Source organism: Rhodopseudomonas sp. BAL398, from assembly GCF_033001325.1.
Lineage (GTDB): Bacteria > Pseudomonadota > Alphaproteobacteria > Rhizobiales > Xanthobacteraceae > JARJEH01.
In genome coordinates, this window is record NZ_CP133111.1 from 1,980,677 (window position 1) to 2,036,472 (window position 55,796).

Annotated in this window: 57 protein-coding genes and 1 tRNA gene (1 of these 58 cut by a window edge); 12 read left to right on the plus strand and 46 right to left on the minus strand. The window is 64.6% G+C overall.

Annotated features, from left to right (window positions below):
* The 20 genes from hypD to RBJ75_RS09605 all read right to left on the minus strand — a co-directional run.
* Window positions 1-50 carry the 5' end (the start) of a hydrogenase formation protein HypD gene (gene hypD, locus RBJ75_RS09510; protein WP_044410447.1) on the minus strand. It extends 1,111 nt beyond the left edge of the window, so the window shows 50 of its 1,161 coding nt (coding positions 1-50); it begins with the start codon at window positions 48-50; its stop codon lies beyond the left edge, outside the window.
* Entirely contained in the window at window positions 47-316 is a 270-nt protein-coding gene (locus RBJ75_RS09515; protein ID WP_044410450.1) for a HypC/HybG/HupF family hydrogenase formation chaperone, read from the minus strand. Before RBJ75_RS09515 ends, hypD begins: the two co-directional genes overlap by 4 nt.
* Window positions 317-321: 5 nt before the next feature.
* Window positions 322-1,176: a hydrogenase nickel incorporation protein HypB gene (hypB, locus tag RBJ75_RS09520; protein ID WP_044410452.1), complete on the minus strand. Its 855-nt coding sequence runs from the start codon at window positions 1,174-1,176 to the stop codon at window positions 322-324.
* Between the two features lie 63 nt (window positions 1,177-1,239).
* On the minus strand, window positions 1,240-2,139 hold the full coding sequence (locus tag RBJ75_RS09525) for a LysR family transcriptional regulator (protein ID WP_044410455.1): 900 nt from the start codon (window positions 2,137-2,139) through the stop codon (window positions 1,240-1,242).
* Between the two features lie 8 nt (window positions 2,140-2,147).
* Window positions 2,148-2,510, minus strand: coding sequence for a HypC/HybG/HupF family hydrogenase formation chaperone (locus tag RBJ75_RS09530; RefSeq protein WP_052628911.1), 363 nt, complete (start codon window positions 2,508-2,510; stop codon window positions 2,148-2,150).
* Window positions 2,511-2,721: 211 nt separating this feature from the next.
* On the minus strand, window positions 2,722-3,555 hold the full coding sequence (gene fdhD, locus RBJ75_RS09535; RefSeq protein WP_044410457.1) for a formate dehydrogenase accessory sulfurtransferase FdhD: 834 nt from the start codon (window positions 3,553-3,555) through the stop codon (window positions 2,722-2,724).
* Window positions 3,556-3,600: 45 nt separating this feature from the next.
* Window positions 3,601-4,695, minus strand: coding sequence for a nickel-dependent hydrogenase large subunit (locus RBJ75_RS09540; protein ID WP_152647704.1), 1,095 nt, complete (start codon window positions 4,693-4,695; stop codon window positions 3,601-3,603).
* Between the two features lie 2 nt (window positions 4,696-4,697).
* On the minus strand, window positions 4,698-5,717 hold the full coding sequence (gene moaA, locus RBJ75_RS09545) for a GTP 3',8-cyclase MoaA (RefSeq protein ID WP_044410460.1): 1,020 nt from the start codon (window positions 5,715-5,717) through the stop codon (window positions 4,698-4,700).
* 77 nt (window positions 5,718-5,794) lie between these two features.
* The gene (locus RBJ75_RS09550; RefSeq protein ID WP_234707395.1) at window positions 5,795-6,706 is read right to left on the minus strand and encodes a formate/nitrite transporter family protein; all 912 of its coding nucleotides are present in this window, start codon (window positions 6,704-6,706) and stop codon (window positions 5,795-5,797) included.
* Between the two features lie 33 nt (window positions 6,707-6,739).
* On the minus strand, window positions 6,740-7,231 hold the full coding sequence (hycI, locus tag RBJ75_RS09555) for a hydrogenase maturation peptidase HycI (RefSeq protein ID WP_044410466.1): 492 nt from the start codon (window positions 7,229-7,231) through the stop codon (window positions 6,740-6,742).
* Window positions 7,228-7,629 (minus strand): formate hydrogenlyase maturation HycH family protein, encoded by a 402-nt coding sequence (locus tag RBJ75_RS09560; protein WP_044410468.1) that lies wholly within the window; start codon window positions 7,627-7,629, stop codon window positions 7,228-7,230. Before RBJ75_RS09560 ends, hycI begins: the two co-directional genes overlap by 4 nt.
* Window positions 7,626-8,369: an NADH-quinone oxidoreductase subunit B family protein gene (locus RBJ75_RS09565; protein WP_044410471.1), complete on the minus strand. Its 744-nt coding sequence runs from the start codon at window positions 8,367-8,369 to the stop codon at window positions 7,626-7,628. The genes RBJ75_RS09560 and RBJ75_RS09565 overlap by 4 nt, the downstream gene beginning before the upstream one ends.
* Window positions 8,366-8,944, minus strand: a complete 579-nt coding sequence (locus tag RBJ75_RS09570; protein WP_044410473.1) for a formate hydrogenlyase complex iron-sulfur subunit — start codon at window positions 8,942-8,944, stop codon at window positions 8,366-8,368. The genes RBJ75_RS09565 and RBJ75_RS09570 overlap by 4 nt, the downstream gene beginning before the upstream one ends.
* Window positions 8,945-8,955: 11 nt before the next feature.
* Complete coding sequence (locus RBJ75_RS09575) at window positions 8,956-10,671, minus strand: NADH-quinone oxidoreductase subunit C (RefSeq protein WP_044410476.1); 1,716 nt, start codon at window positions 10,669-10,671, stop codon at window positions 8,956-8,958.
* Between the two features lie 23 nt (window positions 10,672-10,694).
* Window positions 10,695-12,239: a hydrogenase 4 subunit F gene (locus RBJ75_RS09580; protein WP_044410478.1), complete on the minus strand. Its 1,545-nt coding sequence runs from the start codon at window positions 12,237-12,239 to the stop codon at window positions 10,695-10,697.
* Between the two features lie 5 nt (window positions 12,240-12,244).
* Window positions 12,245-12,889, minus strand: coding sequence for a hydrogenase 4 membrane subunit (gene hyfE, locus RBJ75_RS09585; RefSeq protein ID WP_234707396.1), 645 nt, complete (start codon window positions 12,887-12,889; stop codon window positions 12,245-12,247).
* Between the two features lie 19 nt (window positions 12,890-12,908).
* Window positions 12,909-14,348 carry a hydrogenase 4 subunit D gene (locus RBJ75_RS09590; RefSeq protein ID WP_044410481.1) on the minus strand — a complete coding sequence of 480 codons (1,440 nt, stop codon included), beginning with the start codon at window positions 14,346-14,348 and terminating at the stop codon, window positions 12,909-12,911.
* A gap of 16 nt (window positions 14,349-14,364) precedes the next feature.
* Window positions 14,365-15,303 (minus strand): respiratory chain complex I subunit 1 family protein, encoded by a 939-nt coding sequence (locus tag RBJ75_RS09595; protein ID WP_044410484.1) that lies wholly within the window; start codon window positions 15,301-15,303, stop codon window positions 14,365-14,367.
* A gap of 9 nt (window positions 15,304-15,312) precedes the next feature.
* Entirely contained in the window at window positions 15,313-17,328 is a 2,016-nt protein-coding gene (gene hyfB / locus RBJ75_RS09600; protein ID WP_044410487.1) for a hydrogenase 4 subunit B, read from the minus strand.
* Between the two features lies 1 nt (window position 17,329).
* Window positions 17,330-17,953, minus strand: coding sequence for a 4Fe-4S dicluster domain-containing protein (locus RBJ75_RS09605; RefSeq protein WP_044410489.1), 624 nt, complete (start codon window positions 17,951-17,953; stop codon window positions 17,330-17,332).
* A 439-nt stretch (window positions 17,954-18,392) separates the two neighbouring features.
* On the opposite strand from RBJ75_RS09605, the gene RBJ75_RS09610 reads away from it, so the two are divergent.
* The 3 genes from RBJ75_RS09610 to RBJ75_RS09620 all read left to right on the plus strand — a co-directional run bounded on the left by RBJ75_RS09610 (window position 18,393) and on the right by RBJ75_RS09620 (window position 21,638).
* Window positions 18,393-18,941 (plus strand): 4Fe-4S dicluster domain-containing protein, encoded by a 549-nt coding sequence (locus RBJ75_RS09610; protein ID WP_044410491.1) that lies wholly within the window; start codon window positions 18,393-18,395, stop codon window positions 18,939-18,941.
* Window positions 18,942-18,985: 44 nt separating this feature from the next.
* Complete coding sequence (fdhF, locus tag RBJ75_RS09615) at window positions 18,986-21,160, plus strand: formate dehydrogenase subunit alpha (RefSeq protein WP_044410493.1); 2,175 nt, start codon at window positions 18,986-18,988, stop codon at window positions 21,158-21,160.
* 106 nt (window positions 21,161-21,266) lie between these two features.
* A complete protein-coding gene (locus tag RBJ75_RS09620; RefSeq protein WP_044410494.1) occupies window positions 21,267-21,638 on the plus strand; it encodes a hydrogenase maturation nickel metallochaperone HypA in 372 nt (123 codons plus the stop codon).
* Window positions 21,639-21,697: 59 nt separating this feature from the next.
* Here the strand turns inward: RBJ75_RS09620 and RBJ75_RS09625 are convergent, their stop codons facing one another.
* From RBJ75_RS09625 to RBJ75_RS09640, 4 genes are all read right to left on the minus strand, one after another.
* Window positions 21,698-22,015: an addiction module antidote protein gene (locus tag RBJ75_RS09625; RefSeq protein WP_044410497.1), complete on the minus strand. Its 318-nt coding sequence runs from the start codon at window positions 22,013-22,015 to the stop codon at window positions 21,698-21,700.
* Window positions 22,016-22,117: 102 nt separating this feature from the next.
* Window positions 22,118-24,322, minus strand: a complete 2,205-nt coding sequence (locus RBJ75_RS09630) for a xanthine dehydrogenase family protein molybdopterin-binding subunit (RefSeq protein WP_044410499.1) — start codon at window positions 24,320-24,322, stop codon at window positions 22,118-22,120.
* On the minus strand, window positions 24,319-25,299 hold the full coding sequence (locus tag RBJ75_RS09635) for an FAD binding domain-containing protein (RefSeq protein WP_044410502.1): 981 nt from the start codon (window positions 25,297-25,299) through the stop codon (window positions 24,319-24,321). Before RBJ75_RS09635 ends, RBJ75_RS09630 begins: the two co-directional genes overlap by 4 nt.
* Window positions 25,296-25,808, minus strand: a complete 513-nt coding sequence (locus tag RBJ75_RS09640) for a 2Fe-2S iron-sulfur cluster-binding protein (protein ID WP_201776311.1) — start codon at window positions 25,806-25,808, stop codon at window positions 25,296-25,298. The genes RBJ75_RS09635 and RBJ75_RS09640 overlap by 4 nt, the downstream gene beginning before the upstream one ends.
* Before the next feature lie 202 nt (window positions 25,809-26,010).
* Between RBJ75_RS09640 and RBJ75_RS09645 the strand changes: the two genes are divergently transcribed.
* From RBJ75_RS09645 to RBJ75_RS09655, 3 genes are all read left to right on the plus strand, one after another.
* Window positions 26,011-26,919, plus strand: coding sequence for an SDR family NAD(P)-dependent oxidoreductase (locus RBJ75_RS09645; RefSeq protein ID WP_044410505.1), 909 nt, complete (start codon window positions 26,011-26,013; stop codon window positions 26,917-26,919).
* A gap of 229 nt (window positions 26,920-27,148) precedes the next feature.
* Window positions 27,149-27,832, plus strand: coding sequence for a LysM peptidoglycan-binding domain-containing protein (locus RBJ75_RS09650; RefSeq protein ID WP_317528916.1), 684 nt, complete (start codon window positions 27,149-27,151; stop codon window positions 27,830-27,832).
* A 74-nt stretch (window positions 27,833-27,906) separates the two neighbouring features.
* Window positions 27,907-28,080 carry a DUF1328 domain-containing protein gene (locus RBJ75_RS09655; protein WP_044410509.1) on the plus strand — a complete coding sequence of 58 codons (174 nt, stop codon included), beginning with the start codon at window positions 27,907-27,909 and terminating at the stop codon, window positions 28,078-28,080.
* 52 nt (window positions 28,081-28,132) lie between these two features.
* Here the strand turns inward: RBJ75_RS09655 and RBJ75_RS09660 are convergent, their stop codons facing one another.
* The 8 genes from RBJ75_RS09660 to RBJ75_RS09695 form a co-directional block, all read right to left on the minus strand.
* A complete protein-coding gene (locus RBJ75_RS09660) occupies window positions 28,133-29,179 on the minus strand; it encodes an AI-2E family transporter (protein WP_044410536.1) in 1,047 nt (348 codons plus the stop codon).
* Between the two features lie 287 nt (window positions 29,180-29,466).
* Window positions 29,467-29,542 (minus strand) — tRNA-Lys (locus RBJ75_RS09665).
* A 165-nt stretch (window positions 29,543-29,707) separates the two neighbouring features.
* A complete protein-coding gene (locus RBJ75_RS09670; RefSeq protein WP_044410512.1) occupies window positions 29,708-30,304 on the minus strand; it encodes a Spy/CpxP family protein refolding chaperone in 597 nt (198 codons plus the stop codon).
* A 179-nt stretch (window positions 30,305-30,483) separates the two neighbouring features.
* Window positions 30,484-31,776, minus strand: coding sequence for a TRAP transporter large permease (locus tag RBJ75_RS09675; protein ID WP_044410515.1), 1,293 nt, complete (start codon window positions 31,774-31,776; stop codon window positions 30,484-30,486).
* The gene (locus tag RBJ75_RS09680; RefSeq protein WP_044410518.1) at window positions 31,773-32,330 is read right to left on the minus strand and encodes a TRAP transporter small permease; all 558 of its coding nucleotides are present in this window, start codon (window positions 32,328-32,330) and stop codon (window positions 31,773-31,775) included. Before RBJ75_RS09680 ends, RBJ75_RS09675 begins: the two co-directional genes overlap by 4 nt.
* 79 nt (window positions 32,331-32,409) lie before the next feature.
* Complete coding sequence (locus tag RBJ75_RS09685) at window positions 32,410-33,408, minus strand: TRAP transporter substrate-binding protein (RefSeq protein WP_276156636.1); 999 nt, start codon at window positions 33,406-33,408, stop codon at window positions 32,410-32,412.
* A 202-nt stretch (window positions 33,409-33,610) separates the two neighbouring features.
* Window positions 33,611-35,176, minus strand: a complete 1,566-nt coding sequence (locus tag RBJ75_RS09690; RefSeq protein ID WP_044407785.1) for a 2-isopropylmalate synthase — start codon at window positions 35,174-35,176, stop codon at window positions 33,611-33,613.
* A 393-nt stretch (window positions 35,177-35,569) separates the two neighbouring features.
* The gene (locus RBJ75_RS09695; protein WP_044407782.1) at window positions 35,570-37,261 is read right to left on the minus strand and encodes a methyl-accepting chemotaxis protein; all 1,692 of its coding nucleotides are present in this window, start codon (window positions 37,259-37,261) and stop codon (window positions 35,570-35,572) included.
* A 409-nt stretch (window positions 37,262-37,670) separates the two neighbouring features.
* On the opposite strand from RBJ75_RS09695, the gene bioB reads away from it, so the two are divergent.
* Window positions 37,671-38,678, plus strand: coding sequence for a biotin synthase BioB (gene bioB / locus RBJ75_RS09700; protein ID WP_044407776.1), 1,008 nt, complete (start codon window positions 37,671-37,673; stop codon window positions 38,676-38,678).
* Window positions 38,679-38,709: 31 nt separating this feature from the next.
* Here the strand turns inward: bioB and RBJ75_RS09705 are convergent, their stop codons facing one another.
* The 4 genes from RBJ75_RS09705 to RBJ75_RS09720 all read right to left on the minus strand — a co-directional run bounded on the left by RBJ75_RS09705 (window position 38,710) and on the right by RBJ75_RS09720 (window position 42,377).
* Complete coding sequence (locus RBJ75_RS09705) at window positions 38,710-39,420, minus strand: hypothetical protein (protein ID WP_044407773.1); 711 nt, start codon at window positions 39,418-39,420, stop codon at window positions 38,710-38,712.
* A gap of 22 nt (window positions 39,421-39,442) precedes the next feature.
* A complete protein-coding gene (locus RBJ75_RS09710) occupies window positions 39,443-40,471 on the minus strand; it encodes an ABC transporter substrate-binding protein (protein ID WP_044407770.1) in 1,029 nt (342 codons plus the stop codon).
* A gap of 54 nt (window positions 40,472-40,525) precedes the next feature.
* The gene (locus RBJ75_RS09715) at window positions 40,526-41,314 is read right to left on the minus strand and encodes an ABC transporter permease (RefSeq protein ID WP_276156635.1); all 789 of its coding nucleotides are present in this window, start codon (window positions 41,312-41,314) and stop codon (window positions 40,526-40,528) included.
* Window positions 41,315-41,555: 241 nt separating this feature from the next.
* Window positions 41,556-42,377, minus strand: a complete 822-nt coding sequence (locus tag RBJ75_RS09720) for an ABC transporter ATP-binding protein (protein ID WP_044413254.1) — start codon at window positions 42,375-42,377, stop codon at window positions 41,556-41,558.
* Window positions 42,378-42,561: 184 nt separating this feature from the next.
* Here RBJ75_RS09720 and RBJ75_RS09725 point away from each other — a divergent pair, with 184 nt between their 5' ends.
* Both RBJ75_RS09725 and RBJ75_RS09730 read left to right on the plus strand, forming a co-directional pair.
* The gene (locus RBJ75_RS09725) at window positions 42,562-43,668 is read left to right on the plus strand and encodes an autotransporter-associated beta strand repeat-containing protein (protein ID WP_080901083.1); all 1,107 of its coding nucleotides are present in this window, start codon (window positions 42,562-42,564) and stop codon (window positions 43,666-43,668) included.
* An 83-nt stretch (window positions 43,669-43,751) separates the two neighbouring features.
* Complete coding sequence (locus tag RBJ75_RS09730; RefSeq protein ID WP_052628963.1) at window positions 43,752-44,747, plus strand: autotransporter outer membrane beta-barrel domain-containing protein; 996 nt, start codon at window positions 43,752-43,754, stop codon at window positions 44,745-44,747.
* Window positions 44,748-44,765: 18 nt separating this feature from the next.
* Here the strand turns inward: RBJ75_RS09730 and RBJ75_RS09735 are convergent, their stop codons facing one another.
* From RBJ75_RS09735 to RBJ75_RS09755, 5 genes are all read right to left on the minus strand, one after another.
* Window positions 44,766-45,617 (minus strand): SDR family oxidoreductase, encoded by an 852-nt coding sequence (locus RBJ75_RS09735; protein WP_044413256.1) that lies wholly within the window; start codon window positions 45,615-45,617, stop codon window positions 44,766-44,768.
* 136 nt (window positions 45,618-45,753) lie between these two features.
* The gene (locus RBJ75_RS09740) at window positions 45,754-46,593 is read right to left on the minus strand and encodes a protein-L-isoaspartate O-methyltransferase family protein (protein WP_044404486.1); all 840 of its coding nucleotides are present in this window, start codon (window positions 46,591-46,593) and stop codon (window positions 45,754-45,756) included.
* Between the two features lie 221 nt (window positions 46,594-46,814).
* Entirely contained in the window at window positions 46,815-47,834 is a 1,020-nt protein-coding gene (ilvC, locus tag RBJ75_RS09745; protein WP_044417679.1) for a ketol-acid reductoisomerase, read from the minus strand.
* 146 nt (window positions 47,835-47,980) lie between these two features.
* Window positions 47,981-48,583 (minus strand): LysE family translocator, encoded by a 603-nt coding sequence (locus RBJ75_RS09750; RefSeq protein ID WP_044417681.1) that lies wholly within the window; start codon window positions 48,581-48,583, stop codon window positions 47,981-47,983.
* Window positions 48,584-48,587: 4 nt separating this feature from the next.
* Window positions 48,588-49,460 carry an EamA family transporter gene (locus RBJ75_RS09755; RefSeq protein WP_276156175.1) on the minus strand — a complete coding sequence of 291 codons (873 nt, stop codon included), beginning with the start codon at window positions 49,458-49,460 and terminating at the stop codon, window positions 48,588-48,590.
* Window positions 49,461-49,664: 204 nt separating this feature from the next.
* Here RBJ75_RS09755 and RBJ75_RS09760 point away from each other — a divergent pair, with 204 nt between their 5' ends.
* The 3 genes from RBJ75_RS09760 (at window position 49,665) to RBJ75_RS09770 (ending at window position 51,204) form a co-directional block, all read left to right on the plus strand.
* Complete coding sequence (locus RBJ75_RS09760) at window positions 49,665-50,069, plus strand: hypothetical protein (RefSeq protein ID WP_052628853.1); 405 nt, start codon at window positions 49,665-49,667, stop codon at window positions 50,067-50,069.
* Window positions 50,070-50,193: 124 nt separating this feature from the next.
* Window positions 50,194-50,796, plus strand: a complete 603-nt coding sequence (locus RBJ75_RS09765) for a DUF421 domain-containing protein (RefSeq protein WP_080900923.1) — start codon at window positions 50,194-50,196, stop codon at window positions 50,794-50,796.
* A gap of 12 nt (window positions 50,797-50,808) precedes the next feature.
* A complete protein-coding gene (locus RBJ75_RS09770; protein ID WP_044407533.1) occupies window positions 50,809-51,204 on the plus strand; it encodes a host attachment family protein in 396 nt (131 codons plus the stop codon).
* Between the two features lie 64 nt (window positions 51,205-51,268).
* On the opposite strand, the gene RBJ75_RS09775 is transcribed toward RBJ75_RS09770, so the two are convergent.
* The 5 genes from RBJ75_RS09775 to RBJ75_RS09795 form a co-directional block, all read right to left on the minus strand.
* A complete protein-coding gene (locus RBJ75_RS09775; protein ID WP_052628854.1) occupies window positions 51,269-51,628 on the minus strand; it encodes a type II toxin-antitoxin system PemK/MazF family toxin in 360 nt (119 codons plus the stop codon).
* Entirely contained in the window at window positions 51,612-51,872 is a 261-nt protein-coding gene (locus RBJ75_RS09780) for an AbrB/MazE/SpoVT family DNA-binding domain-containing protein (RefSeq protein ID WP_044407536.1), read from the minus strand. Before RBJ75_RS09780 ends, RBJ75_RS09775 begins: the two co-directional genes overlap by 17 nt.
* Window positions 51,873-51,931: 59 nt before the next feature.
* Window positions 51,932-52,474, minus strand: a complete 543-nt coding sequence (ilvN, locus tag RBJ75_RS09785) for an acetolactate synthase small subunit (protein WP_044407539.1) — start codon at window positions 52,472-52,474, stop codon at window positions 51,932-51,934.
* 220 nt (window positions 52,475-52,694) lie between these two features.
* On the minus strand, window positions 52,695-53,684 hold the full coding sequence (locus tag RBJ75_RS09790; RefSeq protein WP_044407542.1) for a threonine dehydratase: 990 nt from the start codon (window positions 53,682-53,684) through the stop codon (window positions 52,695-52,697).
* 25 nt (window positions 53,685-53,709) lie between these two features.
* Window positions 53,710-55,503 carry an acetolactate synthase 3 large subunit gene (locus RBJ75_RS09795; protein ID WP_044407546.1) on the minus strand — a complete coding sequence of 598 codons (1,794 nt, stop codon included), beginning with the start codon at window positions 55,501-55,503 and terminating at the stop codon, window positions 53,710-53,712.
* Between the last annotated feature and the right edge of the window lie 293 nt (window positions 55,504-55,796).

Sequence of the window (55,796 nt, forward strand, 5' to 3'; positions counted from 1 at the left end):
TGAGCGGGATCGCGGAATTCATCGGCGAAATTGACGACCGGGCCGGTCATGACGGCGCCATCGCGGCGAGTTCTTCTTCAAGTCCGGTGGCATCGAGCAGATCCAGCGTAATCCGCGCCTCGGCCTCGTCGATCCGCGACACCGCGAAGCCGACATGCAGCAGCACCCAGGTTCCGACCAACGCCTCGAGCGTTTCGCCGGGCGCGCAGACCAGCGCGACATTGACTTCGCGGCGCACGCCCTTGACCTCGGCCAGCGCCAGCATTTTTTCCGGATCGGTGATCGCGGTGATTTTTACGGGAATGCCGAGGCACATCGGCGCTACTCCTTCGCGGCCAGCCGGGCCCGCAGCCAGGCCAGCCAGGCCTCCATGCCCTCGCCGGTTCGCGCCGACAGCACCAGCACCTCGACCGCCGGATTGACCCGCCGCGCATTGGCGGTGAGCACCGCGATATCGGAATCGAGATGCGGCAACAGGTCGATCTTGTTGACCAATATGAGCCGCGCGGCGGCGAACATGTCGGGATATTTCAGCGGCTTGTCGTCGCCCTCGGTGACCGAGACGATCGCCACCTTGGCGGCTTCGCCGAGATCAAACGCCGCGGGGCAGACCAGATTGCCGACATTCTCGATGAACAGCACGCCGCCGCGCTCGAGCGCGAGCTGATCGCAGGCATGGCCGACCATCTGGGCGTCGAGATGGCAGCCCTTGCCGGTGTTGATCTGCACCGCCGGCGCGCCGGCTTCGCGGATCCGGTCGGCATCGTTGCTGGTCTGCTGATCGCCCTCGATGACGCAAACCGGCACGCTGCCGCCGAACGCCGCGATGGTGCGGGTCAGCAAGGTGGTCTTGCCGGAGCCGGGGCTGGACACCAGATTCAGCGCCAACACCCCGGCATCGGCAAACCGCGTCCGGTTGGCGGCCGCCAGCCGATCGTTCTCGGCGAGAATATCCCGCTCCAGCGTGATGGTGCGGGAGGTGACGGCCCCCGGCTCCGGATGATGGCTGTGGTCGTGGCCATGATCGTGATCATGCGGATGATCGTGGTGATGGCCGCCGTGGTGATGATCGTGCGAATGTCCATGAGGATGATCGTGGGAGTGATCATGCCCATGCGCATCAGCCCTGCCCTCAATGGTCGCTTCGCTTCCGCCACATCCGCAGGTGCTACACATCACGTCTTCTCCATTTGCAACATTGGCGTTGGCCTGCCATCGGCCGAGCGGCCCGGGACCATCTCACGACATCGCCGTCAGCACCGGAACCAGCTGACGGGCCTCACTTATCATCGCCACGGTAAGCGGCGGCATCGGATCGCGCTTGGGATAGATCAAGCCGATCAGCGTGCTGGTCTCGGGCGCGACGATCGGAACCGCGACCAGTTCCGCCGGCATCGCCCAATCCCCCGCCATGATCCGCGGCATCACCGTCGCCAGCCGTCCGCCGCGCAGATGCGAAATCCGCACGGTATAGTCGTTGGATTCCAGCGCCGGCTGAACCGTGACGCCGATTTCCTTAAAGATGCGATCATAGATGCGGCGGTTCTGGGTGTCCGCCAACGGAAGACACAGCGGCATCTTCGCCACCTCTTCCCAGGTCACCGTGGGCCGGTCCATCATCGCCATGTCGCGGGCCGCGATCAGGCAATAGCGCTCATGGTACAGCGGCAGCTCGGCGTTTCGTCCGACCGATTCGAGATCGAAATAGGTGATCCCGATATCGGCTTCGAGGTTGTCCAGCCGGGACAGCACCTCCGCCGAAGTGCATGACGAAATCGACACATGCACGCCGGGATGCCGGGCCCAATAGGCATTGGTGAGCAGCGAGAGGATCGGCAGCGCGGTCGGGATCGCGGCGATTCGCAGATGCCCGGCATTGCCGAGCTTCATCAGTTCGATTTCGGCTTCCATCGCGCGGAATTCGCCGACGATGCTGCGCGCCCAGTCAAGGATGCGCAGCCCCTCGGGGGTGAACCCCATGAAACGCGCGCCACGGTCGACCAGCATGACTCCGAATTGCAGTTCGAGCTGTTTCAGTGCCGCTGACAGGTTCGGCTGCGAAACCCCGCACACCTGCGCGGCTCGGCCAAAATGTTTCTCCCGCTCAAGCGCCAGCAGATACTCGAATTTCTCGTACATGGTGAACCCTACGGATTGGATCTCGGGCCAGTATCGGGATGGGCTGGGCTGTCCCCGTCCATCCCGGACGCTGGCCTCGCGTCCGCGGTCACGGCATAGAAGTCGTCAAGGTCGATCGCGCCGTTGCCGCCTCGCAGCGCGGCGAAAACCTGCAGGCGCGATTGCGCCTCTGCCTCGTCGATCAGGGTCAGTGCAAAGCCGGCATGGATCAGGACGAAGGCGCCGACGAGCGTCGCGACCGGCCGCTGCGGCGTCACCACCAGCGCGGCGGAGACAACCTCCTTATCGCCGTCGGTCTCACCGCTGACGGCGACCAGCATCAAGTCGGCGTCGACGACCGCCAGAACTCTGCAAGGAAGGGCGATGCACATGACAGATCACGTCGCAGCATCGAGCGGGCGGCATGCATGAGAGCAAATCATGAGGATAGACTTTCCGAACACGGGCGCTGTTTGCTGGGATCGGATGATTCTGATGAAAGCGTCCTTCGGTTCCGGTTTTGGCACTCGCAATATCTCGCGATCCTTCCCCAGCCCGGCCCGGTACAGATACGAGTCCGCCAAACTTTGTGGTTGATCGAAATCAATCACAACATGAGATATCCTCTTTCAACTCCTGGATGCGATGCGCGGCGGCATAAACATTCTGTCCCTCCGACCGCGCCAGTGCCACCAGCGTCAGGCCGGCGGCTTCGGCGGTGCGCACGGCGAGCCCGGTCGGGGCGGAGATCGCGACGATTGCCGGCATCCCCGCCATCAACGCCTTCTGCACCATCTCATAGGAGCAGCGGCTGGTGATCAGACAGAATCCCGCCGACAGATCGACGGATTGGCGCATCGCCGCGCCGATCAGCTTGTCGAGCGCGTTGTGGCGACCGACATCCTCGCGCAGCAGGAGGATATCCCCGTCGGTTGCGACCCAGGCCGCCGCATGGGCCGCGCGGGTTTTCCGGTGCAGATCCTGGCGCGCCGGCAGCGCCGCCAGGGCGCGACGCACGGCCGCCTGGGTGAAGGGCTGCCCGACCGGCGCGCGCGGCGTTTCGGCTCTGGTATCGCTGATCTCCTCGACGCCGCACAGCCCGCAACTGGTGTGACCGCGCAGGTTGCGCGTGCGCCGGCGCGACAGGAAGCCGTGAAGCCGCTCCGGCGTCAGCATCAGATTTAGTTCAACCCCATCCGGCGTCTCCTGCGTGTTGATGCCGCGAATGTCTGTCGCTGCCTGAATGATGCCTTCCGTCACCGAGAAACCCACCGCGAAGTCCTCGAGATCGGCCGGGGTCGCCATCATCACGGCATGGGGGATGCCGCCATACATGACGCCGACGGGCACTTCCTCGGCAACGATCACCGTGCCGGCTGGCTGACCGAGCGGCTGGGCGGGCGTTTCACGCCAGATGTGCAGTGAGCTCGAGGGCATTTGGCTTCTCCTTTTTGCAGTCCGATGGCAGGGCGCTGCGCCGGCTCACGACAAGCCGCGTAGCCACTCCGCCTCGGAATGGGATTCAGGCAGCGCGCCTTGCTGGACTGCCGGGGTCTGGCGCAGTTCGACGTCGCAGCCGACGCAAGGGTCGTAGAGCATGGCGAGACGCGCGATGGCCGCGCGCGGATCCGCATCCTTGACCCGCAACTGGTCCAGCGCGAGCGCGAACGGACCATCGCAGGCAAAATTCCATTCCGTCGGCGCCACGATCAGGAAGCGCTGCACGGCGCCATCGGGGCCGAGCTGCGCCAAATGATAGAGCCGACCGCGCGGCGTCTCGACCGCGCAATAGCCGGTGCCGGGGTCGCAGCGGCCCGCGACCAGCCATTCATCGGGATCCGCCTGCGCGCCGGTCATCACGAAGGCTGCCTCGGCGATTTCATTCAAGCGCGCGCCGAGACGTTGCGCGCTTGAAACCGCCCGAAAGCCGCGCAGCGCGGCGCGCGCCGCCGGCCCGGTCTCCGGTCGTCGGCCGCGCAGCCAGGGCGACGCCGCAAATGTCTCGCCCTGGCGCTCAAGCATGGCCAGAACGCGGTGGTCGTCGACCGCGCCGAGCGCGTCTAGCGTCCGCAGCCGGTCGCCATCCTGACCGTCCGCGGCGCCCAGCAGCCGATCGGCCCAGCTGCCGACCCGGCGGTCTGCCGAAAGTCCGAGGGCGTCAAGCGCCGCTATCATGGCCTCGCCGTCGCTGCCCATGGCCCGCGTCGCCACCAGCGCGCGCGACAATGCCGCGGCTTCCAAAGCGGTCAGCGGCACCGTGGCGCTCCAGCCCATGAAAGTCGCCTGCAGATGAGCGGTGATGCGCTCGGCCGCGAGTTGGCGAACCGCGGTCTGCGCCGGCGGCGCCGCGATCGCGGCGCCCGCCATCACCAGCGCATTGGCCGCCGCGATCGCGTGCGAGGTCCCGCACAAGGCAAAGATCCGCCGCACCAGGTCGGGAATCGCAGCCGGCGGGTGCCGCGTCAGCGTCGATGCGAGGCCACGCGGCCGGTCGCTGCGCACGGTTCGCGCGACCACACGTCCCCCGGCCACATCCACCGCGACACGAACTGCTCCGGCGTCGATCCACTGGCCCATCGTCAGCCGCCCGTCACATTCATGCTGCGCTCGACCGTCGCCGGCACCCGCGCCGCCGCGAAATCGTGGCCGTTCGGCTTGTGGGCGATCGCCGCGATGATCGCGTCGACCAGCGGCGCCTCGCTCTCGCTGCCGCGCAACGCCGCGCGCAGATCGACGCCCTCGACATGGCCCAGACACGGCACCAGCTGGCCGGTGCTGGTGATGCGGACCCGGTTGCAGGATTCGCAGAAGCCGCGGCTCATCGGCGTGATGAAGCCGAGCCGGCCGCCGGTCTCGGCGACGCGCACATAGCGCGCCGGACCGCTGGAGCGATCCAGCACGTCGCTCAACGTAAATTGCCGTTCGAGATCGGCGCGAACCTGCTTGAGCGACACGAAGGACGCCGGCCGCTTGCCGGCGAACAGCCCCATCGGCATCACTTCGATCAGCGTCAGATCCATGTCGCGCGCATGGGCGTATTCGATCAGCGCCGGAATCGCCGTCTCGTTGACGCCGGCCTGCACCACCGTATTGAGCTTCACCGGCAGGCCGGCGCTGCGCGCCGCCTCGATGCCGGCCAGCACCACGCCGATGTCGCCGCCGACAGTGATCCTGGCGAAGTCGGCGGCATCGAGCGTATCCACCGAGACATTGATACGGCTGAGCCCGGCGTCGGCGAGTTCGCCGGCATAGCGGCCGAGCAGCGCGCCATTGGTCGTCATGGTGATCTCATCAAGATCCCCCGATACAAGATGCCGCGACAGCGCCCGCACGAAGGACAGCAGATTGCGGCGCACCAGCGGCTCGCCGCCGGTCAGCCGGATCCGACGCACCCCGCAGCTCACAAAGGCGGCGCAGAGCCGGTCGAGCTCATCGAGGGTCAGGAGCTCGGCGCGGGGCGCGAATTTCGGATGAGCGCCGAGACAATAGCTGCAGCGAAAATTGCAGCGGTCGGTCACCGACACGCGCAGCCGATCGATATGACGCCCCATCGGGTCGATCAGGGTGCCGCTTGCTAAGGATTGGGGACCGATCAACATGGCATGACTCCGACGCAGCGAGGAGATTGATCTGGTACGCCCGTGGCCGAGGGCAACTCGGCCACGGGCGTCAAGGCTTACCGTGCCGGCTGGGCCGTCTTCGCGCGGATCGCCGATGCCTCGGACTTGGCGGGCAACGGCGTCAGGCCACCCAAACCCTTGCGATAGATCGCCCAGTAGATCAGGCCGACAAAGCCGGCGCCGCCGACGATGTTGCCGAGCGTGGCGGCGATCAGGTTTTGCGCGATGTTGGCCAAGGTCAGTACCGACACATCCATGCCGGCGGGCACATGGCCAGTATTCGCCAACAGCCATGCGATCGGCAGGAAGAACATATTGGCGACGCAGTGGTCAAAACCGGCGGCAACGAAGGCCGCCACCGGCAGCACCATGCCGGCCATCTTGTCGGCCACCGTGCGACCCGCATAGGCCAGCCAGACAGCGAGGCAGACCAGCAGGTTGCACATGATCCCCTTGAAGAAGATCGTGATCATATCCGGCGACACCTTGCCGACCGCGATTTTCAACATCGCGCTGCCGGTGCCGCCATTGTTCAGGGCGGAGAAATGCGACATGTAGAGCAGGAACACGAGGCCGAAGGCGCCGACCATATTGCCGAGCCAGACCACGGTCCAATTGCGCAGCACTTCGCCGGTTCGGATCTGGCCGTTCCACCAGGCCATCACGATCAGGCAGTTGCCGGTGAACAATTCGGCGCCGCCGATCATCACGATCGCCAGCCCGAGCGAGAACACAACGCCGCCCAGCACATGCGAGATCGCAAAACCGAGCGAGTCATCCGCCGCCACGATGATGTAGAACATCGCGCCGAGACCAATCGAGCCGCCGGCGACGATCGACAGCATGAATTCCGGCAGGAACGCCATGCGCGCCTTCTTCACGCCCAATTTTTCGACTTTGTCTTGAATCTCCGCTGGCGAGTAGGCGTCCGAGCCAAACATCTGCGTACTTGCATTACCATCAGCCACGACAATTCTCCTTCACGTGTTCACTTGTGGCACCTAAACTTCAGTTACTGACTTCTCCTCGTGGCGTTCCGCCACCGTAGGCAGGTCATCAGGGTTCGTTTCCTGTATTAGGCTGCGGTGCAGACCCTCCACCCCCGCCTTCACCGACGGCGTCATCTCGCCGTAGAACGTCACCACCGCCGGCTGAATGCCGACAAACGTCACAAGCGGCACGGTTTCCCTGAGCGAAGCGATCAGGATGTCGAGCGGAATGGCGTGGGTGGTGATGAGAAATTGCTTGGCGACGTCGGCCTCTTCGATCCGGCACACCGTGCCCGGCGGCAATTGCATGTCGGCGGCGTCGATCAGCAGCACCCGGTCGGGATTTTCGGCGCGCACGCAATGCATGACGTTCTCCGGCGTGGCACCGCCGTCGATCACCGACCAGCCCGCGGCCGGATTTGCCTCGAGCAGCTCCGCCAGCAACGGCCCGGCGCCGTCGTCGCCCATCAGCGAATTGCCGACCGTGAAGATGACGCCGGTCATAGCCGTCGTCCCATCAGGTAGATCGCCGGCTCGGCCTCGATCGCCGCCAGCGAGACCGACAATTCCTTGAACCAGGCCGCGACCTCGGGATCGAATCCGGGCGCGGCCTGTTCGATCGCCTCGCCGAGCAACGCGGTGTGCGAGCGGTCGATCGTGATCTCGCCGAAACGGCGCATGCCGTCGAGCTTGCGCCGCGCCTCGCCGGCGGGCAACGCGTCCACCAGCCGTGGATAGAAATCGCCGGCGCAGCGCAGCACCGGCTTGAAGCAGTCGAACACGCCGACGTGGTGACCGATCGCCAGCGAGTAGTAAACCACCTGCTTCGCATCGTCCGGCACGTCCTCGGCCCGATCGAGGATCTTCGCGTTCAGACGATAGAACACGATGTCCCCGCTCATGGCCGCAACTCCGGACTGGCCAGCGCCTCGCCGAGCCGCAGATAGATCTCGGCGACCCGCGGATCGCTTTCGGCGGCGACGAATTTGGCGATCCGCTCGACCAGCGGCGCCTCGCCGGGAATCCCCAACATGCCGAGGAAGCTGTCGGCGATGTCGCGGCCCTGGCGATAGCCCGCCATCCGCCGCGCTTCGCGCTCGATATGGATGCGCAGATTGTACGGCACGCCCGGATGCGCGATGCCGACCCGCTCGCCCTCGGCCTCGATATGGGTCTTGGCCTTGAGCTTCTGGTCCAGCAGCCCGAGCGCGACGGCGAAACCATAGATCGTCGCCGGCGGTGTCGGCGGGCAACCGGGGATGTAGACGTCGACCGGCACCACCTGGTCGGTGCCGCCCCAGACGCAATACAAATCGTGGAAGATGCCGCCGCTGCAACCACAGGCACCGTAAGAGACCACGATCTTCGGTTCGGGCGCGGCTTCATAGGCGCGCAGCGCCGGCATCCGCATCGCCCGGGTGACCGCGCCGGTGAACAGCAGAATGTCGGCGTGGCGCGGCGAGGCCACGACCTTGATGCCGAAACGCTCGGCGTCGAACACCGGCGTGATCGCCGCGAAGATCTCGATCTCGCAGCCGTTACAGCCGCCGCAATCGACCCGATAGACATAGGCGGAGCGGCGGATATTCGACAGCAGCGACGATTTCATCCGCTTGATGTCGGCGGGGGTGTCCATTTTCATCGACGTTTCTCCTGCTTGGCGGTGATTTTGGCGATCTGCACCAGGTCGTTCACGCGTTTGCAGCTCGGACAGGTCGACAGCATCCGGCGCCGGCGCTCGGCCTCCGCGGGTGATGGCCCCCTCGCCGCCGGGTCTGCGGTCCGGTCGATCACGTCATTGGCTTCGATCAGCGCGATCGCGTAGGCGATTTCCTTGGCCGGGGCGAACGGCTCGTCGCAGCAGACGCAATGCGCCAAGGTGAACACCGCCTTGACGGTGAGGTCCGCCTTGTTTGCCACCGCAAGTTCGAAGTCCTGCGTCAGCTTGATCGCCTGGGTCGGGCAGACCTCCTCGCATCGCCCGCAAAAGATGCAGCGGCCGTAATTGATCGACCAGGTGCGGGTCCCCGCCGCGACGTCGGTTTCCATCGACAGCGCATTGGCGGGGCACGCAATGGTGCAGGCCGCGCAGGCGATGCATTGTTCCGCGGTATGCTCCGGCCGACCGCGGAAATCCTTCTCGACCTCGATCGGCGCAAACGGATACTTGACCGTTGCTTCACCCGTGCGCAGTACTTCCCGTAAAAGCTTGAACATTGATGCCTCCCCTACTTCAGCGGCGAGTCTTTACGCTCGCGGCAGTAGCGTTCCATTTCCTTGTAGGGGATCGTCTTGCTGGTCTCCTTGCGAACGTCGACGACCGTCACGCGGTCGGTGCAGGAGTAGCAAGGGTCGATGGACCCAACGATCAGCGGCGCGTCGGACACCGTGTTGCCGCGCAGCATGTAGCGCAGCACCGGCCAGTTGGCGTAGGTCGAGGCCCGGCAGCGCCAGCGATAGAGCTTCTGGTTATCACCCGTCATCGACCAGTGAATGTCTTCGCCGCGCGGCGCCTCGGTGAAGCCCAGCGCGAATTGATGGGGCTTGTAGGTGAAGTCCTCATTGATGATCGGCCCGGCGGGCGTGTCGTCGAGGATCTGCTCGATCACCGACAGGCTGTCGAAGATCTCGGCGGCGCGGACCATGGTCCGCGACAGCACATCGCAGCCGTCGCCGGTATGGACCGGAAGCTTCACATTGCCGTAGCCGGCGAACGCATGATCGACGCGGGTGTCGCGCTTATAGCCGCTGCCGCGCACCACCGGGCCGACCGGCGAATAGTCCCGCGCGATCTGACGGTCGAGAATTCCGACGCCGGCAACACGCGGAGCGAAATTCGGCGTGCCCAACAGGATTTCGAGCAGCCGCTGCACTTCTTCGCGCAGCTCGCCGACGAGCTGCAGCGTGCGGGTACGCTGCTCGGCGAGAATGTCGCGGCGAACCCCGCCGATCAGGTTGATCGCATAGGTCTTGCGCGCGCCGGTCAGCATCTCCGCCAGCGTCATCGCCTTTTCACGGACCCGGAAGAACTGCATGAAGCCCGAATCGAAGCCGACGAAATGGCAGACCAGGCCGAGGTTCAGCATGTGGCTGTGCAGCCGTTCGGTTTCCAGCAGCAGCGACCGGATCGCTTGGGCGCGCGGCGGCACGATGATGCCGAGTGCGTTTTCGACCGAGCTGGCATAGGCCACCGAATGCGCATAGCCGCAGATGCCGCAGACCCGGTCGGCGAGGAACGTCACCTCGTTGTAGCCCATCCGGGTCTCGGCCAGCTTCTCCATGCCGCGATGCACGTAGAACATCCGGTAATCGGCATCGATGATATCTTCGCCGTCAACGAACAGCCGGAAATGGCCGGGCTCGTCCGAGGTAATATGGAGCGGGCCGAGCGGGACCACGGTGGTCTCACCCTTGGAGTCGTTGACGAACGGATAGTTCTCCTTGTCGCTGGTCGGCGGCGGCCGCAGCCGGTAGTCCATCGCGTCCTTGCGCAGCGGATGCAGATTGTCCGGCCAGTCATCGGGCAGCACCAGCCGCCTTTCGTCCGGAATGCCGACCGGGCGCAGGCCGTACATGTCGCGGATCTCGCGCTCGCCCCAGACGCAGGCCGGCACCTTCGGCGTCACCGAGGGGAATTCCTCGTTGTCGCTCGGCACCTGGGCGTGGACGACGACGTGGCAACGATCCTCGCCCTCCATCGACAGCACGTAATACAGGCCGAACGTATTGTTGAGCGGCCGTTCGTCATTGCCGACCACCACCGACAGCCAGCCCTCGCGCCCGTAATAGAGCGCCGAGACGGCGTCCGGCAGCTGATTCAGTTTGACCGTGACGGTCACCTGGTTCGGTGTCTGCCAACGCTCTTCGAGCACGGCATGGGGCAGTTTCGCGCGCAGATAATCGATGTGCGAGACGCCGACCCGGGCATTTACATGAACGTTCATTGGACTTCTCCGTGGTACGGCGGTTATTTCTGGGTTGCGACGGATATCGTCGGACGACCGACTTGCGCGGTGGCGACACCCGCTTGATCGACCATCTTGGTGGCGCTGGTCAGCAGATCGCCGATCGGGCGTGGCACCGAGATCCCCATGATCATGATCAGGACCACGAGCGCCACCATCGGAAGCAGCGCGCGCCAGCCGACGTCGCCCGTCGCCAGTGCCTCGGGTTTTTTCCCGAGCACCGAACCGGCGACGATCTGAACGAAGCCTGCCGCCACGACCGTCAGCAACAGCCCGCACGCGGCCACGATCCAGTAGTGACCACTTCCCAGACCGGCGTTGACGGTCATGAACTCGCTGACGAAGACGTTGAACGGCGGGAAGCCGGCCATCGCCAACGCGCCAACCAGGATCATCACCCCAGTCAACGGCGCGGCCCCCAGCAGCCCCTTGATGCCATTGAGGTCACGCGTGCCGTACTTCATCAGGACGTTGCCGGAGCCGCAGAACATCAGCGCCTTGGCAAGGCTATGATTGATGGTGTGCAGCAAGGCCGCGCCGATGCCGAGCGGTCCGCCGAAGCCGAGACCGAGCAGGATCAAGCCGACATTCTCCACGCTCGAATAGGCCAGCTTGCGCTTCAGATCCTTCTGCATGAAGAACAGGAAGGCCGCCACGCCGACCGACAGGATGCCGAGCAGCAGAAACAGCATCTGCGGGAACGCCACCCCGACCGCGGCCGCGGTGATCATGTAGTAGCGGATGATCACGAACAGGCCGCATTTGAGCAGCACGCCGGACAACAGCGCCGACACCGGGCTCGGGGCCTCGGAGTGGGCGTCGGGCAACCAGGCGTGCATCGGGAAGATGCCGGCCTTGGTGCCGAAGCCGATCAGCGCGAACACGAAAGCGATCCTGACCAGCGTCGGATCGAGTGCCGACGCATGGGCGACGACACTGGTCCACAGCACCGCTTGATGCGGGTCCATCGCACCGGCTGCGGCATTGGCGAAGGTGAGCACCGTTCCGTACAGGCCGAACGCCACGCCGACCGAGCAGATGATCAGATATTTCCAGGCCGCCTCAAGCGAGGTCGACTTGCCGTAGATGCCGACCAGGAAGGCCGAACCGAGCGTGGTCGCCTCGATGCCCACCCACATCATCACGATATTGTTGGAGGTCACCACCAGCAGCATCGTGAACAGGAAGAGATTGAAGAACCCGTAGTAGATTTTCACTTTCGCTGGCGACAGCTCGTCATGCGCCAGATCGTGGCGGATATAGCCGATCGAGTAGAACCCGGTCAGGCAGCCGACCACCCCGATCACGCCGACGAACACCGCCGCCAGCGGGTCGATCATCAGCCAATCGCCGAACGCCGCCAGCGTGCCGGCGGTCAGCATATGGGCGATGGCCGCAAGGCCAATCACCAGCACATAGAGGATCGAGATGATGTGGAGCAGTTCAACACGCCAGACGGTCCGGGCCGTGACCGGCACCGCGAAAATCAGGAGCGCGGCAGCCAAAGGTCCGAATAGCAGCAGGGGAAGCAGAATCGACGAGGCCATAGCCGTCATCCCTTCAGAGTGGTGAGTTGGTCGGCGTCGAGTGTCGACATTTTGCGATTTATCTGAGTGGCCAGGATGACCATGATGACGACGGCGAAGACGGCGTCGGTGGTGATGCCGACTTCAACGAGTTCGGGGGCACTTCCCGCCAGCAATGCCAGGGTCAAGTGCGAGCCGTTCTCCATCAAGCAATAGCCAAACACCTGCTTGAGGATATTGCGCTGGGTCACGATACAGGCGAGCCCGAAAAAGAAATGTGCGAGCGATATCGCCAGCGCCGGCTTGATCGCGATCGCCGTCGGTAGCGCGACATGCGAGATGATGAGCGTGCACAACAGCACCACGCCTGCCGCCAGCCCGACAGTGAGCGCCGGAGAGATCCGTTCTCCCGACCCCAACCGCTCGTCCGAGAGCTTGCCGAAGGCGCGGATCATGATCAGCGGCACCGCCACGACCTTGGTGACGAAGGCCACCGCCGCCCATGCGTAGAGCTGCGGCGAGTCGATCGTCGCCGCCAAGGCCACGAACACGCCCACCAGCACCAGCGACTGGAGCGCGTAGAATTTGGCTGACGTCGCCGGCTTGTGCGACACCACCACCAGCAGCGAAGTGACTATTAACAGGCCAGAAAGGCCGTTTACGATCTGCATTCCAGACATCGTCATTGTCCTAACCGAGCCAAGTTGCGGCGATGAAGCTTGAGCACACCGCCATGATGATCAGCGTCACCAACACGATCTGCATCGACAACGGCACCGGCGCTGCCGCGGCCACCGCCTCGGACGGACGGCCGGGGACCGACCATCCAACCCATTTCAGCAGCCAGGCAAAGCTGCCGATCGATTCGAGCAGCGCGATCACCAGCAGCACCATCAGCACGGGATGCTGTTGGGCGACCTCGAACCCGCCGGCGAAGATCTCGAACTTCGAGAAGAAGCCGTTGAACGGAGGAACCCCGGCGATCGCCAGCGCCGCCACCACAAAGGCGATGCCGAGCAGTGGCGATTTCGACAGGATGCCGCGCAGCAGCGGCAGCAACCGGGTGCCGGTGGTGTAGCTGAGCGCGCCGGCCACCAGGAAGAACAGTGTCTTGGCGAAGGCGTGATTGAACAGATGGGCGATCGCGCCGTTGAAGGCCATCTGCGAGCCGAACACCGACAGACCAAGACCCAGGAACATATAAGCGAGCTGGGTGATGGTGGAGTAAGCCAACAGCCGCTTCATGTCGGCCTGCGGCAGATACATGAAGAAGCCGTAGACCAGCGTCACCGTCGCCATGATGGTGCAGACATAGCCGACGATTTCCGGCGCGCCGTGCGAGGACATCAGCGCGCGGGCAAAGATGTAGACGCCGACCTTGACCATCGAGGCGGCGTGTAGATAGGCGCTGACCGGGGTCGGCGCTTCCATGGCGTCGGGCAGCCACATATGGAACGGCAGCTGCGCCGACTTGCCCCAGGCCGCGAACAGCACCGCCAGCAGGAATACGGTCTTGAGGCCGTCCGACATGCCGGCGATCGCCGACAGCGAGAAGGTGTGGGTCTCCAGGAACAGCAGGCTCGCCGCCACATAAAGGCCGAGCGAGGCGATATGGGTGATGATCAGTGCCTTGGCGGCCGAGTACAGCGATTTCGGCTTTTCGTAATAGCCGATCAGGGCCCAGGAGCAGACGCCGCTGATTTCGAAAAACACCAGCTGGCCGATCACCGTGGAGGAGAACACCAGCCCCGCCATCGCGCCGATGAACAGCGAGAGGAAGGCGAAGTAACGCCGCCGCACGATATCGGGATGCTCGCGATTGCCGGCGTCGAGATAGCCGCCGGAATAGATCGAGATCAGGAAGCCGATGCCGACCACGGCGCAGGCGACCAGCACCGAGACGGTGTCGACCGCGAAGCCGAGGATTTCGACGTCGCCATAGGTGATCATGGCGTATTCGATCGCCACCTTGCCGCCTTGCGAGAACTGATAGGCAAGGACGAGCAGGACCGCCGTCGCCAGGCCGGCAAAGACCTGGCCGGTGCGTTTGGCGAATGATCGCGGGAGCAGAGCGATCAGCGCAGCGCCGATGGCTGGGAGGAGGATGCTTGCGAGCGCAAGGTTGATCATGTCATTATTCCTTGGTTCACATGCCAACGAGGTAGAAGACGAAACCGAGCGACGCGATGCCGAGGCCGAACCAGCTGTGCCGCGGCGTCAGGCGGAAACGAGCCCGTGCGACGCTGTTCTCGATGACGCCAAGCAGCATGCAGATCACGCCGACTTTGACGACGAAGGCGGCGGCGCCGAGCGCGAGCCCAAGCGGGCTGGTGTCGGCGGCGCTGCCGAAGGGAATGAAGATTGCGAAGACGAAGGCGAGGATCAGCAGCTGCTTCATCCCCAGGGCGATCTTGAGCAACGCCAGCGACGGGCCGGAATATTCCGTCAGCGGGCCTTCCTGCAGCTCCTGCTCGGCTTCAGCCATGTCGTAGGGCAGCTTGCCGAGTTCGAAGTAGCAGGCGAATGCGCAGGCCACGCCGGAAATCACCACCGCCCCGATCTCGCCGATATGACCGACCGAAATCGCTGTGCCCATGGCGCCAATGTCGCTGGTTCCTACCAGCAGCGCCGTCACCAGCAGCGACAGCACCAGGGTCGGCTCGACCAGCACGCCGAGGGTCAGTTCGCGGCTGCCGCCGATGCCGGCGAAAGACGAACCGGAGTCGAGGCCGGCGAGTGAGAAGAAGAACCTCACCAGGGCGAACAGATAGATCACCGTGATGATGTCGCCGAAGCCCGGGATCGGCGTGGTGCGGGTCAGCACCGGCAGAGCCATGGCGATGGTGAGCAGCGTGGCGATCATCACCGCGGGCATGATGCGGAACGCGAAGCCCGCGGCGGGCGGCTGCAGATTCTGCCGCCGCAGCAGCTTGAGGATGTCGCGGTAGTCTTGCAGCACGCCAGGTCCTTGGCGGGTGTGCATCTTACAGCGCAACATGCGCGTCAGGCCGGTGAACAACGGGGCGGCTGCGAGCAGCAACAGGGCCTGCACCAGCGCCAGTAGGAATTGAGTGAGGGTTGGCACGTTTCTCTCCTAACGCAGCGTAATGAGGAGGAGGGCCGCGAGCGCCGCGACGATGTAGAGGCAGTAGGTCGATAGATCGCCGCTTTGCAGCACCTGCACGCGGTGACCGAGGCCGTTGACGAGGCCGACCGTCGGGGTGACGAGGAAGCGGTCGAACATCGGTTCGGTTCGCCGAGCTGCGGTGACGACGCCGCAGAAGCCATGCTCGATGACCTTCGAAGCCGCGGCGGCGCTGTTGCGCACCGCATAGAGTGGCGCGAAGAACATCCGGATCGGCTGGGCGAAGCTATGCGCGGTCACCGTCATCTGCGCGTCCGGCAGATAGCCGCAGGCCCAGGGTTCGGCGGTGCGTCGGCGATTGGCGCGGGCGCCGGCGAACATCGCGCTGATCACCAGCGGCACCGTGGCGAGGCCGAGCAGCAGCAAGGCGATCAGCGGGGTCGAGAGCGCGGCGCGGCCGGCATCCCCTGGGATCACGATAGTGCCATTGGCGAACACCGCCTCCGGCATGTGCAGGATCGCCGCGGCGATGCCGCCGATCACCGGCACCACCAGCGGCGCGGCCAGACCGAGGCCGACGCAGGCGGCGGCCAGCAGCACCATGCCGATGATCATCGGCGCCGGCACTTCGCTGCTCTGTTCGGCCTTCTTGCTGCGCGGCAGCCCGGAGAACATCTCGCCATAGGCCTTGACGAAGCACATCACCGCCAGCGCGCCGGTCAAGGCCAGCGCCGTCGCGGCGATCGGCGTGGCGAACTTCACCAGGAACGTGCCGTTGAGCGCGGCGGCGAACAGCGCCTGATAGGTGAACCATTCCGAGACGAAGCCGTTGAGCGGCGGGATCGCCGAGATCGCGAGCGCGCCGACCAGGAAGCACGCCGAGGTCCACGGCATGGTGCGGGCCAGCCCGCCCATCTTGTCCATGTCCTTGGTATGCAGCCGGAAGATCACGGCGCCGGCGCCGAGGAACAGCAGGCCCTTGAAGACGGCGTGGTTGACCAGATGATACAGACCGGCCAGCAGTCCGAGCATCGCGACCAGCGGCTGATGGGTGGCAAGGCCGATCATGCCGGTCCCCACGCCCATCATGATGATGCCGATATTCTCGACCGAGTGATAGGCCAGCAGCTTCTTGATGTCGTGTTCGGCAAGCGCGTAGATCACGCCCAGCACCGAGGAGATCGCGCCGAGCGCCAGCACGGCCATGCCCCACCACAACACGCCGCCGCCGAGCAGATCGACGCCGACCTTAAGAATTCCGAACACGCCGATCTTGATCATCACGCCGGACATCAGCGCCGAGGCGTGAGACGGAGCGGCGGGATGGGCGCGCGGCAGCCAGACGTGCAGCGGGATCATGCCCGCCTTGGCGCCGAAGCCGAGCAGCGACAGGCCGAACACGATCGAGGCGACCAGCGCGCTCGGATGCGTGGCGCGGAACGCCGCGAAGTCCATCGAGCCCGCAGCGTTGGCCATCAGGAAGAAGCCCGCCATGATCGCCACCGATCCGGCGTGCGCCACCAGGAAGTAGATGAAGCCTGCCGACACCGCCTCCTCGTCCTGATCGAAGATCACCAGGAAGTACGAGGCGAGCGACATCATCTCGAAGAACACCAGGAACCAGAAGGCGTTATCGGCGACGACCACCAGCAGCATCGAGGCGACGAAGACGTTGAAGAAGAACCCCATCGCGCCGACGCCGCGCCCGGTATATTCGCGCACGTAAGAGAAGGAGTAGATTGAGGCGACCGCCGAGAGCGCCGAGATCACCAGCACCATCAGCCCCGACAGCGCGTCGAGCCTCAAGATGAAGTGAGCGAAGGGAAACGGCCCGGCGACGTCGAGGACGACCGGCGTTCCGCTCAGCACCGAGGCGCCGGCAACAGCGCCGAGCACTGCGGCAAGAAGGCCGCCGGCGCCGGACACGAAGATCGCCAATTTCTCGAGCCGCGCGAACAGCAGGCTGCCACAGGCGGCAACCAGCGAACAGGCGAGCGAGGCACATAATAGCTGGATCGGGGTCATGTCAGTTGCGCTCCTCAGTCGATGGCGCTGGACGGGGGCCGGTGGTCGGAGCGTCAAAACCGACCGTATTCAGCGCGGCGCCGGCGACAGCGCTGGCCAGCCGCTTGGCGGCGCTCGAATCGTCGAGCCCGATGTCGTTGACGATCCGCAAAGCGTCGGTGGGACAGGACCGAACGCATTCCGGCCCGGTCTCCAAAAATTCGCAAAGGTCGCACTTCACCGCGACCGCCTTCACCCCGATGTCCCAGGCCAGCATCGGGTTGAGCGCCGCCGAGTGAGTCGGGAAGCCGATCTTGATGCCCGCGACGCCGGAGATCGGCGTGCCCGAGGGCGTGATCGCGCCGAACGGACAAGCGATCGCGCACAGCTTGCAGCCGATGCACTTCTGTTCGTTGAGTTCGACCTGGTCGCCGGTGAGCTTGATCGCGTCGACCGGGCAGACCCGGGCGCAGGGGGCGTCCTCGCAATGCCGACACAGGATCGGCGCGGTGACTTCAAACGTCCGCGTCACGGTAAGCCGCGGCAGCGCCTGCAACCCGACCGCAATATGCACCGACGAACAAGCCGCCATGCAGGTGTTGCAGCCGATGCATCGCCCGGGGTCCGCGATGACAAAACGGTTCATGTCCGTCTCTCCAAGTAATTGGCTGACCCGGACGGTGACCGCCGTCGGGTGCCACGGCGTGACGTGGAGTCACGCTCGAAGGCGGGTGATAAGGGAAACTGATGAGCCAAGAACAATTGCCTAACAGTTTAAGTCTATTGAAGTATTCGCTTCGTCCGATTCGAGAGATACTCCGATATTTCGAAATGAAACATCTTATTTTCGACTACGTCCCATGCGAATGATCTTTGACTCAGATCAACTCTAAGCAACTAATCGAGATTTACATGGCGCATACCTGCAACACACGCGCCCATATCTTTGCTTTATTGATCGATAAGCATTCTTGATTAGTGGCGGGGGTGACGTGTGGGCAACCAAGCCGCCACGCGAAACGAGCCGTGCGGAGATTGCCGCCCGGCCGTGATCCGCGGACGTCGCCTACGTGGAGATACCGAGAATGAACCGTTTCATTGTCTGCGAACCCAACAAGTGCATCGGCTGCCATACCTGTGAGGTCGCCTGTGTGCTTGCGCATGAGCCGTCGAACGCGGTGGGGGCTCTGTCCCCCGCCAACTTCGCGCCGCGCCTCAAGCTGATGCTCACCGGCACGGTCTCGACGCCCGTGACCTGTCACCATTGCGAGGATGCGCCCTGCCTCAACGCCTGCCCGAGCGGAGCCATCTTCTATAGCGCCGGCACCGTGCAGGTTGATCAGTCACGTTGCCTGGGCTGCAAGACCTGCGTCGTCGCCTGCCCGTTCGGCGTGATGGAAGTCGTCACCCATCCGATCGAACGCACCTTCGCGGGGCTCAAGGTCGCCGACGGCGTCAAGGCCGAAGCGCACAAATGCGATCTATGCATCAACCGCGACCAAGGTCCGGCCTGTATCGAAGTTTGCCCGACCGCGGCGTTGCGCGTGATGGACGAAGACATGATGACGGAGCTGCAGAATCAGCGCCGGCACCGCTCCGCGCTCGGCGCCGCGCTCACCGGCACCGCACTCTGAACTCAGCCACGCCAACTCATCGCGACCACTCACGAGGTTAAACCATGGAAAAATTCATTTCTGTCTGTCCGTATTGCGGCTCCGGCTGCAAGCTCAACCTGCTCGTCGAGAACGACAAGGTGGTCGGCGCCGAACCACTCGACGGCGTGACCAATCAGGGCGAATTGTGCCTGAAGGGTTATTACGGCTGGGACTTCATCAACGACACCAAGATCCTCACGCCCCGGCTGCGTCAGCCGATGATCCGTCGCAGCCGCGATGCCGAGCTCGAACCGGTGTCGTGGGACGAGGCCATCGCCTACACCGCCAAGCGGCTCGGCGACATCAAGAAGAAGCACGGCCCCGATTCGATCATGCTGACCGGCTCGTCGCGCGGCACCGGCAATGAATCGAACTACATCGCGCAGAAATTCGCCCGCGCGGTGATCGGAACCAACAATATCGATTGCTGCGCCCGCGTCTGCCACGGTCCGTCGGTGTCGGGCCTGATGGTTACGCTCGGCAATGGCGCCATGAGCAACTCGATCTGCGAGATCGAGGATACCGACTGCATCCTGTGCTTCGGCTACAACGCGGCCGATAGCCATCCGATCGTCGCGCGTCGCATCATCAAGGCCAAGGAAAAGGGCGCCAAGATCATCACCTGCGATCCGCGCTTCATCGAAACCGCGCGCATCTCCGACATGTGGCTCGGCATGAAGAACGGCTCCAACATGGCGCTGGTCAATGCTTTCGCCAATGTGTTGATCACCGAAAACCTTTACGACAAAGACTATGTGGCAAATTTCACCGAAGGTTTCGACGAATACAAGAAGACCGTCGAGAAATACACGCCCGAATACGTTGAAGACATCACCGGCATCAAGGCATCGGAGATCCGCAAGGCGATGCGGATGTACGCCGCCGCCAAGTCGGCGACGATCCTGTGGGGCATGGGCGTCACCCAATGGGGCCAGGGTGTCGATGTGGTGAAGGGGCTGTCCGGCCTGGCGCTGCTGACCGGCAATCTCGGTCGTCCGAATGTCGGCGTCGGCCCGGTTCGTGGCCAGAACAACGTCCAGGGCGCCTGCGACATGGGCGTGCTGCCGAACGTGTTCCCCGGCTATGAATACGTCACCGATCCGGCCGCGCGGGCGAAGTTCGCCAAGGCCTGGGGCGTGCCGAGCCTGCCCGACAAGATCGGCATGTCGCTGACCGACGTGCCGCACGCCGCCGAGGACGGCAAGCTGAAGGCGATGTACATCTTCGGCGAAGACCCGGCCCAGACCGAGCCGGACCTCGACGCGGTACGCAAGGGCTTTGCGGCGCTCGACTTCATCATCGTCCAGGACATCTTCATGACCAAGACGGCGATGTATGCGGATGTGATCCTGCCCGCCACCTCATGGGGCGAGCATGACGGCGTGTTCACCTCGGCCGATCGCGGCTTCCAGCGCTTCTACACCGCGGTCAGCGCCAAGGGCGACGTCAAGCACGACTGGGAGATCTATAGCCTGCTCGCGACCGCTATGGGTTATCCGATGAAGTACAACAGCGCCGAGCAAGTCTGGACCGAGATGATTTCTCTGTGCGACCTCTACACCGGCGCGACCTATGAGCGGCTGTCCGGACTGGGCTACATCCAGTGGCCCTGCCTCGACGAAAAGAGCCCGGGCACGAAGTATCTCTACGAAGGCAACAAGTTCCAGACCAAGAGCGGAAAGGGCCTGTTGTTCGCCTCCGAATGGCGTCCGCCGTTGGAGAAGGTCGACGCGGAATTCCCGCTCGGCCTCTGCACGGTCCGCGAAGTCGGGCACTATTCCTGCCGCTCGATGACCGGCAACTGCGCCGCCCTCACTGCGCTCGCGGACGAGCCGGGTTATGTCACCATCAACCCGGCCGACGCCAAGAAGCTCGGAATCAAGGACGACCAGCTGGTCTACGTCGTTTCGCGTCGGGGCAAGATCATTTCACGCGCGAAATTGACCGACCGCACCAATCTCGGGATGGTCTATATGACCTACCAATGGTGGATCGGCGCGTGCAACGAGCTGACCGTGCATCACGTCGACCCGATCGCCAAGACGCCGGAATACAAATTCGCCGCGGTGCGCGTCGAAGCCATCGCCGATCAAGTCTGGGCTGAGTCGAAAGTGCAGCAGGACTACACCGGCCTGAAGCAGCGTCTTGCGGCAGCCGCCAGCCCGGCTGACGCCAGCAAGGTGGTTCAACCCGCCTAAATCAACAGCTACCTCCTGAGCCTCGACCGCCGGAGCGTCCGCCCCCCCAAAGGGGGCGGATGCTCCGGCGGCCAAGGTTTCCACACCGATCCACCGGACCAATGCCATGCACGAAATGACAATTTGCGAGCAGATCATCGGCCAGCTTGAAGATGAGCGCCTTCGCCGGGGCTTTGCGATGGTGAAGCGGCTGCGCCTCGAGATCGGCCTTTTGAGCTGCCTCGATCCGGACGCGCTGCGCTATGCGTTTGAAATCTCCACCCGGGACACTTTCCTGGACGGCGTCGTGTTGCAGATCGACCGGCCGCCGGGCCAGGCCAAATGCCTGGATTGCGGCGCCGAGGTCACGGTCTCCAGCCGACTCGATATTTGCCCGAGTTGCGGCGGCAATCGCCTCGACGCCTCCGGCGGCACCCAGATGCGTTTGATCGAGATGGAGATCCAGGGCCAGATCGATCTGAAGCAGAACGCGCTGTAGCCCAGCAACGATGCCGGTTGTGGTCACACAGCCGCTCGGCCGGCCAACGCATCGACCGCCTACGCCACGGCTTTCTTCTTCGGCTTGGCTTCGGCCAGTTCTGCCGTCAGCCGGATTCCCATCGCCCGGAAGACCCGCAGGATGGTGGCGAACTCCGGATTGCCATTCTCACCGAGCGTCTTGTAAAGCCCCTCCCTGGTCACCCCGGCGGCCTTGGCGATCGCGCTCATGCCCTGGGCTCTGGCGACGAGATTGAGGGCGTCGCGGATTTCGGCGGGATCGCCATCGGCGAGCACGAGGTTGAGATATTCCGCGCGCGCCGCCGGCGTGCGAAGATGCTCGGCGGCATCGAACTTCTTGAGCTTGCTGACCTTCATCCTCAGTCTTCCAATTCGTCTGCGATGGCCTTGGCCCTGCGAATATCCCTGTCGGGACCACCCAGGACAAGATCACCCGCGATCGCGCCAAGCCGTGAATTGCTACGGCTCCGGCAGGCCGGCGAGGATCTTGTCGGGCGTGATCGGGAAGCTGCGCACGCGGACGCCGCAGGCGTGGTAGATTGCGTTGCAGATCGCGCCGGCCGCGCCACAAATGCCGAGCTCGCCGACGCCCTTAGCCTGAAGCGGGCTCGCCGCCGGGTCGCGCTCCTCGAGCAGCACCACGTCGAGATGCGGCACGTCGAGATTGACCGGCACGTGGTATTCGGCAAAGTCCGGATTGACCAGATGGCCGTCGCGCTTGTCGAACACCATTTCCTCGGTCAGCGCGCTGCCGATGCCCCAGACCATGCCGCCCATGCATTGCGACGTCGCGGTCTTGGCGTTGAGCACGCGGCCCAGGCCGAAAGTGCCGTTGAAGCGCCGCACCCTTGTTTCGCCCGTATAGGCATTGACCGCGACTTCGACGAAGAACGCGCCATACATCGCGGCGGCAAAGGCATCGGCGATCTTGCCGGCCTTGAAGTGACCGATTTCCTCGATCTCCTCGCCGTCGAGTAGTTCAGCCAAGGCGACGCGCCGGTTGCCGGTCTCGGCGAAGCCGTCCTGCAATTTGAGCTGGTCCTCGGCGCAGCCGAGCCGGTCCGCGAGCTGCTGGCGGATCACCTCGCAGGCCTCGAACACCGCCGAGCCGGTCGACGCCGCGCCCCAGCTGCCGCCCGAGCCCGACCCCGGCGGGAATGCCGAATCGCCCAGTCGCACCGCGACCCGCTTCGGATCAAGCCCGAGCATCTCCCCGGCGATCTGGCCGAGAATGGCGTAGCTGCCGGTGCCGATATCGGTCATATCGCTGGCGACGACCGCGCTGCCGTCGGCATGCAGCGTCACCCGTGCCTGCGCCTCGTTGAGATTGTGGACCCGCGCGGCGCTCGCCATCCCGGTGCCGATCCACCACTCGCCTTCGCGCCTCATGCCCGGCTTGCGGTTGGCGCCGTCCCAGCCGAAGCGCGCCGCGCCTTGCTTGAGACATTCGGCCAGCTTGCGCGAACCGTAGGGAATGTCCTGGCTCGGATGCCGTTCGGGGATGTTGCGCAGCCGCAATTCGACCGGATCAATGCCGATGGCGTTAGCGAGTTCGTCCATCGCCGATTCCAGCACCTGCATCCCCACCGCCTCGCCCGGCGCGCGGACCGATCCGGCTGTCAGAACATGAATCCGTGCCAGATCGACGCTCAGCGTCCGGTTTTCACCGGCGTAGAGAAATTCGCTGGCCTGCGTCACCGGCTCGGCGAATGTCTCTCCGGGCAGATTCGACACGCGCGCTTCATGGCCAAATCCGGTCAGGCGCCCGTCACGATCAACAGCAAGACGGAGCCGCTGCGAGGTCTCGGAGCGGCGCGTCACGCATTGAAACACCTGCTGGCGCGACAGCACCACGCGTACCGGCCGTTCCAGCTTCATCGCGGCGACCGCGGCCGCCGTGCCCTCGACGCTGATGCCGAGCTTCGAGCCGAAACCGCCGCCCACATAAGGCGCGATCAGGCGCACCTTGTCGGGGGCGAGCCCGAGCGAGTCGGCCAATTCCTTGACGTTGTATTTGAGCATCTGCAGGCTGGAATACAGCGTCAGCGTATCGCCGTCCCAGTGCGCGATGCTGGCATGCGGCTCCATCGCCGCGCTGTTGTGGGATTCGGTGGTGTAGGTGGCGTCGACCGCAGCGGCGGCCTCGCTCATTGCCTTTCCCAGGTCACCCTGGGTGGTGGCGCCGTCCTGACTTTCCAGCGGCACATCCCGTGCGTGCTGGTCGACGGCCACGTCGTCATCGGCCCGATAGCTCACTTGCAGCTGCTTGGCCGCATCGCGCGCCTGCTCGAAGGTCTCGGCGACCACCACGGCGATCGGCTGGCCGAAAAATTCCACCTGCCGCACCTTCTGGACCGGGGCCTTGCCGGCGCCGCCCTGCGCCGAGCGCGCGGTCATCCGCTCGTCGGAAATTACGGCGATCACGCCGGGCATTCTCAAGACTGTGCTGTCGTCGATCGCCGTAACCTCGCCCTTGCTGATCGTCGCGGTGACGATCACGCCCTCAACGCAACCGCTGATCGGATATTCGGCCGCATAGGTGGCGGTGCCGGTGGTCTTGGCCGGCCCGTCCGGTCGGTCCAGAGGCTTGCCGATCACACCTTGATGCATTAGGTCGAGCCGGTTGCGCTCGTCGGGCCGGTCCATTGTCAGCGTGCGGGTCATGCGGCATCTCCTGTGGCGTCGCGCAGCACGGCCTTGAGCGTGCGTCGGGCGAGCAAAATCTTGAAGTCGTTATCGCCATGGCCGGCCGCCCCTTCGAGCAGCAGGTCGGCCGCCTTGTCGAACAGCGCGTCCGATGGCGCGGCGCCGGTCAGCAGCGCGTCGATCCGCGGATCGTGCCAGGGCTTGTGCGCCAGCCCGCCGAAGGCGAGCGCGGCGGAGCTGATCGTCGCGCCGTCCATCCGCACCATCGCGGCGATCGAAACCAGCGCGAAGGCGTAGGACGACCGGTCGCGCACCTTGCGATAGAGCTGCCGCCCGCCGGCCGGCGTCGGCAGCACGACGGCGGTGATCACCTCGCCGGGCTCCAGCACATTGTCCTTGTCCGGCGCATCGCCCGGCAGGCGATGGAAACCGCGCACCGCCACGCTGCGCTTGCCGCCATCGGCCGTTGCGATCTCGACCGTCGCATCCAGGGCCGCAAGGGCGACCGCCATATCGCCCGGATAGGTGGCGATGCAGTGCTCGCTGGCGCCCAACACCGCGTGGATTCGATTGGCGCCGCCGATCGCCGAGCAGCCGCTGCCCGGCTCGCGCTTGTTGCACGCCATGTCGGTGTTGTAGAAATAGTAGCACCGCGTGCGCTGGCACAGATTGCCGGCCGTGGTGGCCTTGTTGCGCAGCTGAAACGTCGCGCCAGCGAGAATCGCGCGTGCCAGCACCGGATAGTCGCGACGGATGCGGGCGTCCGCGGCGCAGGCGCTATTGCTCACCAGCGCGCCGATCCGAAGCCCGTCGCCCTCGGCCTCGATGCCGCCGAGCGGCAGGCGATTGATGTCGACCAACGCGTCGGGCGTCTCGACTTCCAATTTCATCAGATCAAGCAGATTGGTGCCGCCGGCGATCAGCCGGCCGCCATCCTGGGCCAATTGCGTGGCGCGATCGAGCCGATCGGCACGGCTATATGCGAAGGGTTTCAATGTCCGCCCTCCTTCACGTAGACGATGGCGTCGACAATGTTCGAATAGGCGCCGCAGCGGCACAGATTGCCGCTCATCCGTTCGCGGATCTCGTCGGGCGTCAGCGTCACCTCGGCGGTCAGATCGTCGCTGACGTAGCTCGGCCATCCCAGCTCGGCTTCCGCCAGCATGCCCTGCGCCGAGCAGATCTGCCCCGGCGTGCAGTAACCGCATTGATAGCCGTCATGGCGGACAAAGGCCGCCTGCAACGGATGCAAATTGTCCGGCGTGCCCAGCCCCTCGATCGTAGTGACGCTATCGCCGTCATGCATGATCGCCAGCGTTAGGCAGGAATTGATCCGCTGGCCATTGACCAGCACGGTGCAGGCGCCGCACTGGCCGTGATCGCAACCTTTCTTGGTTCCGGTCAGGCCGCAATCGCGGCGCAAGAAATCGAGCAGGCTGGTGCGCGGATCGTCTCCGAGCGCATGCTCTCGTTCATTGATAATGAGTGGCATTGGGGACTCCATTCGAATACCTCCCCAACACGCTGATGCCGTGATCGTTCAGCGCGGACATCGCGTTTTCAGGCGATCCGATTGGCGCTAGCTTGGGGCGCCGGACTTCGCTGCTTGACGGCAGCCCTTCCAAGACCAAGGCCCGATCACCATCTGGCGATCGGGGACGGAAACGCGGGCGAGTTGGTGTCCGCCTCAGAGAAATGGACCAGCCATGAGCACAAGCGCTGAACCAAACAGAACCGCCCTGATCACCGGAGCCAATTCGGGGATGGGCAAAGCCATCGCCGAGGCGCTGGCGGCCGCTGGACTACGCATTGGTCTGGTGGTGCGCGATCGCGCGCGCGGCGAAGCGGCGCTCAACGACATCCGCGCCGCGACCGGCAATCGTGATCTGCATCTTTTCGTCGCCGATCTGGCCGACCAGGCAGCGATCCGCGCGCTGGCGCAGGAGGTGCAGGCGCGTTTTGCGCAATTGCATCTGCTGGTGAACAATGCCGGCACGGCCTTTCCCGAGCGGCGGCTCAGCCCCGACGGCATCGAATGCGCGCTGGCGGTGAATCATCTCGGCCCATTTCTGCTCACCACCTTGCTGCTGGATGTGCTGAAAGCCAACGCGCCGGCGCGGATCGTCAATGTCGGCACCCGTATCGATACCGCGATGGATTTCGCCGATCTGAATTGGGACCACCGCCCCTACAGCATGATGAAGGCCTATGGCCAATCCAAGCTCGGCAATTTGCATTTCACCTTCGAATTGGCGCGCCGGCTTCAGAGCAGCGGCGTGACGGTCAATTGCGTTTTCCCCGGCGTGTTCAGATCGAATCTGGGCAGCACCGATGGCGCACAGGGCGTCTTGCTGAAGCTGTTTGCCCACTTGTTCGGCTGGGCGATCCCCTCCTCCGCGCGAGCGGCGCGCCGCGTGCTCTATCTCGCCAATGCATCTGAGCTGGCGGAGGTGAGCGGTCAATATTTCGGCAATCGAAAGACCATCCCGGCGCCCGCCCAAGCGCGCGACGCGCAAGCAAATCGCCGGCTGTGGGAAATCAGCGAAGCGATGACGGCTGTCGAGGAGCTCGACCCGATCGAAGCCGATCAGCCGCGTCGTCATACCCACAACTGACAATGTCAGGATCGATCGCTCCGTCGCAGATCTGCCGGGGCCGCATGAATGCGGCGATATGTCACGCGCGGAACCTGACCGCAATTCACCTGTTCATCCCATGCACCGCGGCCCGCACAGCTGCGCGTCAGCGGCAGCAAGAGCCGACAATCTCAATCCAGAGCTGCCAATCAACAGCTGCTAATAACGAGACCGTTGAGTGTCGAGTGGAGCCTTTATGAATACCGACATGATGAAAGCCAACATCGCCATCATCGCGGTTGCCGCCAGCCTCGCCGGCTCGGCGGTGGCCCATGCCAAGACACCATGCGGCGACACCACAAAGGTCGAGCGCGGCGACAGCTTGAGCAGCATCGCAGAGCGCTGTGACATCAGCGAGGGGACCTTGCTGCAAGCCAATCCGAATATCGACGGTTCGGGCGACTTGCGGGTCGGCGCCACGGTCAACACCACCACAATGGCCAACCGCACCGGCGATCGGTTGCGCTCCTTCGCGCACGGCGTCAGCAGCGGCATTTCACGGCTTGCCAGCGAGGTCGGCTCCTCGGTCGACGATCTGCTCGACAAGAACCCCGACCTCAAGCAGCGGCTCAGCAGCGTCGGCGATAAGCTGACCGGCGAATCCGTCACTCGAAAAATCAAGCTGACGATGACGCCGCAACAAGGCCCGACCGGCGCGAATGTCGATCTCGCGGTCTCGGGCCTGCCGGCGAAGGCGGCTGTGGTGATCGGCGCCGGACGGCCCGGCCAATCCTACACCGTGTTGGACCACGCCAAAGCCAGCGAGGACGGCACGATTAACGCCAAGCTCGCCGTGCCGACATGGGCGAGCGCCAAGCAGGATCTTGTGTTCGTCGTCGCCGCCGATGACGGCGATTGGACGATCCGCTCGGCAAAATTCGACGTGCAATGACGCCTTCCATCCCGCGGCCTTGACCAGATCAAGATGCCGTTCCTTCTCCTTGAACAGATCAAACGGAGCAAACCGTGCTGAAATGGGCCCTGATTTTCTTTCTGATATCGATTGCCGCCGGCGTCTTCGGATTCACCGATATCGCGGCCGGTACCAGAACCATCGCCAAGTGGCTGTTCTTTATCGCGATCGCCATCTTCGCGATCTTCCTGGTGATGGGCCTGCTCGCCGGCGAACTGGTGTTCTGAGCCGCGGGTTTTGGCGGCTGCAGGCCTTGCCGGCCGATGAGGGCGATCGCCATCATCGGCCATCCTGCGCGCCGGTGTCGCGCTCCAGCAGATCTTCGATATAGATCATCCGCACCGCGGTCATCATGGCCGCGGTCAGGGGCGTCGCTACCACCAGGCCGACCGCGCCGAACAGCGTCCCCAGAACGGTCTGCGACAGGATCGTGAGCGCCGGCAGCAGCGAGATGGTGCGGCGCTGAATCAGCGGCGCGATGACGTTGCCTTCCAGCGTCTGCACGCAAATGAACAGCAGGGCGACCCAGAGCGCCAGGCTCGGGGACTGCGCCAACGCCACCAGGATCGCCGGCACCGCGCCGGCCAGCGCCCCCACATAGGGCACGAAATTCAACAGCCCCGCCAGCAGCGCCAGGGTCGGCGCCATCGGCACACCGAGCAGGAACAGGCCGACGCCAACCAGCACGGCCACGATCACCATGTCGACGAACTGCCCGACAAACCACAATTGCAGCGTCTCGCCGATTTCCAGCATCACCTCGCGACCACGCGGCCGCCAGCCGATCGGCACCAGCCTCAGCGCGCCGTCGATGTAGCGCCGCGGCGAGATCGCAAGAAATAGCGCGGTGGCCACCACCACCAGCGCGCTGCCGCCAATGCCGAGCACCGAACTGGCGACGCCCGGGACGTAGCCGCTGAGGTTTTTGCCTGCCGATTCCACCGAGCTGCGCAACTGCTGTGCCAGCAGCGCGGTCCACCCCTTGCCGGACATCTGCTGCCACAATTGCTGCAGCTGCAGGCTCAATTGATCGGTCATCTGCGAGACGTGGTCGGCGATCACGGTACCGCGCCAAAACAGCAGCGCGCCGAGTCCGAGCAAGAGCGTCAGCACCACCGCCAGCAGCGACCAGCCTTCGCCAAGCCCGCTGCGCCGATGCAGCGCATCGCCGGCTCCGTGCAGCACGCAGGCGATCAATACCGCCGCGAAGCCCAACAGCAGGATATCCCGCAGCCCCCACAACACGATGATCAGCACCAGACCAATGGCGGTGATCCGCAATGTTCGACTGATATCCTTCAGATGTTTGACACTCGGATCGCCCACGACTCGCCCCTCGAACCAATCGCGACCGGCCGTCGCCGATTTCGGTGGACGCGTCCGGCGCAAATGCTCTGGGCCAACATTCTCGAACCGCGCAGGTTTCGACGCCGAGCGCCGGAATCCGGCGCCGTCGTCGCTGCGACCACGCCACGCGGTCGGCGGCATCGCGCGGTGTCATTGAAACATCTTGCAGCCAGACGTCAAATTGCCACCAGACGTCAAAGGATTGGAAATCCTCGACCCCGGCTCCCCCGCCGTGCGGCTACGTCTTTGATTTTATCGGGGGAACTTGGTGGGCGCACTAGGGCTCGAACCTAGGACCCGATGATTAAGAGTCATCTGCTCTACCAACTGAGCTATGCGCCCGGAACCAGTCCGGAAGTCCCTTGGGGACGGCGTCGTTTAGCAAAGCGAACCGGGGATGTCCAGCAATGCGGCGGGAAAATCCAAGCTGATTTGCGATTCCTCGTAAAAAATCAAAAACCGCCGAAAATCGGCGGTTTTTGCTGGCGTCGACGGCAAAGTTTGGGGTTACAGCCGATCCGGCATCGCGCCGTTGTCCATCATGCCGCGGCCGCGATCGGAATCGCGATCAGAATCACGGTCCCAGCTTCGGCCACGCTCGCGGTCATCGCCACGATACATCATGCCATGGCCGCGCCAGTGCCTGCCGCCGAACCCGCCCTCCATATGGGTCAGCACCCGCAGCCGACGCTTCTGGCCGTCGTCGAGGGTCTTGTAGAGCGGCTCGGCCGCATCGGCGATCTGCTTCAGCGCCGATGCGGTGGCGGCCATGGCGTCGGCGCGCTCGCGCAGCCGCGCCACCGGATCGTCTGGCTGCGCGTCGCGATCGTCCCTGGCCTTCATCCGGGCATTGGCGCGCTCGATCCGCAGCTTGGTGAAATCGCGCACCGCGCTTTCGACCGGCGGCCATAGCTTGTCCTGGTCCGGCGTCAGTTTCAGCCCGGCCTTGACGGCGGCGATCCGCGCATCGGCGAAGGCGGCGCGGTCTTCCGGATTGATGCGGGAGTGGCCATGGTGGAACCACCACGGTCGGTGCTGGGCATAGACCGCGGTCGAACCTGCGAGCACCAGCACGGCGACGCTGGCGAGAATCATCTTCTTCATGCGAGCCTCCTGTAAAGGTGGCCCGAAGATGATCGCGGTTCCCTGCCCGATCAACTTACGGATTGGACAGAATCGCTCTGTTACCAAGATGTAATGCGGCCCCGATCCAGCGCCGTGCCGAACTACCTCGCGCAGCGCAGTCCGCCGGTAGCGCAGGCCGCACCGGCGCGACGGGGCCCCTACTGAATCGCCTTGCCGTACAACAGATTGGGCAGGAAGGTGGAGATCTCCGGAATATAGGTGATGATCATCAGGAAGCTGAGCAGCACCATCAGCCAGGGGAAGGCGGCGCGCACCACCGCCGTCAGCGGCATCCCGGTAATGCCGGAGGCGACGAACAGATTGAGCCCGACCGGCGGCGTCACCAGTCCGATCTCCATATTCACCACATAGACGATGCCGAGATGGATCGGATCGATCCCGAGCTTCATTGCCGTCGGAAACAGGATCGGCGCGGTGATCAACACGATCGCCGTCGGATCCATGAAATTGCCGGCCACCAGCAGGATGACGTTGACGATCAGCAGGAATTGCCACGGCGACAATTGCGCATCGATGATCAGCCGGGCGATGTCCTGCGGGATCTGCGCGGTGGTCAACACGTGGGCGAACAGGAAGGCGTTGCAGATGATGAACATCAGCATCACCGAGACCCGGCCGGAATCCAGCAGCACCTGCGGCACGTCGGTCAGCTTCAAATCGCCATAGATGAAGACCGCGGCGACAAAGGCATAGACCGCCGCCACCGCGGCGGCTTCGGTCGGCGTGAAGATGCCGCCATAGATGCCGCCCATCACGATGACGATCAGCATCAACCCCCACAGCGCCTCGCGGAACAGGCCCAGCCGCTCGCGCCACGAGGCCTTGGGCTGACCCGGCAGCTTCAGGATGCGCGCGGCGATATAGATCGCCACCATCAGCGCCAGGCCGAGCAGCAGGCCCGGCACGATGCCGGCGATGAACAGCCGGCCCACCGAGGTTTCGGTGGCGGCGGCAAACACCACCATGACGATCGAGGGCGGAATCAGAATGCCCAGCGTGCCGGCATTGACGATGACGCCGGTGGCGAAGGCCTGGCTATAGCCGACCTTGACCATGCCGGCGATCACGATCGAACCGATCGCCACCACGGTCGCGGGCGACGATCCCGACACCGCGGCGAACAGCATACAGGCCAGCACCGAGGCGATCGCCAACCCGCCCGGCAGATGACCGACCGCCGCGATGGCGAAATTGATCATGCGCTTGGCGACGCCGCCGGTGGTGAGGAAATTGCCGGCCAGAATGAAGAACGGAATCGCCAGCAGGGTGAACTGCTCGGTGGTCTGGAAGAATTTCAGCGTCAGCGACGCCAGGCTGTCATGCTCGAACAGCAGGATCGTCAGGATCGACGACAGGCCAAGCGCCATCGCGATCGGCAGGCCGAGGCCGAGGCACGCCAGCAGCGTGACGAACAGGAAGACTGTGTTCATCGCTGCACCGTCGTGGCATCGAGTTCGCCGTGATGGGGAACGTGGTGGACCGCTTCGCGGGCTTCGTCGGCGAGCTCATAGCCCTCCGATTGGCCGGTGATGATGCGCCAGCCCATTTCGCAAAGCCGGATGAACAGCGCGATGAAGCCGAGCGGCAGGCAGATGCTGAGGATCCAGCGCTTGACCGGAATGTCCTCGGCCTCGATGTCGATGATCATCATGCGGTTGATGTATTCGATCGAGCCGTAGATCATCAGCGCCGCATAGGCCAGCGCCAGCAGCACGACGATGACGCCGACGACGCGACGACCCGTCGGCGGCAGCAATTTCACCGCGGCATCAACGCCGATATGGGCGCGGACGCGAACGCAATAGGAAATCCCGATCATGATCAGCCAGGCGAACAGATAGAAGTTCGCCTCCAGCGCCCAGATGAAGCCGGAGTTGAAGCCGTAGCGCAGCACGACCTGCAGGAATGTCAGCAACGTCATCACGCCGAGAATGAAGGCGATCAGGCCCTCCTCGATGCGATGCACCACCTCACGTACCGACACCGGCGCCCCCTCGTCCTGTTTCCTGACCGCGAATGGACGACGGACGCGGTTGACCCGCGACCGTCGCCCGTTGCTGTTGTTATTTGGTTTTGGTTTCGTTCGACGCGACCGCTGCGTCGATCAGATCCTTGCCGATCGCGCCTTCGAATTTGGCCCAGACCGGCTTCATCGCGGCGACCCACTGCTTGCGCTGCTCGGGCGTCAACTGCTCGATCTTGCTCACGCCGGAGGCTTCGATCTTGTTCTTGGCCTCTTCGTTGAGCTTGCCGGCGACGTCGTTGTTGACCTTGGTGGCCTCTGCCATCGCGGTCGTCAGACCGGCCTGGATATCCTTGGGCAGCCCGTTCCACCACTTGGCGTTGACGACGACCATGTAGTCGATCACGCCGTGGTTGGATTCGGTAATGTTCTTCTGCACTTCATAGAATTTCTGCGAGAAGATGTTCGACCAGGTGTTCTCCTGACCGTCGACGGTGCCGACCTGAAGCGCCTGATAGACTTCCGAGAAGGCCAGCTTCTGCGGCGTGGCATCCAGCGCCTGGAACTGGGCGGCGAGGATATCGGAGGCCTGGATGCGGAATTTGAGGCCCTTGGCATCGGCCGGCACCAGCAGCGGCTTGTTGGCCGACAGCTGCTTCATGCCATTGTGCCAATAGGCCAGGCCGAGAAAGCCCTTGCTTTCCATCGACTTCAGCAGGCCCTGCCCGGCCTTGCCCTCCTGGAAGCGATCGACCGCGGCGAGGTCGTTGAACAGGAACGGCAGGTCGAACACCTGGATCTTCTTGGTGAATTTGTCGAATTTCGACAGCGACGGGGCGATGAACTGGACGTCGCCAAGCGCGACGGCTTCCATTTCCTTGGCGTCGCCGAACAGCTGCGAATTCGGATAGACTTCGACCTTGACCTTGCCGGGCAGCAGCTTCTCGGCAATTTCCTTGAACTTGATCGCCGCCTGCCCCTTCGGGGTATTGTCGGCAACCACGTGGCTGAATTTGAGGACCATCGGCGATTGCGCCGACGCCGGCGCCGCCACGGCAAGGGCCACGATCGAAGCAACTGCAAATAATGATTTGCGCATGTTTTCTCCCGAAAGATTTTTGAAGCGCGCGTAAAAGCGTCGCCCCATCCCGACTAACTGTGCACCATTATAGAGAAGCAGCGCGAAAGGCTATTGCCCGTTAGCAGGAAGCCCGTCAAAAGATTGTTGCAACGCAAAAGAAAAGGCAGCGTCCGGACGCTGCCTTTTCCACACCTATTCAGCACCAGCTAGCGGTCTGCAATCAGCTCGCCGCGGCCTCGACCGCGGGCACGTCGCGCTGGCGCTTCATGACGATCTTGTTCAGCGCGCCGAGATAGGCCTTGGCCGATGCCACCAGCGTATCGGGGTCAGCCGCCCGCGCCGTCATCGAGCGGCCCTCATGCGACAATCTGACCGAGACCTCGGCCTGAGCGTCGGTGCCCTCGGTGACGGCATGGACCTGATACAGTTCCAGCTTGGCCTCGTGCGGCACCAGTGCCTTGATGCAGTTGAACACCGCGTCGACCGGGCCGTTGCCCTCGGCTTCCTCGATCCGGATCTGGCCGTCGACGTCGAGCTTCATGGTGGCGCGCTGCGGGCCGTGAGTGCCGGCGATCACCGTCAGCGATACCAGCTTGATGACATCCTGGGCATGCATCAACTCTTCGTCGACCAGCGCCTCGATGTCCTCGTCATAGACGTCCTTCTTGCGGTCGGCCAATGTCTTGAAGCGGACGAACACGTCTTCGATCTGGTTGCGCGACAGCTTATAGCCCAGCGCCTCCAGCTTGTGGATCAGTCCGGCGCGGCCGGAATGCTTGCCCATCACCAAGGAGGTGCCCTTCACGCCGACGGTTTCGGGCAGCATGATCTCATAGGTCTGGGCGTTCTTGATCATGCCGTCCTGGTGGATGCCGCTCTCATGCGCGAAGGCATTGCGGCCGACGATCGCCTTGTTGTACTGCACCGGGAACGAGGTCGCCGCCGACACCGCCTTGGAGGCGAAGGTCAGCATCGTGCTTTCGATCTTGTTCCAGTACGGCATCTTGTCCTGCCGCACCCGCATCGCCATCACCACTTCCTCCAGCGCGGCATTGCCGGCGCGCTCGCCGATGCCGTTGAGGGTGCATTCGATCTGCCGGGCGCCGCCGCGCACGCCGGCCAGCGAATTGGCCACCGCCATGCCCAGATCGTCATGGCAATGCACCGAGAACACCGCCTTGTCGGAATTCGGCACGGTCTCGCGCACCCTCTTGAACAGCTCGCAATATTCCTCCGGCACCGCATAGCCCACGGTGTCGGGCAGGTTGATGGTGGTGGCGCCGGCCTTGATCGCGGCCTCGACGCAGCGGCACAGGAAATCGAATTCGGTGCGGGTGGAGTCCTCGGCCGACCATTCGACGTCGTCGGTGTGGTTGCGCGCCCGGGTCACCGACGAGATCACCATCTCGTAGACTTCCGGCGCTTCCATCTTCAGCTTGTACTTCATGTGCACCGGCGAGGTGGACAGGAAGGTGTGGATGCGGCCGCGCCCGGCCGGCTTGATCGCTTCGGCGCAGCGGTCAATGTCCTTGTGGGCGGCGCGCGACAATCCGCAGATCACCGAATTCTTGGCGCGCTTGGCGATCTCGTGGACCGCCTCGAAATCGCCGTCGGAGGCGAACGGGTAGCCGGCCTCAATGATGTCGACGCCCATCTGGTCCAGCATCGCCGCGACCTTGAGCTTCTCCTCGAAGGTCATGGTGGCGCCGGGGCACTGCTCGCCGTCGCGCAATGTGGTGTCGAAAATAACGACGCGGTCCTTGGCGGACTTGGATTCGGTGGTCATGGATTTATTCCTTTGGTCGGGCGCCGCACTGCGGGGCGCTGGAGGGATCTGGCTGTCTCGCGAACCCCTGAGCGCCCAGGCAAAAATGCCCAGCCGGCCCTCAGGGGCAGATAAGAAGCAGCAGCCCGCCAAGAGGAAGGGTGGCCATCGCGCCGAAACAGGCGTCGGACCGGGGCGCAGCCGGAATCACGTCGGCGATGGCGGAAACCGCCATCCCGTGAACTCCAGCCCTGTCGCCGCGAATCAGCATTGCCACACCTTCTGGGTCCTATCGTCGCCGACAACCGTTTAGGGTCTGTTGACAACGCTGTCCCATCGCCTGTTTAGAGCGAATATCGACAGCTCGCAACGCCTAAAACCCGGCAGCAACACTGACCTAAATCTCGACCGTCCTCACGCCGCCCGCACGGCGCCGAGGAACTTGTTGACCTCGGTCTTGAGCCGGTTGCTATCGCCCGACAGCGACTGCGCCGCCGTCAGTACCAGGCCCGAGGCCTGACCGGCCTCGCTGGCACCGCGTTGCACATCGGTGATGTTGGAGGAGACCTGCTGGGTGCCCTGCGCCGCCAGCTGCACATTGCGGGAGATTTCCTGGGTCGCGGCGCCCTGCTCTTCGACCGCCGAGGCGATGGTCGCGGAGATCTCCGACATCCGCCCGATGGTCTCGCCGATCTCCCGGATCGCCGCGACCGAATCCTGCGTCGCGGTCTGGATGCCGCCGATCTGCGCGCTGATTTCGCCCGTGGCCTTGGCGGTCTGTTCGGCCAGCGTCTTGACCTCGGAGGCCACCACCGCAAAGCCGCGGCCGGCCTCCCCGGCCCGCGCCGCCTCGATGGTCGCATTCAGCGCCAGCAGATTGGTCTGACCCGCGATGGTGTTGATCAGCTCCACCACATCGCCGATCCTAGCTGCGGCCTTGGCCAGTTCTCCGACCCGGGCATTGGTGCTTTGCGCCTGGCCCACCGCCTCACTGGCGATCCGCGCCGATTCCTGAACCTGGCGGCTGATCTCGTTGACAGAGGACGACATTTCCTCGGTGGCAGACGCCACCGATTGAACATTGGTGGAGGCCTCTTCCGAAGCTGCCGACACCATGATGGTCAACTCCTCGGCCCGCACCGCGGTCGCCGACAAGGTCCCCGCCGACGCTTCCAGCTCGGTTGAAGCCGCCGCGACCGTCTCGACGATCTCGCCGATCATCGCCTCGAAGTCGGTGGTGATGCGGTCGACCCGATGTCCACGTTCGATCTTGGCCTCGGCCTCGGCCGCGGCCGCGGCGTCGGCGGCCTTCTTGTCGATCAGCGCCTGCTTGAACAGCTGCAGCGAATCCGCCATCGCGCCGATCTCGGTCGTCTCGCCCTGATGCGGCACCACCGCGGTCAGATCGCCCGAGCCGAGCAGCTGCATCGGCTTGATGATCGAGGCAATGCCGCTGGAGACGTCGCGGACCAGATAGATCGCGAGACCGACCCCGACCACCACCGAAATGCCGAGGATCGACACGATCAGCAGAAACGCGGAACCATAGGTCCGGGTTCCGGCTGCGACCGCCGCATCAGCACCGGTCCGATTCAGGTCGGTCATCTGGTCGAGTAGTTCGTCGGCCGTCATGCCGATCTTGTTGACCGTCGTCTCGTTGAGTTCATTGGCGTCGTGGGGAAGCTTGCCGAGGCTGTTGCGCGACAATTCCAGCACCTGATCGCCACCCTTGACGTAGTTGTCCCACTCCCGGCTCCACTCGGCGTACATCGCCCGCTCTTTCGCGGTGCTGATCAGTCCCTCATAGGTCTTGCGGATGGTGGCGATCTCGCCGACGGTCTGGTCCAGTCGTTTCTGCGCCTTGGATTTCTGTTCCGGCGTCTCGCCCAGCATGTGCTTGCGGACCAGGTTGCGGTAAGTAATCGTTCCCGAGCGCAGATCGCCCAAAGCCCGCACACTGGGCAGCCAACTCGACTGGATATTCACGGCGCCGGCATTGATGGCCCCCATATTCCGGATCGCGAGCAGACCCATGCCGGTCAATGCAAGCAGCAGGAGCGCAACCACAATGGTGATCTTGGTACGGATCGAGAGTGAGGCCAACATTTCAGAATCCTTCGGTCGTCAGCGGCGCTGCTATGACCGGCCAAGGATGGCGGAGAAGAAGCGCGTACCGCCGGAACCTGAACCTGAGGCAACAATACAAGGTTAATTTTTCCGCCAAGTGGAACCAGCGGGCGCCCCAAACTGGCCGATAGTCTTTAGACTTTGGACTAGCAAGGACAGCAATGGTTCGACCAGCTCGGCCTCGAACCGCGCGACGATCACGGCGTGCACAGCCACGCCTGAGCGACAAGACGCGGCAAAGCTGACGCGTCGCGCCGGCGAGCTTTGCCAAACCGCGTACTGGCCCGAACTACAGCCGTTGCCGTCGACCGAAACGGCGGGGTTCCAATCGCACCCGGTAGCCTTTATCGTCTGGCCGCAATCGCCTTTCCCGCCTCCGGAGTCCATCTTGAACAGCATCGACATGCTAAACTTGGCCGCCACGCTGCCCACCATCCGCCATGACTGGTCCAGCAGCGAGGCCGCCGCGATCTATCACGCGCCGTTCATGGACCTGGTGTTCCGCGCCCAGACGATCCATCGCCAGAGCTTCAACCCGAACCAGGTGCAGTGCAATCAGCTGCTGAATATCAAAACCGGCGGCTGCGCCGAGGATTGCGGCTATTGCAGCCAGTCCGCGCATCACGACACCGCGCTGCCGGCCTCGAAGCTGATGGACCCGGCCGCGGTGATCGCCGGCGCCGCGGCGGCGAAAGCCAGCGGTGCGACGCGTTATTGCATGGGCGCGGCGTGGCGTTCGCCGAAGGATCGCGACATGGGTCCGGTGATCGAAATGGTCAAGGGCGTGCGCGCGCTCGGCATGGAGACCTGCATGACGCTCGGCATGCTGAGCGACGATCAGGCGCGCCAGCTCGCCGATGCCGGTCTCGACTACTACAACCACAACATCGATACCTCGGAGGCCTATTATCCCTCGGTGGTGCAGACCCGCAGCTTCGGCGACCGCCTCGACACGCTGCAGCGGGTCCACGACGCCGGCATCAAGGTGTGCTGCGGCGGCATTCTCGGCCTCGGCGAAAAGCCGACCGATCGCGTCGAGATGCTGCGGACGCTGGCCAACCTGCCAAACCATCCCGAGAGCGTGCCGATCAACATGCTGATCCCGATTAAGGGCACACCGCTGGCCGACGCCGCGCCGGTCGATCCGATCGCGTTCGTGCGCACCATCGCGCTGGCGCGCATCCTGATGCCGGCATCGGACGTGCGTCTCGCCGCCGGCCGCACCGCGATGTCCGACGAGATGCAGGCGCTGTGCTTCCTCGCCGGCGCCAATTCGATCTTCATCGGCGAGCAGCTGTTGACCACGCCAAACCCCGGCGAGACCAAGGACCGGCAATTGTTCGACCGACTCGGGATCGAACCGCGCGACGATCACGGCGTGCCCAGCCAAGCCTGACGCGACCAAGCCTGACGCGGCGCGCCGGCGCTCAGGCGCCGCGCGTCGCCATGTGGTCGATGAAGGCGGTGACGAAGCGCGGCATCGCCGCGGTGAAGTCGCGGCGATCGCGCACCGGATGGATCGCCACCAGTTCGGGTTCTGTCTGCCGCGCCAGATTGCCGGCGATCCGGTCGCAAAGCGCTTGCCCCGGCAGATCGACCGAAAGAATCCGCAGCATCGCTACCAGCGCGCCGCTGACGACGCAGTCCCAATGCCCGGCCGCCCGATAATCGGCGGGCGTCAGCCCGGTTTCCTCCTCGACCTCGCGCGCCACGCTGGCGGCGATATCGACCGCCGCGCCGCACAGATCGTTGCGGTCGGGGGTGCCACCCGGGAAATAGACCCGGCCGGCATTGGCGGTGTGCGGCCCCATCTCGCCGAGCGCGAAGGCGCCGTCGTTGCCGCGCAGCGCGCCCATGCCGAAGCCGTTGATCACGCTGCGATCGGGAAAGCCCCAATCGCGCCAGGCCAGAAAGCTGGCGAAGTCGGTCTCGAAGTAATCGGCGCGCAGCCGATCCGCCGTAAACACCGGGTTGCGCGCCAGCAGGATGCGGCCGTTCCACAGCTCGGGCTTTTCGGCGCGCTTGCGGGCGAAATGCGCGTCGATCTCGGCGCGGCGCGCCTGCGCGAACGGCCAGACCCAGCCGTCGCAGGTCAGGTCGAGCTCGGTGACCCGGTGAATCGCGACCGCCTCGGTCATGGCAGCGATCGCGGCTTGCGGACTATTTCGCCTTCATCCCGGTGGTCTGGGCGCCCTGCTCGACGAAACGGTTGGTGTAGGTCTTGGTGACGTCGATCTTCGCCTTGGCGACCTCGGGCGAACTCTCGGCAAACACCGCCAGCACCGCCTCGGCGCCCTTGGGGTCCATCTTGCCGGTCAGCGAATACATCGGCAGGGTGTTTTTCAGCGCCGCCAGATACAACGCCGGATCCTGGCCGACCATGCCGGGCGGCATCTTGGCCATGATCTCCTCGGGCGTATGGCTGTGGATCCAGCCCAGCGTCGCCACGATGGCATTGGTGAGCGCCTGCGCCTCTTTCTCGTGCGCGGCGATCCAGGCCGTGGTCGCGTAGAGCGCGCCACCCGGATAGTCGCCACCGAACACCGCCTGGGTGTCGTGCTCGGTGCGGGTATCGCTGAGAATCCGCAAATCCTTGTGCTCGCCCTGCAGCACGGTCACCGCCGGATCGAGCATCACCGCGGCGTCGATCTGGCCCTGCTGCATCGCCGCGACCGAAGTGGCGCCGAGGCCGACACCGATCACCGCGACGCTGGCCGGGTCGACGCCGTTCTTGTTCAACAGATATTTGAGAAAGAAATCGGTCGACGAGCCCGGCGCGCTGACGCCGACCTTCTTGCCGGCGAGATCCTTGATCGATTTAATATCCGACGTCCGCCCCGGCGCCACCGCCAGCACCAGGCCGGGATAGCGGTCATAGACCACGAAGGCCTGCATCGACTGGTTCTTGGCGGCGATGTTGACGCAGTGGTCGAAATAGCCCGACACCACGTCGGCGCTGCCGCCGAGCACCGCCCGCAACGCATGCGAGCCGCCCTTGAGATCGACCAGCTCGACGCTGACGCCGGCCTTGTCGTATTCGCCGAGCTGCTTGGCCAGCACCGTCGGCAGATAGCACAGGCAGGCGCCGCCGCCGATCGCCATCGTCACCTTGCTCTGCGCCGCGGCAATGCCGCTCGTCAGCGTCAACGCCATCAGCGTCGCCAGCAGCCTGCCCAAAATCGAAGTCATGGCGTTCTCCCAAATGTCTGTTGCGCCGAGGCTAGAACAAAGCCGCGACGAACTCTAGCCTCGCGCCACCGACGTCCTCGGTTTCCAGATCAGCAGCCGGCGCTCGACCAGCGTCACCCCGACATCGATCAGGATCACGAAGGCCGACAGCACGAACATGCCGGCGAATACGCCGGCGACGTCGAACACGCCCTCGGCCTGCTGGATCAGATAGCCGAGACCGGCGGCGGAACCGAGATATTCGCCGACCACCGCGCCGACCACGGCGAAGCCCACCGAGGTGTGCAGCGACGAAAACATCCAGGACAAAGCCGAGGGCCAGAACACATGCCGCACCAATTGCCGCTCGCTCATCCCCAGCATCCGCGCATTGTCGACCAGCGTCGCATTGGTTTCCTTGACGCCCTGATAGACGTTGAAGAACACCACGAAGAACACCAGCGTCACGCCGAGCGCCACCTTCGACCAGATCCCGAGCCCCAGCCACAGCGTGAAGATCGGCGCCAGCACCACGCGGGGCAGCGCATTGGCCATTTTGACATAGGGGTCGAACACCGCGGCGATCAACGGCTTGCGGGCGAACCAGAAGCCGATCGTCACCCCGCCGACCGAGCCGATCACGAAGGCCAGCAACGATTCCCACAGCGTGATCGCCAGATGTTTCCAGATCACGCCGGAGACGAACCAGTCGACGATCTGCCTGGCGATATCGACCGGATTGGAAAAGAAAAACGGCGGCAGCAGCACGCGTCCGAACACCGGCACCGTGGCGAACAGCTGCCACAGCCCCAGCACCACCACGGCAACCAGCAATTGCAACGCGAGCAGCGTCAGGCGTGACATGGCAAAGCTCCTTCAAGGCGCGAGGTGATCGCGGCGCCCGCCCGTCTCCCTCCCCCTTGTGGGGAGGGTGGCCGGCCGCAGGCCGGTCGGGTGGGGGTTGCCACGGGCGCGGTGCTCGCGGCACCCCCACCCCGGCCTCCGCTTCCGTCGATGCTGCGCATCGCCGTCGCTCGGCCGACCCTCCCCGCAAGGGGGAGGGAAATTTCTGCGACCGCGCCCTTCAGCAAAAATGAGTAACGCATCATCCCACCGCCTCGCCGGCCTGGGCGTAGCCCTTCATCACCTCGTCGCGGAGCACCGCCCAGATCTCGCGATGCAGCGTATGAAAGTCGTGGGTCAGGCGGATCTCGAAATTGTCGCGCGGGCGCGGCAGCGTCACCGGCCAATCGCCGATGATCCGCGCCGACGGCCCCGCCGACATGATCACCACGCGATCGGCCAGCGCGATCGCCTCTTCCAGATCATGGGTGACGAACAGCACCGCCTTGCGGTCGGTGGTCCATAATTCCAACAGCAGATTGCCCATGATCTGTCTTGTCTGGGCGTCGAGCGGCCCGAACGGCTCGTCCATCAGCAGGATCTTCGGATCGCGGATCAGCACCTGCGCCAGGCCGACGCGCTTGCGCTGGCCGCCCGACAGCATGTGCGGATAGCGATGGGCGAAGCCGCCGAGCCCGACCGCGTTGAGCCAGCCCTGGGCGCGCGCCAGCGCCTGGGCGCGCGGCGCGCCGGCGATTTCCAGCCCGATCGCCACATTGTCGATCGCGGTCTTCCACGGCAACAGCGCGTCGGCCTGAAACAGATAGCCGGCGTCGCGGTTGAGCCCGTCGAGCGGCGCATCGAAGATCCGCACCGTGCCCGAGGCCGGCTGCAGCAAGCCGGCGGCGACATTGAGCAGCGTCGATTTTCCGCAGCCGGTGGGACCGACGATGGCGACGAACTCGCCATCGGCGACCGTCAGTGTCGCGCGCTCGACCGCGGTGTAGGTCCGCGCATCGGCGAGGCGAAACGCCACCGTGGCGTCATGCAGCGCAATCGCCGTCGATGCCTCGCCTGCTTGCACGCTGTCCTCCCATTTTGTTTCGCCGGATGCCTTAGCCCCCCGGCCGCGACAATTCAATGGACCCGCTCCGCGGTGGACGAGCCCGGCTGGCGCCTCATAAGGATGTCCGCGGCGCTTCTCGTGCTATATTGGTTCGAGCAATCGTTGCGCCGCGCCGGCCTGACGCAAACCACGGGCGGCAACGATGCGGATTGATTCGGGATTACAACGCCGCCGCGTCCGGCTTTATTGGCCCGCCCTCGCCGATCATATGACGCCGATCTCGATCGCCACGGCCTGTGGTGCCGTCGCCATCGCGTTGTTGCTGTCCAGCGCGGCACCGGCACTTGCCGACGGCGGCAAGGGCGGAACCGGCGCGGCGCTGATCCCGCTGTTCGGCACCGGCAGCGATGGCTTCGGAGGCAGCGATCCCATTTCCCTTTCTCCTTCCGAATCTCATGGTCAAGCCGGCGGCATGGTCTGCTCCGCGGGCAGCGGCGGCGGCAGCAGCGGCGGCGATGGCGGCGTCGGGATCTTCTTTGAATCGGCGGGCGCGAGCAATACGCTGACCAATTATGGCACCGTGCAAGGCGGCACCGGCGGCAGCGGCGGATCGGGCGGCGTGTTGTCCGGCGCAGTCACGGGCCAGCAGGGTACCAAGGGCAATGCCGGGCGCGGCGGCGTGGGTGTAGTCGGTTTCGATCTCACCATCGCCAACGGGGGCAGCATCAGCGGCGGCCTGTCGGGCGACGGGACCACCCGCGCCGACGCCATCGATTTCTATGGCACCAGCCAGCTCACCACCCTCGCCGGCGGCACGTTGACCGGCAATATCCGCATTGGCGACGGCGCGCTGACGCTGCTGCAGACCGGGGCAAGCGCGGCCTATGCGAATATCATCTATGGCGGTGGCGCGCTGGCGATCACCACCGCCGCCGGCACCTCGGTGGCGCTGAACGGCGTCAACACCTATGGCGGCGGCACCACCGTCACGACGGGCAGCACGCTGGCGATCAACAATTCGCAGTCCATCGGCAGCGGCGCCCTCGCGCTGCAGTCCGGCAGTACCTTGAATATGACGGCGCCCGGACTAAGCGTCGGCAATGCGATCAGCGTCGCCGGCATGGCAATGATCGCAGCCGAGCAGGACGCCCGCATCACCGGCGCGATCGTCGACGGCGCATCGCCCGGCGGCCTCATCAAGACCGGCCCGGGGCTGCTGATCCTCTCAGGTACCAGCAGTTACAGCAGCCTGACGCAGGTCAAGAGCGGCATCCTCCAGGTCGATGGCTCGATCGCCGCGACAATCTGACCACCGCGCTGACCCAGATCACCGACGAGACGCCGACCGCGACGCATCAGGCCGGCCTCAATGCGGCGACGCAGTTCGTCGGCATGATATCCCACCCAAGTATCGCCGGCCGCGGCGGCGAAGAATCCACGGCGTCTGCCTATGCGTCGAGCGACACCGGGCGCAGCGGCTCGGCGCGCGACGCCTTCGCGATGATCACCAAGGCGCCGCCGCGCGCGGCTTCGTTCCGTCCATCCTGGAGCGTCTGGGCATCCGGCTTCGGCGGCACCCAGACCACCGACGGCAATGCCGCGACCGGCTCCAACACCGCCACCAGCCGGATCGGCGGTGTCGCGGTCGGCGCCGACTATCATTTGTCGGCCCAGACCGTGGCGGGCTTCGCGCTGGCCGGCGGCGGCACCAATTTCAGCGTCGCCGGCGGCGGCTCCGGGCGCTCCGATCTGTTCCAGCTCGGCGGCTTTGTGCGGCATGAGATCGGCACGGCCTATCTCACCGCCGCCGCGGCCTATGGCTGGCAGGACGTCACCACCGACCGCATCGTCGCGATCGGCGGCATCGACCAGCTGCGCGCCAATTTCAATACCAACAGCTATTCGGCGCGGCTCGAAGCCGGCAATCGCTACGCGCTGCCCTGGCTCGGCGGCGTTGGTGTCACGCCCTATGCGGCCGCGCAGGTGACCTATCTCGACCTGCCGGCTTATTCGGAAGCCACTTTGTCCGGCCCGACCACTTTTGCACTCGCCTACGCCGCCAAGGGCCTCACAGTGCCGCGCAGCGAACTCGGCCTGCGCGGCGACAAATCCTTTGCGCTCGGCGACAAGCTGTTGACGCTGCGCGGCCGCGCCGCCTGGGCGCATGATTTCAACACCGACCGCTCGGCGATGGCGACCTTCCTGGCGCTGCCCGGCGCCAGCTTCGTGGTCGGCGGCGCCTCGCCGGCCGCCGACGCCGCACTCACCACCGCCTCGGCCGAGTTGACGCTCGCCAACGGCATTACGCTGGGCGCCAGCTTCGAAGGCGAGTTTTCCGACGTCACCCGCAGCTACGCCGGCAAGGGCGTGGTGCGCTACGTGTGGTGACAGCGCGAGCGCCCCGGCCTATTGCGGCGCCAGCAATCCCAATCGCTTCGCCACGATCCTGTCGATCACCCGCTTCGGCAGCAACGTCATCATCAGATAGCGCAACGGCGCCGGCGTCATGGTGTAGCGCACCCGCGGTCTGTCCATCGTCAGCACCTCGTGGATGCGCGCCGCGATGGTCTCCGGCGGCAGGCCGCTTTGGTCCATCTGCGGCAACAGCGTCATGACCCGCTGCAACGCCGGGAAATACGGTGAATTCCTGAAGCGGGAGACATCCTCCTGCATCGCCTTGGCCCAGATCGGCGTCTTCACCGCGCCCGGCGCGATGACCACGACATCGATGCCGAACAGCATCAATTCGCGGCGCAGCGCTTCGCTCAGCCCCTCGATCGCGTGCTTGGAGGCCGAATAGGCGCCCATCAGCGGATTGCCGATCTTGCCGGCCAGCGAACTGATCATCACGATCCGTCCCTTTGGCCCGCGCAGCGCCGGATCGGCGCCGAGCAGCAGGGCGAAGGCCTGCGTCGCGATGATCGGCCCGATCACATTGACGTCGAACTGGCGACGAAATTCGTCGGCGGCAAGCCCCAGCACCGGCCCCGACACCGAGATCCCGGCATTGTTGACGAGGCCAGCCAGAGTCTCGCCGTTCAGCGCTACCCGCACCTCGTCCGCCGCCAGGAACACCGCGGCCTCGTCGGTGACGTCGAACAGCAGCGGCGTGAAGGCGTCGCCGAGCTCGGCCTTGAGCCGCTCGGCGTCGGCCGGCTGGCGCACGCTGCCGAACACCCTGAAGCCGCGCTGTAGCAGCAGTTTCGCGGCGGCGTGGCCGATCCCGGTGGAGACGCCGGTGACGACGATGGATCGCATAAGAGGCTCCTGCCTGCTGATTGCCGGCGCAGACTAGAGCTATTCCGGTTCTGATAGAATCAGAACCGGAGCTCTAGATTCTTGTTTTGACGCGTTTTCTTCACGCGAACCGGTTTCCACTTCGCTCGAAAACACTCTAATCCGTCTCGGCCGGTTCGGTCGAGAGCCACCAGCCGTCGCCGGAATACCAGCAGTTGTCGTCCGGCGCATCGTCGATCCAAAACGAGCGTACCGATTCCCAACCGCCGGCAAAGGCGGCGGTGAGACGTCTTCCGGCCTCAGGGTCCTGCGGTCCGACGCAATTGATGAAGGCCGCGCGCGAGACGAATTTCGCCGGCCACGCCGTGCCCTGGGCCGGGCGCTCGATCAGCAGCATGCCGCCCACGCCCTCCGGTGGCTGTAGCGGAAACAACAGGCGCCCGCCCGGCCGCAGCGCCTCGATCCAGGCCCAGCTCGGCTGGGTGATGCCGGCGCAGACATAGACCACGTCGACTTTCGGCAGTCCGTCGGCGATCGCGCTCTCGGCCCGCAACTCGACCTGCGGCAGGTCCTTGAGATTGTCGCGGGCGCGCGCGGCGAAGTCCGGATCGATCTCATAGGCGAACACCCGCCCCTGCGGGCCGACCAGATGGGCGAGGATCGCCGTGTAATAGCCGGAGCCGGCGCCGACCTGCAGTACCTGTTCGCCCGGTTGCGGCCGCACCGCTGCGAGCCATAGCGCATGGACGCCTGGCTGACCGATATTGACGCCGCGCGCGGCATCGAGCGCAACCAGCGCGTCCTGATACAGGAAGGCCGGATCGTCGTCCGGTGTCAGGACGTAGGCCTTGCCGAGCCCTTTCATCGACCATGGCCCCGGCCCGGCGAAGGGTTCGCGCGGCACGGCGGCGAATGCGTCGCGGACCCGCGGGTCGCGATGGCCGGCGATCAGCTCGGCGTAGAACGTGCGGTATTTTTGCGATCTGTCGGTGGTCATCGCTGCCCCACTGGCTTGCGGCGCTCAGTCTATTCCCGATTCCGGTCATGCCGATAAACGAAAACCCGACCGCGTTGCCGCGATCGGGTTTGTCAGTTCTGTCATGCCGAGCTGCGCGCCTCAGAGCCGTGTCCCGGGCGCGATGCGGCATTCTTATGCCGCTTCGCAGAACCGGGACCGTTGCAGATGCTGTGTTCCGTAACGGCCCCGGCTCAGCATGCTCAGTTCTTGGTCTTGTCGACCAGCGCGCCCTTCTTGATCCAGGGCATCATGTCGCGCAGCTTGGCGCCGACGTCCTCGATCGGGTGGGCGGCGAGCTTGGCGCGGGTGGCCTTGAACGAGGTCTGGTTGACCTTGTTTTCCAGCATCCAGTCGCGGGCGAATTTGCCGCTCTGGATATCGTCGAGCACGCGCTTCATCTCGGCCTTGGTCTCCGAGGTGACGATGCGCGGGCCGGTGACGTATTCGCCGTATTCGGCGGTGTTGGAGATCGAGTAGTTCATGTTGGCGATGCCGCCTTCATAGATCAGGTCGACGATCAGCTTCACCTCGTGCAGGCACTCGAAATACGCCATTTCCGGCGCGTAGCCGGCTTCCACCAGGGTCTCGAAGCCGCCCTTGATCAGTTCGACCAGGCCGCCGCACAGCACCACCTGCTCGCCGAACAGGTCGGTCTCGCATTCTTCCTTGAACGAGGTCTCGATGATGCCCGCGCGTCCACCACCAATGGCCGAAGCGTAGCTCAGTCCGAGGTCATGGGCGTTGCCCGACGCATCCTTGTGCACCGCGATCAGGCAGGGCACGCCGCCGCCGCGCTGATATTCCGAGCGCACGGTGTGGCCGGGGCCCTTCGGGGCGATCATCAGCACGTCGAGATCGGCGCGCGGATCGAGCAGGTTGAAATGCACGTTGAGGCCATGGGCGAACAGCAGCGCGGCGCCGTTCTTCATGTTGGCGTGCAGATGGTCGCGATAGATGTCGCCCTGCAATTCGTCGGGGGTCAGCATCATCATGACGTCGGCCCATTTGGCGGCCTCGGCGACTTCCATCACCTTGAAGCCGGCGGCTTCGGCCTTCTTGGCCGAGGTCGAGTCCTTGCGCAGCGCGATCGCCACGTCCTTGACGCCGGAATCCTTCAGGTTCAACGCATGGGCATGGCCCTGGCTGCCATAGCCGATGATGCAGACCTTCTTGCCCTTGATCAGGTTCAGGTCGGCGTCACGATCGTAGTAAACTCGCATGGTGGTTCCTTTGTTTCCGGCTTGTTGACGAACCCGATCACGCCCCCGGCGCCGGTTCCTGAAATGCCGCCGGTTTTTAGGGCGGCGGCCGCCCCGAGACAAGCCCGTGGCGGTGATTTCTCCCCCCGTGGGGGCTCATGGCTCGGTTACGGCTCCCGCAGCACGGGATATAGCGAGGCCAGCAGCAAAAGCCCCATCGCCAGGTTGAACGCCCGCACCGCTCGCGGGGACTTCACCAGCGTCTGCAGCGCGGTACCGGACCAGGCCCAGGTCACCGCCGAGAGCACCCCCAGCAGCAGCGACAATCCGGTCTGCAGCAGGATATTCCAGGGATAGGACGCAATCGCCGCATAGGCGGTGATGGTGCCGATCGCCATCACCCAGCCCTTGACATTGACCCATTGGAACAGCGCCGCCCCCAGAAAGGTCATCGGCCGGCGCCGCTCGGCCGCGCCGGACTCGGGCGGGCCGGCGCGCGCGATTACAACCGCGAGATAGACCAGATAGGCCGCCCCGATATATTTGAGAACGACCTGCAACATCGGATAGGCGGTGAACACGGCGCCGAGGCCAAGCCCGGTCACCGCGATCATGAAGGCGAAGCCGAACGCGACGCCGGCGATATGCGGCACGGTGCGGCGAAAGCCGAAATTCAGGCCGGAGGTCAGCAGCATGATGTTGTTCGGCCCCGGCGTGAAGAACATCACCACGGCAAAGCCGATGAAGCCGATCAGCAGATCCTGCGACATCGGCTCAGGCCACTTCCGGCAGCGGCCGGGCGCGCCCGAACAGCAGCATGATGGCGATCCCGGCGACCACGATCAGCATGCCGGACAGCCGCAGCGGCCCGAATTGCTCGCCGAATACGATCGCCGAGGCCCCTGCCCCGATGAACGGCACCAGCAGCGCGAACGGCACCACCTGCGCCGCCGTATAGGCGTGCAGCAGCCGGCCCCAGATCCAGTAGCCGATCGTGGTACTGCCGATCGACAGCGCCAGCAGGCAGCCCATCACCCCGGGCGACAGATGCGACAGCGATGCCCAGATCGCCGCCGGCCCGTCGGCCAGCAAGGACGCCGCGACCAACGGCGGCAGCGACGCCAGGCTGACCCAGGCGAATAGATCGAGCATCGGCACGTCGCGGGCCTTCCGCAGCAGCAGATTGGTGAAGGCAAAGCTGATCGGCGCCGTCATGGTGACGGCAAAGGCGAAAAACGTGAAATCATAGCCGACGGTGAAGCAGATCATCAACAGCCCGCAGGCGGCGACGCCGATACCGATCAGTTGCACCCGGGTCGGCCGCTCGCCGAGCAGCAGCGCCGCAAAGGCGATGGTGAACAGCGCCTGGCTCTGCACGATCACCGCGGTCAGTCCCGGCGGTACGCCCTGGGCGAGACCCCAGGTCTGGGTCAGATATTGCCACACCAGCAACAGGCTGATGCCGATCCATACCGGCCAGGCCAGTTTCGGCCGCGGCAGCAGCAGGCATGGCAGCGCGGTAATCGCGAACCGCACCAGATTGAGCAGCGTCGGCGACATCTCGGTGACGGCATAGCGGGTGAAGACGAATCCCAGCCCCCAGATCACCGCGACCCCGAGCGCGAGCGCGATGTCGGCTGGCTTCATTGCGTTTCCTCGCCGGGCCATTCGATCTCGACGCGCCCGCTGATGTGTCGGGTTCCTAGCCCATCCGGCCAGCCAAGGACAGCCACCGGATCGCGGGCCTGCTACCCGCGCGCCGCGTGACAAACTGGCAATACTTCAAATCGGAACGATGCGTAGTGCAGCGGATTGGTTCGGCGGGGGCGACAACCGACCAAGGGAAACATCATGATGATCAAACAACTTCTCGCATGTGCAATCCTGTCGACCGCGTTGAGCCAGGCCGCCTTCGCCGGCCCCGGTCCGTCGGCCGATAATACGACGACGAAATCCACCAACAAGATGAGTTCCAACCAGAACGCGCAGGATGCCAGAAGCCTGCCGCAGGAAATCCGCAGCAAGCTGCAGAAGGCCGGCTACACCGACGTCAAGGTGGTGCCGAGATCGTTCACCGTGCAGGCCAAGGACAGCGACGGCGATCCGGTGCTGATGATGATTGGTCCGCATTCGATGACGATGATTTCAGCGATGAACACCGACCAGAACTCCGCCACCACCGGCAGCGCGATGTCGCCCGGCAAGTCCAGCTCGGGCAACTCCGCCGCGTCCGGCAATAGCAGCGACAACAAGTAAATTTCCGCCGCACTGGCAGGCGGGGCCATCACGGGCCTCGCTTGCAGCGCCCGGTAGATTCGACGGGTCAGGGCAACGCCGCCCGCCAGGCCCGCGCAGAAAGCGCGCAGAGAGGTCGAACGCCATGTCATCCGAAAGCTGGAGCGGGATCGTCCAGATTCTCTGGGTCGCCCCCCTCGCCTATGCGGCGCTGGTCGCGTTGCTGCGGCTGTCGGGGAAGCGCACCCTGACCAAGCTGAATGCGTTCGATCTGGTGGTCACCGTCGCCCTCGGTTCGACGCTGGCGACCGTGCTGCTGAATAAGAACGTGACTTTGATGGAGGGCGTGCTGGCGATCGCCCTGCTGATCGGATTTCAGTTCGCCATCACCTGGGCGTCGCTGCGGCTGCCCTGGTTCAAGAACCTGGTGAAGAGCGAGCCGACCTTGTTGCTACGCAACGGCGCGTTCATCGAATCGGCGCTGCGCGCGCAGCGAGTCACGCGCGACGAAGTCGCGGCCGTGTTGCGCGGCAAGGGCATCTCTCACGCTGGTGAGGTCGATGCGGTGGTGCTCGAAACCGACGGCTCGTTCAGCGTGATGCGATCGGTCGACTGGAATAAGGCGTCGACCCTGCAAGGCGTCGACCTTGCAGCGGTGGACGAGGCCGGGGAACAATCCGGCGCGCCGCCTGTTCCCTCTCGGGTGTCCAGCGCCCGCGGGCCGCGACCCCAGCCGTCCCGTCAATAACAGGAGCCCCTCATGGCCATTATTCCGCACAATACCCTCGTCGTGGTCGCAGATGGCGGTGGCGCGATGCTGCTACGCAACAGCGGCAAGGGCGGGCAGATCGAATTGCGCGAGGAAAGCCGGCTCGCGCCGAACGAGTTGTTGAACGACGGCCCGTCCGGATCGCGCCCGGAGGAACAGACCGAGAGCCAGACCGACGAAGCCACCTTCGCCAAGCAACTGACGCAGACGCTGAACAAAATGAGGCTCGGCGGCGAGTTCGACAAGCTGGTGCTGATCGCCGACCCGCAGACGCTGGGCCAGATGCGCCCGATCATGCACAAGACCGTCGAGGCCGCGCTGATCTCGTCACTGGCCAAAGACCTGACCAACCACTCGTTCGAGGACATCGCCAAGGCCATCGGCTAAGCGCGACCGGATCCGGCGCGGATCGCGGGGCGCCGTCCCGTATCCATGGCGCTATAATGCGTAATCAGCGCCCGCCACCGAGCCCCAGCAGGGCAACCAGAAGACCGCGGATGTCGGCCATGACCGATTCCGGCACCACACCGACGACGCGGCAGCCGCGCGCCTCACGATCGACGGATTTGATCTGATCGACCAGAATAGCGCCGCCGATCGGCAACCCAGCCGGCAACACGACCTTGAACGGATAGGGCGTCATGTTGGTGGTGATCGGACAGATCACCATATAGCTCGTCTTCGCATGGTAGCCGGAGCTGGTCAGAATGACGCATGGCCGGTTGCCCGACCGCTCGCGCCCCACCCGCGGATCGAGGTTGACGTAAGCGAGATGTCCCTGGTCCGGGACGCCGTCAGCCTGAATAGTCATCGTCGATGATTTCCGCCCCGACCGGCGGCCACTCTTCCATCTCCGGAATATTGTCGGGACTGATCTGGGAAAGGAGATCCTCGAGGCGATAGCTGGTCACAGCAGGGACGGCCCGCATCCGCAGCTCGTGCCCCTCCACCCACATCTCGACCTCCGAGCCCGCCGCAATCCGCAAATCTTCCAGGATCGGTTTCGGGATCCGAATAGCTGCGCTATTGCCCCATTGAGCAATCTGCCCCTTCATCGTCCACCTCCGAGCTCCGGATATCCAATGTATATCCGGCCCGCGCAAAAATCCAGCCGTCACATCCCCTCGGGACCGCGGCCGATTGCGGCGACGCCGGTGCGGGAGACTTCGACCAGGCCGAGCGGCCGCATCAGATCGATGAACTGATTGATCTTCTGCGAATTGCCGGTGATCTCGAACACGAAGCTCTCAATGGTGGCGTCGATCACTCGGGCGCGAAAGGCTTCGGCCAGGCGCAGCGCCTCGACGCGATGATCTCCGGTGCCGCGCAGCTTCACCATCGCCAATTCACGCTCGATCGAGCGGCCCGATGTGGTCATGTCGACGACGCGATACACCGGCACCATGCGGTCGAGCTGGTGTTTGATCTGCTGGATCACCATCGGCGTGCCGGTAGTGACGATGGTGATGCGCGAGACGTGCTTGTGCGCCTCGGTCTCCGACACGGTGAGGCTTTCGATATTGTAGCCGCGGCCGGAGAACAGGCCGATGACGCGGGCGAGCACGCCGGGCTCGTTCTGCACCAGCACCGACAGCGTGTGGGTCTCGATCGGGTCGATGCGATCTTCCATGAAATAGGCGGAGGCGGGCTGGTTCATCTCGGTTTCCTGTCGGTCTGTGGTCCGGTAGCGCCGGACAGTTCGGTTGTCGTCGGCGCGGCCGCATCTCCTGCCGTCACCCCCGCGAAAGCGGGGATCCCGTATTCCGTGACGCCAACTATCAATTCGGCATCGCGGCATACTGGGTCGCCCGGTCAAGCCGGGCGATGACGGCGGCGGGTGGCGCGCCGCGTGGTCAAATCCTGCAAATCGTCCTTCATCACGCCAACTCCTTGCCGGCGCCAACGGCCGCGGCGTCGGGCGCGATCCATTGCTTGAACAGGTCGAAATCGATATTGCCGCCGCTCAGGATCAAGCCGACGCGTCGGCCGCCGAGCTTTGCCCTGTCCTGCAACGCCGCCGCCAAAGTGGCGGCGCCAGCGCCCTCGGCGAGATTATGCGTATCGGTCCAATAGGCGCGGATCGCCGCGGCGATCTCGGCATCGCTGACCTGCACGATGCGCGACGCGCCTTTGCGGATGATCGAAAGCGCGTTCGGATCGGGAATCCGCGTCGCCAGCCCGTCGGCCAACGTATCGCTGGTCTCGGTGGTGACGATGGTGCCGGCGGCGAAGGACAGCGCGTAGGACGGCGCCAGCGTCGACTGCACGCCGACGATCTCGGTTCTCAGCCCCAGCAGGTCGCGCGCGATGATGCAGCCGCAGATCCCGGAGCCCTGCCCGATCGGCACATAGAGCACGTCGAGATCCGGCGCCGCTTGCAGCAATTCCAGCGCATAGGTCGCAACGCCCAGTACCAGATCGGGATGAAACGCCGGCACCGGCTCCAGCCCGCTCGACTCGGCGCGGCGGCCAGCTTCCTCGCGGGCAGCCTGGAAATCGTCGCCGTGCTCGATCAGCTCGGCGCCGAACGCCCGCATCGCGCAGTTCTTCTCGGCCGAATTGCCGCGCGGCACCACGATGGTCACCGGCAGGCCGTGACGGCCCGCCGCATAGGCCAGGCTCTGGCCGTGATTGCCGCGGGTCGCCGAGATCAGTCCGGCGGTGTGCGGCCGCTCGCGCTTCAGCCGATCGACATAGACCAGCCCGCCACGCACCTTGAAGGCGCCGGTGGGCGTATGGTTCTCGTGCTTGACGATCGCGGTCGCGCCGAGCCGCTGCGACAGCAGCGGCCAATGGTGGGCCGGGGTCGGCGGCATCGCGGCGCGCACGATGGCGTGCGCGCGTTCCAATTGCTGCAGATCGAACATCGGCCTGGCCCCTGCCGTTGCGCCGTTACACCAGTGCCTTGCCGCCGGCGAACGCCGCCGCGGTGGTCTCGTCATTGGCTTCCGCCGGCAACAGCATTTCATTATGCGCCTTGCCGGACGGGATCATCGGGAAGCAGTTTTCCAGCGCCGCCACCCGGCAATCGAACAGCACCGGTCTGTTCACCTTGATCATGTCCATGATCGCGCCGTCGAGATCACTTGGCTTGAACACCTGGAAGCCGACGCCGCCATAGGCCTCCGCCATCTTGACGAAGTCCGGCATCGCTTCCGAATAGGAATGCGACAGCCGGTTGCCATGCAGCAGCTGCTGCCATTGCCGCACCATCCCCATATGGTTGTTGTTGAGGATGAAGATCTTGATCGGCAGTTCGTACTGCACCGCGGTCGACATTTCCTGCATCGTCATCTGCACCGAGGCGTCGCCGGCGATGTCGATGACGAGACTGTCGGGATGCGCGACCTGGACGCCGAGCGCCGCCGGCAAGCCGTAGCCCATGGTGCCGAGCCCGCCTGAGGTCATCCAGCGCTTGGGCTGTTCGAAGCCAAAGAACTGCGCCGCCCACATCTGATGCTGGCCGACTTCGGTGGTGATGTAGGTGTCGCGGCCGCGGGTCGCCTCATAGAGGCGCTGGATCGCGAATTGCGGCAGGATCACGTCGTTGTTCTTGCGATAGGCCAGGCAATTGCGCGCCCGCCAGGTCGCCACCTGCGCCCACCACGGCTTGATGTCGGGCTTCTTGGCCTCGGCCTTGAAGATGCCCAGCAGCGCGCCCAGCACATTGCCGACGTCGCCGATGATCGGCACGTCGACGCGGATGTTCTTGTTGATCGACGAGGGATCGATATCGATGTGGATCTTCTTGGAGTTCGGCGAGAACGCGTCGGTGCGGCCGGTGATGCGGTCGTCGAAGCGCGCGCCGATGCACAGCATGACGTCGCAATCATGCATCGCCATATTGGCCTCGTAGGTGCCGTGCATCCCCAGCATGCCGAGCCAGTTCTTGCCCGAGGCCGGATAGGCGCCGAGCCCCATCAGCGTCGAGGTGATCGGAAAATCGGTGACCTCGACCAGCTCGCGCAGCAGTCTCGAGGCCTCATTGCCGGAATTGATCACGCCGCCGCCGGTGTAGATCACCGGTTTCCTGGCGCCGGCCAATAGCGCCACCGCCTTGCGGATCTGGGCGTCGTCGCCGCTCTGCCGCGGCACGTAGGAGACGTGGACGTCGTCCTTGCGCGGCGGATGATAGGTGCCGGTGGCGAACTGCACGTCCTTCGGCACGTCGACCACCACCGGACCGGGCCGGCCGGAGGTCGCGACATAGAACGCCTCGTGCAGCACCCGGGCCAGATCCTTGATGTCGCGCACCAGCCAATTGTGCTTGGTGCAGGGCCTGGTGATGCCGACGGTGTCGCATTCCTGGAACGCGTCATTGCCGATCAGATGGGTGGGGACCTGGCCGGTGATGCAGACCAGCGGGATCGAATCCATCAAGGCGTCGGCCAACGGCGTCACCATGTTGGTGGCGCCCGGACCGGACGTCACCAACACCACGCCGGGCTTGCCGGTGGAGCGGGCATAGCCCTCGGCGGCATGGCCGGCGCCCTGCTCGTGGCGCACCAGAATGTGCTGCAGCTGCTCGGACTGCATGAACAGCTCGTCATAGATCGGAAGCACCGCGCCGCCCGGATAGCCGAAGATGTGCTTGACGCCATGATCGATCATGGCGCGGACGATCATCGCCGCGCCGGTCATCTGATTGGCATCGTGGCTGTTGGTATCGCTGGCTGCGGTGGTCATTGGCTGCTCCGGATGCGCTGGTCGCGCTGACTTTCTCAAGTGGTTCGGACAATAAAAAAGGGCCCGAGAGGCCCTGTGCGCATCGTCCGTTTCGGGATGGCCTCAGCCACCCCCGGCGATGCGCCAGGGTACGACGACGATAAGGAGGCTGGTAATTTTGTTTCGCATATTACTGCTCGAGCTTCCCAAAGGTTGCGCGAAACATACTGACCAACCAAGGAAAGTCAAGGCAGGACAGCCGCGCGCGCGATCAGACCTTAGCCGGATTTCCGCCGCTTCGCGAGCCGGAAAAT

Bases quoted from the DNA above. Each gene is read 5' to 3' on its own strand.
- RBJ75_RS09540 (WP_152647704.1), bottom strand. From the start codon at position 4,695: ATGGGCCAGTGGATCGACGCCGGAGCAGTTCGTGTCGCGGTGGATGTG.
- RBJ75_RS09590 (WP_044410481.1), bottom strand. From the start codon at position 14,348: ATGATCAACCTTGCGCTCGCAAGCATCCTCCTCCCAGCCATCGGCGCT.
- RBJ75_RS09770 (WP_044407533.1), top strand. From the start codon at position 50,809: ATGGCCATTATTCCGCACAATACCCTCGTCGTGGTCGCAGATGGCGGT.
- RBJ75_RS09650 (WP_317528916.1), top strand. From the start codon at position 27,149: ATGATGAAAGCCAACATCGCCATCATCGCGGTTGCCGCCAGCCTCGCC.
- RBJ75_RS09685 (WP_276156636.1), bottom strand. From the start codon at position 33,408: ATGCGCAAATCATTATTTGCAGTTGCTTCGATCGTGGCCCTTGCCGTG.
- RBJ75_RS09755 (WP_276156175.1), bottom strand. From the start codon at position 49,460: ATGAAGCCAGCCGACATCGCGCTCGCGCTCGGGGTCGCGGTGATCTGG.
- RBJ75_RS09740 (WP_044404486.1), bottom strand. From the start codon at position 46,593: ATGACCACCGACAGATCGCAAAAATACCGCACGTTCTACGCCGAGCTG.
- hycI (WP_044410466.1), bottom strand. From the start codon at position 7,231: ATGACCGGCGTCATCTTCACGGTCGGCAATTCGCTGATGGGCGACGAC.
- hyfE (WP_234707396.1), bottom strand. From the start codon at position 12,889: ATGCAGATCGTAAACGGCCTTTCTGGCCTGTTAATAGTCACTTCGCTG.
- RBJ75_RS09630 (WP_044410499.1), bottom strand. From the start codon at position 24,322: ATGACCCGCACGCTGACAATGGACCGGCCCGACGAGCGCAACCGGCTC.
- RBJ75_RS09640 (WP_201776311.1), bottom strand. From the start codon at position 25,808: ATGGAGTCCCCAATGCCACTCATTATCAATGAACGAGAGCATGCGCTC.
- RBJ75_RS09725 (WP_080901083.1), top strand. From the start codon at position 42,562: ATGCGGATTGATTCGGGATTACAACGCCGCCGCGTCCGGCTTTATTGG.
- RBJ75_RS09575 (WP_044410476.1), bottom strand. From the start codon at position 10,671: ATGAACGTTCATGTAAATGCCCGGGTCGGCGTCTCGCACATCGATTAT.
- hypB (WP_044410452.1), bottom strand. From the start codon at position 1,176: ATGTGTAGCACCTGCGGATGTGGCGGAAGCGAAGCGACCATTGAGGGC.
- RBJ75_RS09780 (WP_044407536.1), bottom strand. From the start codon at position 51,872: ATGAAGGGGCAGATTGCTCAATGGGGCAATAGCGCAGCTATTCGGATC.
- RBJ75_RS09570 (WP_044410473.1), bottom strand. From the start codon at position 8,944: ATGTTCAAGCTTTTACGGGAAGTACTGCGCACGGGTGAAGCAACGGTC.
- RBJ75_RS09705 (WP_044407773.1), bottom strand. From the start codon at position 39,420: ATGACCGAGGCGGTCGCGATTCACCGGGTCACCGAGCTCGACCTGACC.
- RBJ75_RS09795 (WP_044407546.1), bottom strand. From the start codon at position 55,503: ATGACCACCGCAGCCAGCGATACCAACAGCCACGATGCCAATCAGATG.
- RBJ75_RS09610 (WP_044410491.1), top strand. From the start codon at position 18,393: ATGAACCGTTTCATTGTCTGCGAACCCAACAAGTGCATCGGCTGCCAT.
- RBJ75_RS09765 (WP_080900923.1), top strand. From the start codon at position 50,194: ATGTCATCCGAAAGCTGGAGCGGGATCGTCCAGATTCTCTGGGTCGCC.
- RBJ75_RS09695 (WP_044407782.1), bottom strand. From the start codon at position 37,261: ATGTTGGCCTCACTCTCGATCCGTACCAAGATCACCATTGTGGTTGCG.
- RBJ75_RS09515 (WP_044410450.1), bottom strand. From the start codon at position 316: ATGTGCCTCGGCATTCCCGTAAAAATCACCGCGATCACCGATCCGGAA.
- fdhD (WP_044410457.1), bottom strand. From the start codon at position 3,555: ATGCCCTCGAGCTCACTGCACATCTGGCGTGAAACGCCCGCCCAGCCG.
- ilvN (WP_044407539.1), bottom strand. From the start codon at position 52,474: ATGAACCAGCCCGCCTCCGCCTATTTCATGGAAGATCGCATCGACCCG.
- RBJ75_RS09530 (WP_052628911.1), bottom strand. From the start codon at position 2,510: ATGTGCATCGCCCTTCCTTGCAGAGTTCTGGCGGTCGTCGACGCCGAC.
- RBJ75_RS09775 (WP_052628854.1), bottom strand. From the start codon at position 51,628: ATGACTATTCAGGCTGACGGCGTCCCGGACCAGGGACATCTCGCTTAC.
- fdhF (WP_044410493.1), top strand. From the start codon at position 18,986: ATGGAAAAATTCATTTCTGTCTGTCCGTATTGCGGCTCCGGCTGCAAG.
- RBJ75_RS09675 (WP_044410515.1), bottom strand. From the start codon at position 31,776: ATGAACACAGTCTTCCTGTTCGTCACGCTGCTGGCGTGCCTCGGCCTC.
- RBJ75_RS09730 (WP_052628963.1), top strand. From the start codon at position 43,752: ATGATATCCCACCCAAGTATCGCCGGCCGCGGCGGCGAAGAATCCACG.
- RBJ75_RS09670 (WP_044410512.1), bottom strand. From the start codon at position 30,304: ATGAAGAAGATGATTCTCGCCAGCGTCGCCGTGCTGGTGCTCGCAGGT.
- RBJ75_RS09790 (WP_044407542.1), bottom strand. From the start codon at position 53,684: ATGTTCGATCTGCAGCAATTGGAACGCGCGCACGCCATCGTGCGCGCC.
- RBJ75_RS09565 (WP_044410471.1), bottom strand. From the start codon at position 8,369: ATGAAAATGGACACCCCCGCCGACATCAAGCGGATGAAATCGTCGCTG.
- RBJ75_RS09580 (WP_044410478.1), bottom strand. From the start codon at position 12,239: ATGGCCTCGTCGATTCTGCTTCCCCTGCTGCTATTCGGACCTTTGGCT.
- RBJ75_RS09560 (WP_044410468.1), bottom strand. From the start codon at position 7,629: ATGAGCGGGGACATCGTGTTCTATCGTCTGAACGCGAAGATCCTCGAT.
- RBJ75_RS09735 (WP_044413256.1), bottom strand. From the start codon at position 45,617: ATGCGATCCATCGTCGTCACCGGCGTCTCCACCGGGATCGGCCACGCC.
- RBJ75_RS09690 (WP_044407785.1), bottom strand. From the start codon at position 35,176: ATGACCACCGAATCCAAGTCCGCCAAGGACCGCGTCGTTATTTTCGAC.
- RBJ75_RS09710 (WP_044407770.1), bottom strand. From the start codon at position 40,471: ATGACTTCGATTTTGGGCAGGCTGCTGGCGACGCTGATGGCGTTGACG.
- RBJ75_RS09620 (WP_044410494.1), top strand. From the start codon at position 21,267: ATGCACGAAATGACAATTTGCGAGCAGATCATCGGCCAGCTTGAAGAT.
- RBJ75_RS09760 (WP_052628853.1), top strand. From the start codon at position 49,665: ATGATGATCAAACAACTTCTCGCATGTGCAATCCTGTCGACCGCGTTG.
- RBJ75_RS09645 (WP_044410505.1), top strand. From the start codon at position 26,011: ATGAGCACAAGCGCTGAACCAAACAGAACCGCCCTGATCACCGGAGCC.
- hyfB (WP_044410487.1), bottom strand. From the start codon at position 17,328: ATGACCCCGATCCAGCTATTATGTGCCTCGCTCGCCTGTTCGCTGGTT.
- RBJ75_RS09715 (WP_276156635.1), bottom strand. From the start codon at position 41,314: ATGTCACGCCTGACGCTGCTCGCGTTGCAATTGCTGGTTGCCGTGGTG.
- RBJ75_RS09750 (WP_044417681.1), bottom strand. From the start codon at position 48,583: ATGTCGCAGGATCTGCTGATCGGCTTCATCGGCTTTGCCGTGGTGATG.
- ilvC (WP_044417679.1), bottom strand. From the start codon at position 47,834: ATGCGAGTTTACTACGATCGTGACGCCGACCTGAACCTGATCAAGGGC.
- RBJ75_RS09605 (WP_044410489.1), bottom strand. From the start codon at position 17,953: ATGAACCGTTTTGTCATCGCGGACCCCGGGCGATGCATCGGCTGCAAC.
- RBJ75_RS09625 (WP_044410497.1), bottom strand. From the start codon at position 22,015: ATGAAGGTCAGCAAGCTCAAGAAGTTCGATGCCGCCGAGCATCTTCGC.
- moaA (WP_044410460.1), bottom strand. From the start codon at position 5,717: ATGTTGATCGGTCCCCAATCCTTAGCAAGCGGCACCCTGATCGACCCG.
- RBJ75_RS09525 (WP_044410455.1), bottom strand. From the start codon at position 2,139: ATGTACGAGAAATTCGAGTATCTGCTGGCGCTTGAGCGGGAGAAACAT.